Source organism: Flavihumibacter sp. ZG627, assembly GCF_000814325.1.
Classification (GTDB): Bacteria; Bacteroidota; Bacteroidia; order Chitinophagales; family Chitinophagaceae; genus Flavihumibacter.
The window spans coordinates 692,058-749,728 of sequence record NZ_JPHF01000002.1 but is presented as its reverse complement, the minus strand read 5'-3'; the positions used below and the strand labels follow the sequence as shown (position 1 = coordinate 749,728).

At 44.3% G+C, this 57,671-nt stretch carries 50 protein-coding genes and 1 tRNA gene (2 of these 51 cut by a window edge); 33 read left to right on the top strand and 18 right to left on the bottom strand.

Annotated features, from left to right (window positions below; all coding sequences use genetic code 11):
* Positions 1 to 542, top strand: partial view of a putative LPS assembly protein LptD gene (locus HY58_RS06715; RefSeq protein WP_039129539.1) — the 3' portion only. It extends 2,140 nt beyond the left edge of the window; 542 of the gene's 2,682 nt are visible here — the last part of the coding sequence; its start codon lies off the left edge, out of view; it ends in the stop codon at positions 540 to 542.
* On the opposite strand, the gene HY58_RS06710 is transcribed toward HY58_RS06715, so the two are convergent.
* On the bottom strand, positions 530 to 1,303 hold the full coding sequence (locus HY58_RS06710) for a 1-acyl-sn-glycerol-3-phosphate acyltransferase (protein WP_039129536.1): 774 nt from the start codon (positions 1,301 to 1,303) through the stop codon (positions 530 to 532). The two genes, HY58_RS06715 and HY58_RS06710, sit on opposite strands and share 13 nt — an antisense overlap.
* A 14-nt stretch (positions 1,304 to 1,317) precedes the next feature.
* On the bottom strand, positions 1,318 to 1,989 hold the full coding sequence (gene ung / locus HY58_RS06705) for a uracil-DNA glycosylase (RefSeq protein ID WP_039129533.1): 672 nt from the start codon (positions 1,987 to 1,989) through the stop codon (positions 1,318 to 1,320).
* Between the two features lie 77 nt (positions 1,990 to 2,066).
* On the opposite strand from ung, the gene HY58_RS06700 reads away from it, so the two are divergent.
* The gene (locus HY58_RS06700; protein WP_052323892.1) at positions 2,067 to 2,651 is read left to right on the top strand and encodes a DUF937 domain-containing protein; all 585 of its coding nucleotides are present in this window, start codon (positions 2,067 to 2,069) and stop codon (positions 2,649 to 2,651) included.
* Positions 2,652 to 3,031: 380 nt separating this feature from the next.
* Complete coding sequence (locus HY58_RS06695) at positions 3,032 to 4,435, top strand: right-handed parallel beta-helix repeat-containing protein (protein ID WP_039129530.1); 1,404 nt, start codon at positions 3,032 to 3,034, stop codon at positions 4,433 to 4,435.
* A gap of 5 nt (positions 4,436 to 4,440) precedes the next feature.
* Here HY58_RS06695 and HY58_RS06690 read toward each other — a convergent pair whose 3' ends face one another.
* The gene (locus tag HY58_RS06690; RefSeq protein ID WP_039129528.1) at positions 4,441 to 5,046 is read right to left on the bottom strand and encodes an alpha-ketoglutarate-dependent dioxygenase AlkB; all 606 of its coding nucleotides are present in this window, start codon (positions 5,044 to 5,046) and stop codon (positions 4,441 to 4,443) included.
* A gap of 122 nt (positions 5,047 to 5,168) precedes the next feature.
* Between HY58_RS06690 and HY58_RS06685 the strand changes: the two genes are divergently transcribed.
* Both HY58_RS06685 and HY58_RS06680 read left to right on the top strand, forming a co-directional pair.
* The gene (locus HY58_RS06685; protein ID WP_039129527.1) at positions 5,169 to 6,320 is read left to right on the top strand and encodes a glycoside hydrolase family 130 protein; all 1,152 of its coding nucleotides are present in this window, start codon (positions 5,169 to 5,171) and stop codon (positions 6,318 to 6,320) included.
* Between the two features lie 18 nt (positions 6,321 to 6,338).
* Positions 6,339 to 7,373 carry a PmoA family protein gene (locus HY58_RS06680; RefSeq protein ID WP_039129525.1) on the top strand — a complete coding sequence of 345 codons (1,035 nt, stop codon included), beginning with the start codon at positions 6,339 to 6,341 and terminating at the stop codon, positions 7,371 to 7,373.
* Between the two features lie 3 nt (positions 7,374 to 7,376).
* Here HY58_RS06680 and HY58_RS06675 read toward each other — a convergent pair whose 3' ends face one another.
* The 4 genes from HY58_RS06675 to HY58_RS06660 form a co-directional block, all read right to left on the bottom strand.
* Positions 7,377 to 8,771: an efflux transporter outer membrane subunit gene (locus HY58_RS06675; RefSeq protein ID WP_039129524.1), complete on the bottom strand. Its 1,395-nt coding sequence runs from the start codon at positions 8,769 to 8,771 to the stop codon at positions 7,377 to 7,379.
* A gap of 20 nt (positions 8,772 to 8,791) precedes the next feature.
* Positions 8,792 to 11,944 carry an efflux RND transporter permease subunit gene (locus HY58_RS06670; RefSeq protein ID WP_039129522.1) on the bottom strand — a complete coding sequence of 1,051 codons (3,153 nt, stop codon included), beginning with the start codon at positions 11,942 to 11,944 and terminating at the stop codon, positions 8,792 to 8,794.
* A 26-nt stretch (positions 11,945 to 11,970) separates the two neighbouring features.
* On the bottom strand, positions 11,971 to 13,119 hold the full coding sequence (locus HY58_RS06665) for an efflux RND transporter periplasmic adaptor subunit (RefSeq protein WP_039129520.1): 1,149 nt from the start codon (positions 13,117 to 13,119) through the stop codon (positions 11,971 to 11,973).
* A 243-nt stretch (positions 13,120 to 13,362) separates the two neighbouring features.
* Positions 13,363 to 13,436: transfer RNA gene (locus tag HY58_RS06660), tRNA-Arg, on the bottom strand.
* Positions 13,437 to 13,553: 117 nt separating this feature from the next.
* On the opposite strand from HY58_RS06660, the gene HY58_RS06655 reads away from it, so the two are divergent.
* The 6 genes from HY58_RS06655 to HY58_RS06630 all read left to right on the top strand — a co-directional run bounded on the left by HY58_RS06655 (position 13,554) and on the right by HY58_RS06630 (position 21,127).
* The gene (locus tag HY58_RS06655) at positions 13,554 to 14,033 is read left to right on the top strand and encodes a MarR family winged helix-turn-helix transcriptional regulator (RefSeq protein WP_039129518.1); all 480 of its coding nucleotides are present in this window, start codon (positions 13,554 to 13,556) and stop codon (positions 14,031 to 14,033) included.
* Positions 14,033 to 15,595: a histidine ammonia-lyase gene (gene hutH / locus HY58_RS06650; RefSeq protein ID WP_039129517.1), complete on the top strand. Its 1,563-nt coding sequence runs from the start codon at positions 14,033 to 14,035 to the stop codon at positions 15,593 to 15,595. The genes HY58_RS06655 and hutH overlap by 1 nt, the downstream gene beginning before the upstream one ends.
* A gap of 35 nt (positions 15,596 to 15,630) precedes the next feature.
* A complete protein-coding gene (gene hutU, locus HY58_RS06645) occupies positions 15,631 to 17,304 on the top strand; it encodes a urocanate hydratase (RefSeq protein WP_052323891.1) in 1,674 nt (557 codons plus the stop codon).
* A gap of 52 nt (positions 17,305 to 17,356) precedes the next feature.
* Positions 17,357 to 18,733, top strand: coding sequence for a UDP-N-acetylmuramate--L-alanine ligase (murC, locus tag HY58_RS06640; protein ID WP_172644611.1), 1,377 nt, complete (start codon positions 17,357 to 17,359; stop codon positions 18,731 to 18,733).
* A gap of 9 nt (positions 18,734 to 18,742) precedes the next feature.
* Positions 18,743 to 19,996 (top strand): imidazolonepropionase, encoded by a 1,254-nt coding sequence (hutI, locus tag HY58_RS06635; RefSeq protein WP_039129513.1) that lies wholly within the window; start codon positions 18,743 to 18,745, stop codon positions 19,994 to 19,996.
* A gap of 72 nt (positions 19,997 to 20,068) precedes the next feature.
* Entirely contained in the window at positions 20,069 to 21,127 is a 1,059-nt protein-coding gene (locus tag HY58_RS06630; RefSeq protein ID WP_039129830.1) for a formimidoylglutamase, read from the top strand.
* Here HY58_RS06630 and HY58_RS06625 read toward each other — a convergent pair.
* Positions 21,124 to 23,388 carry a patatin-like phospholipase family protein gene (locus HY58_RS06625; protein ID WP_082022064.1) on the bottom strand — a complete coding sequence of 755 codons (2,265 nt, stop codon included), beginning with the start codon at positions 23,386 to 23,388 and terminating at the stop codon, positions 21,124 to 21,126. The genes HY58_RS06630 and HY58_RS06625 overlap by 4 nt on opposite strands.
* A 13-nt stretch (positions 23,389 to 23,401) precedes the next feature.
* Positions 23,402 to 25,384 carry an ABC-F family ATP-binding cassette domain-containing protein gene (locus HY58_RS06620; protein ID WP_039129507.1) on the bottom strand — a complete coding sequence of 661 codons (1,983 nt, stop codon included), beginning with the start codon at positions 25,382 to 25,384 and terminating at the stop codon, positions 23,402 to 23,404.
* A 117-nt stretch (positions 25,385 to 25,501) separates the two neighbouring features.
* Here HY58_RS06620 and HY58_RS06615 point away from each other — a divergent pair, with 117 nt between their 5' ends.
* Complete coding sequence (locus HY58_RS06615; RefSeq protein WP_039129504.1) at positions 25,502 to 27,874, top strand: TonB-dependent receptor; 2,373 nt, start codon at positions 25,502 to 25,504, stop codon at positions 27,872 to 27,874.
* 80 nt (positions 27,875 to 27,954) lie between these two features.
* Here the strand turns inward: HY58_RS06615 and HY58_RS06610 are convergent, their stop codons facing one another.
* Entirely contained in the window at positions 27,955 to 28,794 is an 840-nt protein-coding gene (locus HY58_RS06610) for a hypothetical protein (RefSeq protein ID WP_039129501.1), read from the bottom strand.
* 92 nt (positions 28,795 to 28,886) lie between these two features.
* Entirely contained in the window at positions 28,887 to 29,951 is a 1,065-nt protein-coding gene (locus HY58_RS06605; protein ID WP_039129498.1) for a hypothetical protein, read from the bottom strand.
* A gap of 145 nt (positions 29,952 to 30,096) precedes the next feature.
* Here HY58_RS06605 and thrS point away from each other — a divergent pair, with 145 nt between their 5' ends.
* The 8 genes from thrS (at position 30,097) to HY58_RS06565 (ending at position 42,228) form a co-directional block, all read left to right on the top strand.
* A complete protein-coding gene (gene thrS / locus HY58_RS06600) occupies positions 30,097 to 32,034 on the top strand; it encodes a threonine--tRNA ligase (protein ID WP_039129495.1) in 1,938 nt (645 codons plus the stop codon).
* Between the two features lie 46 nt (positions 32,035 to 32,080).
* Positions 32,081 to 32,671, top strand: a complete 591-nt coding sequence (gene infC, locus HY58_RS06595) for a translation initiation factor IF-3 (RefSeq protein WP_039129493.1) — start codon at positions 32,081 to 32,083, stop codon at positions 32,669 to 32,671.
* A gap of 132 nt (positions 32,672 to 32,803) precedes the next feature.
* Positions 32,804 to 38,065 carry a S8 family serine peptidase gene (locus HY58_RS18760; RefSeq protein ID WP_052323890.1) on the top strand — a complete coding sequence of 1,754 codons (5,262 nt, stop codon included), beginning with the start codon at positions 32,804 to 32,806 and terminating at the stop codon, positions 38,063 to 38,065.
* A 116-nt stretch (positions 38,066 to 38,181) separates the two neighbouring features.
* Positions 38,182 to 38,382 carry a 50S ribosomal protein L35 gene (rpmI, locus tag HY58_RS06585; protein WP_039129490.1) on the top strand — a complete coding sequence of 67 codons (201 nt, stop codon included), beginning with the start codon at positions 38,182 to 38,184 and terminating at the stop codon, positions 38,380 to 38,382.
* Between the two features lie 33 nt (positions 38,383 to 38,415).
* Entirely contained in the window at positions 38,416 to 38,760 is a 345-nt protein-coding gene (gene rplT, locus HY58_RS06580) for a 50S ribosomal protein L20 (protein WP_039129487.1), read from the top strand.
* Between the two features lie 181 nt (positions 38,761 to 38,941).
* Complete coding sequence (locus HY58_RS06575) at positions 38,942 to 40,345, top strand: decarboxylase (protein ID WP_039129484.1); 1,404 nt, start codon at positions 38,942 to 38,944, stop codon at positions 40,343 to 40,345.
* Between the two features lie 101 nt (positions 40,346 to 40,446).
* The gene (locus HY58_RS18755; protein ID WP_052323889.1) at positions 40,447 to 41,319 is read left to right on the top strand and encodes a DUF6089 family protein; all 873 of its coding nucleotides are present in this window, start codon (positions 40,447 to 40,449) and stop codon (positions 41,317 to 41,319) included.
* Between the two features lie 9 nt (positions 41,320 to 41,328).
* Positions 41,329 to 42,228: a TraB/GumN family protein gene (locus HY58_RS06565; protein ID WP_039129482.1), complete on the top strand. Its 900-nt coding sequence runs from the start codon at positions 41,329 to 41,331 to the stop codon at positions 42,226 to 42,228.
* A 92-nt stretch (positions 42,229 to 42,320) separates the two neighbouring features.
* On the opposite strand, the gene HY58_RS06560 is transcribed toward HY58_RS06565, so the two are convergent.
* A complete protein-coding gene (locus HY58_RS06560; RefSeq protein ID WP_039129479.1) occupies positions 42,321 to 42,737 on the bottom strand; it encodes a nucleoside-diphosphate kinase in 417 nt (138 codons plus the stop codon).
* A gap of 59 nt (positions 42,738 to 42,796) precedes the next feature.
* Here HY58_RS06560 and HY58_RS06555 point away from each other — a divergent pair, with 59 nt between their 5' ends.
* Together HY58_RS06555 and HY58_RS18750 are read left to right on the top strand one after the other, a co-directional pair.
* Complete coding sequence (locus HY58_RS06555) at positions 42,797 to 43,810, top strand: bifunctional oligoribonuclease/PAP phosphatase NrnA (protein WP_039129475.1); 1,014 nt, start codon at positions 42,797 to 42,799, stop codon at positions 43,808 to 43,810.
* Between the two features lie 3 nt (positions 43,811 to 43,813).
* Positions 43,814 to 44,752 (top strand): FKBP-type peptidyl-prolyl cis-trans isomerase, encoded by a 939-nt coding sequence (locus HY58_RS18750; RefSeq protein WP_052323888.1) that lies wholly within the window; start codon positions 43,814 to 43,816, stop codon positions 44,750 to 44,752.
* Positions 44,753 to 45,052: 300 nt separating this feature from the next.
* Here HY58_RS18750 and folP read toward each other — a convergent pair whose 3' ends face one another.
* Positions 45,053 to 45,829 carry a dihydropteroate synthase gene (folP, locus tag HY58_RS06545; RefSeq protein WP_253271517.1) on the bottom strand — a complete coding sequence of 259 codons (777 nt, stop codon included), beginning with the start codon at positions 45,827 to 45,829 and terminating at the stop codon, positions 45,053 to 45,055.
* A 106-nt stretch (positions 45,830 to 45,935) separates the two neighbouring features.
* On the opposite strand from folP, the gene HY58_RS06540 reads away from it, so the two are divergent.
* The 3 genes from HY58_RS06540 to HY58_RS06530 are packed head-to-tail and all read left to right on the top strand — an operon-like array spanning position 45,936 to position 48,692.
* Complete coding sequence (locus HY58_RS06540; protein ID WP_039129470.1) at positions 45,936 to 46,481, top strand: DUF1599 domain-containing protein; 546 nt, start codon at positions 45,936 to 45,938, stop codon at positions 46,479 to 46,481.
* A 33-nt stretch (positions 46,482 to 46,514) separates the two neighbouring features.
* Positions 46,515 to 47,636 carry a BT_3928 family protein gene (locus HY58_RS06535; protein WP_039129467.1) on the top strand — a complete coding sequence of 374 codons (1,122 nt, stop codon included), beginning with the start codon at positions 46,515 to 46,517 and terminating at the stop codon, positions 47,634 to 47,636.
* A gap of 15 nt (positions 47,637 to 47,651) precedes the next feature.
* Positions 47,652 to 48,692 (top strand): ABC transporter permease, encoded by a 1,041-nt coding sequence (locus tag HY58_RS06530; protein ID WP_253271516.1) that lies wholly within the window; start codon positions 47,652 to 47,654, stop codon positions 48,690 to 48,692.
* A gap of 8 nt (positions 48,693 to 48,700) precedes the next feature.
* Here the strand turns inward: HY58_RS06530 and HY58_RS06525 are convergent, their stop codons facing one another.
* Both HY58_RS06525 and HY58_RS06520 read right to left on the bottom strand, forming a co-directional pair.
* Entirely contained in the window at positions 48,701 to 48,982 is a 282-nt protein-coding gene (locus HY58_RS06525) for a DUF721 domain-containing protein (RefSeq protein ID WP_039129462.1), read from the bottom strand.
* A 403-nt stretch (positions 48,983 to 49,385) separates the two neighbouring features.
* Positions 49,386 to 50,525 carry a DNA replication/repair protein RecF gene (locus HY58_RS06520; RefSeq protein WP_253271515.1) on the bottom strand — a complete coding sequence of 380 codons (1,140 nt, stop codon included), beginning with the start codon at positions 50,523 to 50,525 and terminating at the stop codon, positions 49,386 to 49,388.
* A 62-nt stretch (positions 50,526 to 50,587) separates the two neighbouring features.
* Between HY58_RS06520 and pdhA the strand changes: the two genes are divergently transcribed.
* From pdhA to HY58_RS06500, 4 genes are read left to right on the top strand one after another with little or no spacing between them, the layout of a single operon-like run.
* A complete protein-coding gene (pdhA, locus tag HY58_RS06515; RefSeq protein ID WP_039129459.1) occupies positions 50,588 to 51,583 on the top strand; it encodes a pyruvate dehydrogenase (acetyl-transferring) E1 component subunit alpha in 996 nt (331 codons plus the stop codon).
* An 18-nt stretch (positions 51,584 to 51,601) separates the two neighbouring features.
* Positions 51,602 to 52,285 carry a tetratricopeptide repeat protein gene (locus tag HY58_RS06510; protein WP_039129456.1) on the top strand — a complete coding sequence of 228 codons (684 nt, stop codon included), beginning with the start codon at positions 51,602 to 51,604 and terminating at the stop codon, positions 52,283 to 52,285.
* Positions 52,286 to 52,300: 15 nt separating this feature from the next.
* Positions 52,301 to 52,801 (top strand): 6,7-dimethyl-8-ribityllumazine synthase, encoded by a 501-nt coding sequence (gene ribH / locus HY58_RS06505; RefSeq protein WP_039129454.1) that lies wholly within the window; start codon positions 52,301 to 52,303, stop codon positions 52,799 to 52,801.
* A 4-nt stretch (positions 52,802 to 52,805) separates the two neighbouring features.
* Positions 52,806 to 53,528: a (Fe-S)-binding protein gene (locus HY58_RS06500; RefSeq protein WP_039129452.1), complete on the top strand. Its 723-nt coding sequence runs from the start codon at positions 52,806 to 52,808 to the stop codon at positions 53,526 to 53,528.
* A 15-nt stretch (positions 53,529 to 53,543) separates the two neighbouring features.
* Here HY58_RS06500 and HY58_RS06495 read toward each other — a convergent pair whose 3' ends face one another.
* Complete coding sequence (locus HY58_RS06495) at positions 53,544 to 54,116, bottom strand: fasciclin domain-containing protein (RefSeq protein WP_039129449.1); 573 nt, start codon at positions 54,114 to 54,116, stop codon at positions 53,544 to 53,546.
* 130 nt (positions 54,117 to 54,246) lie between these two features.
* Between HY58_RS06495 and HY58_RS06490 the strand changes: the two genes are divergently transcribed.
* Genes HY58_RS06490 through HY58_RS06475 form a run of 4 tightly spaced genes read left to right on the top strand, consistent with a single transcriptional unit; the run spans position 54,247 to position 57,315 of the window.
* Positions 54,247 to 54,660, top strand: coding sequence for an EVE domain-containing protein (locus HY58_RS06490; RefSeq protein WP_039129446.1), 414 nt, complete (start codon positions 54,247 to 54,249; stop codon positions 54,658 to 54,660).
* Positions 54,661 to 54,662: 2 nt separating this feature from the next.
* Positions 54,663 to 55,352 (top strand): Sir2 family NAD-dependent protein deacetylase, encoded by a 690-nt coding sequence (locus HY58_RS06485; protein ID WP_039129443.1) that lies wholly within the window; start codon positions 54,663 to 54,665, stop codon positions 55,350 to 55,352.
* Between the two features lie 46 nt (positions 55,353 to 55,398).
* Positions 55,399 to 56,703 carry a hypothetical protein gene (locus HY58_RS06480; RefSeq protein ID WP_156123598.1) on the top strand — a complete coding sequence of 435 codons (1,305 nt, stop codon included), beginning with the start codon at positions 55,399 to 55,401 and terminating at the stop codon, positions 56,701 to 56,703.
* A gap of 42 nt (positions 56,704 to 56,745) precedes the next feature.
* Positions 56,746 to 57,315, top strand: coding sequence for a porin family protein (locus tag HY58_RS06475; RefSeq protein WP_039129437.1), 570 nt, complete (start codon positions 56,746 to 56,748; stop codon positions 57,313 to 57,315).
* Between the two features lie 62 nt (positions 57,316 to 57,377).
* Here the strand turns inward: HY58_RS06475 and HY58_RS06470 are convergent, their stop codons facing one another.
* Complete coding sequence (locus HY58_RS06470) at positions 57,378 to 57,581, bottom strand: dodecin family protein (protein ID WP_039129435.1); 204 nt, start codon at positions 57,579 to 57,581, stop codon at positions 57,378 to 57,380.
* A 24-nt stretch (positions 57,582 to 57,605) separates the two neighbouring features.
* Positions 57,606 to 57,671: the final stretch of a hypothetical protein gene (locus HY58_RS06465; protein ID WP_039129432.1), read on the bottom strand. It continues 249 nt past the right edge of the window; the window shows 66 of its 315 coding nt (coding positions 250-315); its start codon lies beyond the right edge, outside the window; its stop codon occupies positions 57,606 to 57,608.

Sequence of the window (57,671 nt, the reverse complement as noted above, 5' to 3'; positions counted from 1 at the left end):
GGTCGGGCGGTGAAAAGTCATTGGGAAGACTTACCTCTGGTAATATTGCGATCTCTACCTCCTTCACCAGCAAGAAAGCTGAAGAGGCTAAGCAGGTGCAGGATGAGCTGGCCAGCGCAGAAATGCCCATCACCCTTGAGGAGCAGCAGGCGCAATTAAATTATATAAGAAATAACCCGGCAGAATTTGCCGACTTTAATATACCATGGTCGGTGAATCTTTCCTATTCACTCAGCTTTAGCAGAACAGTGAAAAGAGATTATTCCGGGTTTGAAACACAGGTTAATTCAAGTGTGAATGTGAGTGGTGATTTTAATCTTACCCCCAAATGGAAAATGGGCGCCAACACTTTTTATGATTTCAAGAACGCTTCCATCCAGCAGCTAACGATGTTCCTTAGCCGCGAATTACATTGCTGGCAACTTGGTATCAATATTACGCCGGTTGGATTGTACCGTTCCTTTAATATCACCATCAATCCCAAATCAGGTATCCTCCGTGATCTTAAGATCAACAGAACCCGTTACTTTTACACGCAATAATTCCCACTTCCATCCCTCCATCTCTCCATCCCTCCATAATGCTCCCACATCACCTTAAACGCCTTATCCCTTAACGTGTCCACCGTATCTGATTCCCCAACTTCAATGGGTTTAAGGAAATCAATTCGTAATGGGTGGGGCAGGAGGTAAAATGATTTGTTATGTGGCATCACCTTTTTGGTGTTGAATATAACACCCGGTATGATTGCTTTCCTTGTATCAATTGCCAGCCGGAAAGCGCCGTCGTGAAATGCTTTCAAAGGTTCATTTGATTTATTCCGGGTGCCTTCGGGGTAGATACACATGTGAAGGCCCATCTCAAGCACCTTGCGCATTTTCATATAGCTTTCCTTTCGGCTTTTATCATTCTTACGATCTACCAGCACACTACCCATTTTATAAACGATGCCAAATATGGGCGTCTTTGCCAACTCGGCTTTTGCTATGGTTTTATTTCCACCCGGAATAGCAGGTGAGGAAACGGGAACATCCATGAGGGCATTGTGATTGCAGACCACGATATAGTTTTGCCCGGGGGCAAAATTTTCCTTACCTCTTACCGTTAGGGGGCAGAGGATCAATCGCAGGTAAACGGCCATCCATATACGCGAATAGAGTATGAAACGGTGGGTTCGTTTTGGTTCCTCCAGCGGCATACAGAAAATGGCAACAGGAATAAGAAAAATGATCATAGTGATCACGAAAATGATGATGGCCCAAACTGCCCATATCCGGCCGAAGATCTCTTTTACCCATTTCATAGCGCGAAAGTAAATCACAATGACCAATCTATTGGGTCAATACCATTCCTGACCAGGTATTCATTGGTACGAGAAAAATGTTTGCAACCAAAAAATCCTGCATGTGCACTCAGTGGTGATGGATGTGCTGCCTTTAAAACCAGGTGTTTTGTTTCGTCAATCAAAACCTGTTTCTCCTGAGCAAACTTTCCCCATAATAAAAATACAACATGCTCTTTCTGGTCACTGATATGCCGGATCACCGCATTGGTGAAATCCATCCACCCGATCTTCTGGTGACTGGCGGGTTCATTGGCCCTCACTGTTAGTACGGCATTGAGTAAAAGCACACCTCTTTCCGCCCATTTTTCGAGGTTTCCATGTTTGGGAATAGGCAGGCCGAGATCAGCGGCAAGTTCTTTATAAATATTCTGCAGAGAGGGTGGAGGGGCTATGCCATCGGGAACAGAAAAGCTGAGTCCATGGGCTTGTCCGGGATTGTGATAAGGATCCTGCCCTATTATCACCACCTTAACCAATTCAAAAGGTGTTTTATCAAAGGCGTTGAATATTTGCGAACCCGGCGGGTAAATATGTTTACCTCCCATCTTTTCCATTTTGAGATGGGTAACTACCTGCTGGAAATATGTTTTAGGGAATTCGGATTTTAATGCTTCCTTCCAGCCGGGCTCCATTTTAACGTCCATTAAATTTGTTTTAATAGTTCAACAACTCCTCTTTACTGTGGAAATGAATGTATCTTTTGAGCCTAAATTTATTGAACATGATTGAGAACCTGATAAACCTTGTTAAGCAATATGCGGGCGATGCTATTATTAACAATCCCGACATTCCGAATGAGCGCAATGAAGAGGCCGTTCAGGAAACAGCAGCTTCCATTGAAAATGGCCTGCAGGGCGTACTTGCGCAGGGCGGTGTGAAAGATCTGCTTAGTATGTTCACCGGCCGTACCGGTGTTACCAATGATAATCCGGTTGTGCAGAATATTTCCGGCGGACTGATGGATACCATGATGCAGAAGTTTGGGCTCGACCGCGGAAAGGCCGGGGGCCTGGTAGGTAGCCTGTTGCCAGTTATACTCGGCCAGTTGGTGAACCGCACCAAGGACCCTAATGATAACGGATTCAATATCCAGGATATCTTCAACGGACTAAGCGGCGGTAAAACTTCCGGTATGGATATATCGGGTTTGGCGGGCAAAATGATGCAGGGTGGACTCGATAAGGACGGTGACGGTGATGTAGACCTGCAGGACCTGATGGGGATGTTTTCAGGTGGGGGTAACAATGCCAGTACAAAGCAGGGTAACAATCCGCTTGATGCATTGAAAGGAATGTTCGGACAGTAATCTCTATAGCAGATAAGTATAACGGCCCGGGTCACACGATCGGGCCGTTTTTTTATTTGCCTCGGTGGCTATAATACTTGCCGTTGGTGTGGAGATGTCAGTGGAAACACTTATGAGTTTTCGCATTATCCTTATCGCTATAATTTCTACGCTCATTTTATTGCGATTTCGAATTTGCAATAATGCTTATATCATTGCTGGTGGCGCATTGCTGGGGTATATACTCCACATTTTTAATATATAAAAAAAGGTCTGATTTTCACTATTTAGAATTGTGGAAAACTAAATCTGAAATTTAATCTTATCGAGGGCAATTTATAGGAATTGGAATCCGTTTGCTATCCTGAACCATTAGTAGCAAAATCCAATTCCAATTTCTGATGAAATACCTAGTAATAGCATTTCTATTCTTGTCGTGCACCAAACAGGTTACCAAAACAACTGAAACCAAAGAACCGGTTAGTCCTGTTAATCCTCAACTTCCAGTTTATTATATCAGCGCCGATGGCAACACCACCAATAGTGGAAGAACCCCTGATAAACCATGGTCAATAAGTAGAGCCAACAACCACGATTTTTCTGCAGGTGATATACTTGAGATAAATGGTAAGATCGATGAAGTGCTTTACATCGGTAGAGAAGATGCCGGTGAAACAGGAGCACCTCTTACCATCCAGGGTTCCGGAACATTGAAAGGGATAGACCTTTACAATACAGAAAATATAACAATTAAGCAGCTGCGATTTGTAGGAGAAGGAATCATGATTCACCAGGATCAGCAGAGTAAGGAATACCTGTCTAATTTTATTGTTGATAGTGTTGAGTCATCAGAAGCCATGTGGGGACTTAAGATCCATACTTCCGGTAAGGGATTTGAAAATGTTTCTATCACCAATTCTGTTTTTCATCATAACCGTCATTCAGGAATCTATACCATTGGTAACTGGCCGGAGATCAATCACAGGAATATCCATATTAAAAATGTAATTGCACACCACAATAGTGGAACTGGTGAAACAAATACTGGTCATGGTATTGTGGTTGCCGGATTCAATGGTGGTGTTATTGAGTATTCAGAGGCTTATGAGAATGGATCAAATGGCGATGCCAATATCGGTATCTGGGCCTTTGATGCCATTGACATTACTATTCAATATTGCAAATCACATCATAACAGATCTAAAAAAGTAGATGGAGGCGGATTTGATCTTGATGGTGGAGCCCAGCAATGTGTTATTCAATATTGCCAATCATGGGAAAATGATGGAGAAGGTTTTCTGCTGTTTGATTATGGCGGACCAAACCCTACAAAAAACAATACCTTCCAGTATAATATTTCCTATAACGATGCACGTAAGAATACCAACTATGGTGGATTTACACTTGGAGGTGTGAATCCGGTTTATAATACCAGGCTGTATAATAATACTGTTTATATCAGTAAAGGTGCTGGTGTAAATAATGGAGCGTTGACTTTTATTTATGGTGCAGCTATGAAAGGCCTTGAAGTAAAGAATAATATTTTCTATGCCGACGGACTAGGAATAACTGCCTATTATGATTCGCCGGCAACAATGGAACTGGCCAACAATTTATATTACTCAACTAAAGCCATATCCCTTGCCGGATTGGTGGGAGATCCATTATTCAGTGAAAATCTTTACCTGACCCAGTCATCTCCTGCGGTAAACAAAGGCATTGAGCTGGATGGCTTACCTAAGAAAGACATCTACAATAATGCCATCACTAACCAGCGTGATATTGGTGCGATAGAATCACATTAATATGCTTACTGATCTATCATATGCCTGAAGGTGAGGTTGATCCTCGCCTCGGTTACCCGGGTAGATTTTGGTAAGGAATGTTGCCAATGAGTTTGTGTAGTTCCTTTCATCAATAAGAGGCTTCCATGTTCCAGCATTACAGATATTGATTCCTTTGAGAGCCTGTGCCGGAAACTGAACTTTCGCTCGGCCCCGAAACTTAAAGAGGCAATGGCAGATGCTGGTGTAATTGATTTTTCATTATCACTATGCCATCCCATTCCTTCGCCACCATGGTGGTAAAGATTTAACAGGCAGGCATTGAACTGTTCGCCGGTAATTTGCTCTGTGAGATTCTTCAGGGCTATAAGTTCCGGCGTAAAAGCCAATGCCTCTTTGGTTGAATGAGAATAAGTATAGGCAAATGGCTTCTCCCCATACCAGGCAACTTTCCTGCTGGTAATGATTTTTTTGCCGAAGATGATATTGATATCATTTCGCCAATCAATGGTGGATAATAGAACCTGCATATATTCTGCAGCCTCGGGGCCATTCATTACATTTCCATAGTATAGCACTTCTCCATCAAATGGCAGGAGATTGGCAGGTGCAGCGTTATTGCAATCATTCATTTAATGGTGGTTTAAAAACAAAACAACCAGGCAGGTAATTCGTTGACTAAGATCATGCGTTCTTGTACGTAAAACTTTAATAACGTACCTTTTAGACCCTGATTCATTTTCAAAAGCCTGCCATGAACTGTAAAGGAATATATTTATTCGGAATTGTTCTCAACCTGATCACCATCCCATCTATTGCGCAGCAGGATGCTATTGGAAGATTGCCCGAATGGGCCTTTGGTGGTTTTAAAAGACCGGAGAAGGTGAACCCGGTCATTTCCCCTGACAGCAATACCCGCTTTAAAGATCCGATTATCGGAAAGCAGGTCGATTGGGAATCCAACGATACATTCAATCCGGGTGCTGTTGTAAAAGATGGTAAGGTGTATGTGCTGTACCGGGCGGAGGACAAATCGGGTATCGGCATCGGGTTTCGCACCTCTCGCCTCGGACTTGCTGAAAGTACTGATGGCATTGCGTTCACAAGGAGGCCGTCGCCCGTATTATACCCAGGCAAAGATGATCAGCAGAAATACGAGTGGCCCGGTGGGGTAGAGGATCCACGGGTAGCAGTAACCGAAGACGGCACCTATGTTGTTTTTTATACGCAGTGGAACCGCGAACTACCCAGGCTGGGTGTGGCTACCTCCCGCGACCTGGTGAACTGGACCAAGCACGGACCTATTTTTGAAACAGCACATGGCGGTAAATTCAATAAGATTGCACATAAATCTGCATCTATCATTACACGCCTTCAGGACGATAAACAGGTAGTTGCAAAGATCAACGGGAAGTATTGGCTCTATTGGGGGGAACTGGGGGTGTTTGCCGCCACCTCCACCAACCTGGTGGACTGGGAGCCGGTGCTGGGAGCGGACGGTGAACCATTAGCGCTTATATCGCCCCGTAAGGGATATTTTGACAGTGACCTGACCGAATGCGGCCCACCAGCTATTATCACCAAAGATGGGATTCTCTTACTCTACAATGGTAAGAACAATCCCACCCAGGGCGATCCGCGCTTTACGCCCAATTCCTATTGCGGCGGGCAGGTTTTGTTTGATGCCAATGATCCGTTAAAGCCGATCGGAAGGCTTGACCTTCCTTTCTTCAGACCCATGGAACCATTTGAGAAAAGCGGCCAGTACGTGCAGGGAACTGTTTTCATGGAGGGACTGGTTTATTTCAAAAAGATGTGGTTTCTTTATTATGGCTGCGCCGATTCTGAAGTTGCCGTTGCCATTTACGATCCCGCAAAGCCTGCTCTTCCAGATCCTATAGACTGACCATAAAACTAAAAATGTATGAGAAAGATACTGGTTAGCCTCCTGTTGTTTTCGAGCGTTTCATTATATGCACAGGAGAAGGAAAAGGGGTTCGAGTTTATTGACCGTCCGGTTGATAAACGGGTAGACCTTTTTTACAAGGATGTATTGATCACTTCGTATCGATATGATGATTCTGTGCGAAAGCCATTTCTTTACCCGCTGAATACCCTGGATGGCATCACTATTACGCGTGGTTTTCCGCTCGAACCAAGGCCCGGCGACCGTACCGATCACCCGCACCAGGTTGGCATGTGGATGAATTATGAATCAGTGAACGGATATGATTTCTGGAATAATTCAACGGCTATAGAGCCTTCAAAAAGGGATAAATATGGAACAATCCTCCATGAGAATATTATCGATAAAACGGGTGGACTCACGGATGCGAGCCTCGTGATCAGTGCTAAATGGATGAGTCCGGATGGACGCCAACTGCTCGATGAAAAAACCAGTTACCAGTTCAGGATTGAGAATAATGACCTCCTGATTGAACGTTCCACCATGTTAACCGCGCAAAAGGAAAAAGTCTATTTCCGAGATGTTAAAGATGGATTTTTTGCAATCCGTTTAGCGCGTGAGCTGGAAATGCCTTCAACAGAAAAAAGTGATTACATAGGCAAGGATGGAAAGATCAGTAAAGAGCCGGTGCTTCCGGCGGGTGGACTAACAGGCATGTATACCAGCAGTGAAGGGCTACAGGGTGATTCTGTTTGGGGTACCCGTGCCCGTTGGGTGATGATGCAGGGAAAGAAAGATGGTAAAGATGTTACTGTGGCCATATTTGATCACCCTTCCAATATATATTATCCCTCTTACTGGCATGCACGCGGCTACGGACTTTTTTCCGTTAATCCGCTTGGTCCGGAAGTGTTCAGCAAGGGAGCAGAGAAACTGGATATGAAGCTGGAACCCGGACAAGCGGCTCATTTCCGTTACCGTGTTTTCATAGGCTCGGGAAGGAAGCATAGTGCTGATGAGATCAATGCTTATGCAACCGAGTTTAGTGAATAAGTTTTAGTTCTTCCATCCGCCTCCCAGGGAGCGGTAAAGATTTACGCCGCTCTGCAATTGCTGGAGCCGGTCATTTACCTTGCCCAACTCTGCCAACAAAAGGCTTTGTCTTGCATTGATGATCTCTATATAATTGGCAAATCCATTCTGTAGCAACTCTTCGGAGAAGTCCACAGATTTCTGTAATGCATCCATCTGTAAAGTCCTTATAGAAATCTTCTCCCCGGCATTTTCATAAAGAGATATTGCATCAGAAACTTCACGGCCTGCATTCAGCAACGTATTCCTGAAACCAAGCAAGGCCTCCTGTTGCTGGGAGCGCGCCACTTCAAGCCTGGTTCGGTTTAGGCGGCGGTTAAAAATGGGCTGCAGAATTCCTGCACCGATGCTTGCAGCAAAGGATGCGGGATCAAGAAAATCTGCAAGCGCTAAAGACGATAATCCGGCCGAAGCATTTATAGTTAAGCTGGGATAAAAAAAACTGCGCGCCACATTGGTCATTTCAAAATAGTAACGGAAGTTCAACTCTGCCTGCTGAACATCAGGCCTGTTCACCAATAACTGGGCCGGCACACCTGTTTGTAAAGCTGCCACCATCTGTTGCGATTGCAAACTGCTTCTTTCAATTGCCCCTGGTGCTCTTCCCAATAAAATACTCAAAGCATTTTCTGTTTCTCTGATACTTTGTTTGAGGTCGGGAATAGTGACCTCGGCTGCATAACGCTGTGCTTCACTCTGAACAACGGCCGCTTCCGTAACACTGGCAGCCTCCTTAAGCGCACGCATGGTTTGAACCGTTGTATCCCAGTTGATAACGGTTTGACGGGTAATGGCAAGCTGCTCATCTAATGCCAGCAACAGGTAATAATAATTGGCAATATCTGCCACAAGCCTTGTTTGTATTGCCTTTGAAGCCATTTCTGTTTGCAGGAGGGATGCCAGGCTGGCCTTCCGACTGCTCCTCAGCTTACCCCAGATATCTGCTTCCCAATCTGAGGTTACTCCTAATACAAATTGCGTTGCACTGGTACGTATTCCGAAACCCTGCGCTTCTGATAATTTCGATTCTGTAAAGCTGGCATTGGCATTGAGAGATGGAAGGAACGCTGCCTTGCTCTGGCTGTAATAACTCTGTGATTGCTGAATTCTCATCATGGCCATCTGCAGGTCGAGATTATTCGAAATGCCGGAGTCAATATATGCCTGCAGAATGGGGTCGGTGAAAAATTCATTTCTGCTGATGCTTGCAATATTGGAAGAATCAGTCTGCTGCTGATCTCTGTATTGATCAAAAGGCAGTGACTCTTGAGCAGTATACGGTTCAGTTACCTTACAGGAAACAAAAAGTAAACTGCCGGTGACAATCAGAAAAATATATTGTGAGATCTTTTTATTCATATCAATTGAACATTGTAATCTTAGAGTTCATAATTATTCTCGCCCATATCCACCTGTTTCGGTTTGCCTGAAATACTTTCCTGGATATGCTGGAATATGACAAATAGTACCGGTATCACAAACACACCGAAGATGGTTCCGATTAACATTCCGCCAACTGCACCGGTTCCGATGGAGCGGTTTCCTGTTGCCCCTGCACCCGTTGCAACCATCAGTGGAACAAGTCCGAATATGAAGGCAAATGATGTCATTAGAATTGGCCTTAATCGTGCTTCCGCGCCCTTGAGTGCGGCTTCCACCAATGGCATTCCCTGTCTTCTTCTTTCAAGGGCAAACTCCACGATCAGGATCGCATTCTTTGCCAGCAGTCCAATCAGCATTATTAGCGTGATCTGCAGGTAGATATTATTGGTTATTCCAAAGATCTTTGCAAATAGAAAAGCCCCCGCCAGTCCAATTGGTAAAGAGATAAGAACCGCAAAAGGAAGTATATAACTTTCATATTGCGCAGCCAGCAGGAGATAAACAAAAACGATCACCAGCAGGAATATAAATATAGTTTGTCCACCTGCAGAAAGCTCCTCACGGGTCATACCTGAATATTCAAATCCATAACCTATGGGAAGCATCTCCGCTGCCACTTCCTCAATAGCGCGGATGGCATCACCTGAACTATAACCCGGATTTGGTGCACCTGAAATACTTATGGATGTAAAAAGATTAAACCTTGAAATAGATTGAGGACCATACACCCTTTTCAGATTGATGAATCCCATGATGGGTGCCATCGCCCCATTGGCATTTCTTACAAATATATTATTCAGGCTTTCGGGGTTATCACGGAACTCCGCCTCTGCCTGGTACATTACCCTGAATTGTTTTCCAAACTGGTTGAAGTTTGATGCATACACACCACCATAATATCCCTGTATGGTGGAGAGGATATCATTTACGGATAGTCCCGCTTCCTTGGCCTTAGCCACATTCACATCAATTTCATATTGCGGGAAATTGGGGTTGAAAGAAGTGGTCGCATACTGGATCTCGGGCCTTTTATTCAGCGCCGCAATAAAGTCATTTCCAACTTTGGAGAAGATGGCGATATCTTTTCCACTCTTGTCCTGCAGCTCAAAAGAGAACCCGCCCGACATTCCAAAACCCTGGATGGTAGGCGGTGCAAAGAAGATAACACGCGCATCGCGGATGCCGGCCGTTTTCGCAAACATCTTACCAATAACTGCCTGAACATCCTGGCCCTTTTCTTTTCTATCCTCCCAGTTCTTCAATCGCATGATCACCATTCCATAGTTACTTCCGGCCCCACTGATCATTCCCCTGCCATTGATCTTTAAAATCGTTTCTACTTCTGGGATCGTTTTAGCCATCTTTTCAATCTCATCTGTTATTTCAGCGGTCCTTTCTATTGAGGCAGAAGGCGGCAGTGAAATATCAGACATCACCGCACCCATATCTTCATTGGGAACGAATGCTGTGGGCGTAGTTTTCATCAGGAAATAAAGGAGTCCTGTAAATAAGAGTATGCCCGCCCATGCTACCCACTTTCTTTTCACCAGGAAAAATACAGATCGTTTGTATTTTTTTGTAGTTGCTTCAAACGAGGCATTGAATGCAGTATAGAATCTTTGCAGGAAAGTTTTTTTCTTATGCTCTTCTTCCGGATGTGGTTTCAGTAATAATGCGCAAAGGGCCGGACTCAGCGTAAGCGCATTTACTGCAGAGAGAATGATGGCGATGGCAAGTGTTAGTCCAAACTGCTTATAAAATACGCCTGCTGATCCGGTAATAAAACTTACCGGGATGAATACAGCAGCCATTACGAGTGTAATGGAAATGATTGCGCCGGAAATTTCATCCATGGCATCCCTGGTTGCGTGTTTGGAGGATGTGTATCCGTGATCCAGTTTGGCATGTACTGCTTCAACCACCACAATGGCATCATCCACCACAATACCAATGGCCAGTACAAGTGCAAATAAAGTGAGCAGGTTTATGGTGAAACCAAATAATCCCAGGAAGAAAAAAGTTCCCACAATGGCCACCGGTACTGCAATGGCAGGTATTAGTGTGCTGCGAAAATCCTGCAAAAAAATAAACACCACAATGAATACAAGTATGAACGCTTCAATTAATGTGGTGATAACTTTTCCAATTGATGCGTCAAGAAAATCATTGGCGTTTACCAGGTTTACATATTTGATTCCATCAGGAAATGATTTCTCTGCCTCCTTCAATACGTTAAGGCTTCCCTCAATCACTTCTTTCGCATTGGAACCTGCTGTCTGACTGATTGCTACGCCCACAGAAGGAAAGCTGTTGGTTGTTGTGGTGCTGGCATAACTCTGGGCGCCTAATTCGATGCGGGCTATATCTTTTAGTCGAAGTAATTGACCGGTTCCAACAGAACGAATGATGATATTTCCAAATTCTTCTTCATTCTTAAGCCTGCCTTTGTATTTAATTACATACTGGAACGACTGCCCGCCCTGCTCTCCAAATTGACCGGGTGCTGCTTCTATATTTTGTTCGGCGAGGGCGGCACTTATATCAGAAGGTATTAGGCCATAAGATGCCATCACATCAGGACGCAGCCAGATCCGCATGGAATAATCCATCCGTCCAAAAGCAGTGGCTTCGCCAACACCCGTCACCCTTTTAATGAGGGGGATCAAATTTATTTCTGCATAGTTCTGCAGGAAGGTCTGGTCGTAGGCCGGGTTCTCACTGTATAAAGAGAAGATCACCAGATTACTGCTCTGGCTTTTAGCGGTGGTAACTCCAGAGCGGGTCACTTCCTGGGGAAGGAGAGGGGTGGCGCGGGCAACCCTGTTCTGCACGTTCACAGATGCCAGGTCGGGATTGGTGCCGATCTTGAAATTGATAGTGATCCTGGCAGAGCCATCATTGCCGGCAGAGGAAGTCATGTATGTCATATTCTCCACACCATTGATCTGCTCCTCCAAAGGAATAACCACGCTGTTAAGAACAACATCGGCATTGGCTCCCTGGTACGATGCGGATACAACAACTGTTGGGGGAGCGATCTCGGGATACTGGGAAATGGGAAGCGATCGCAATCCCAATAAACCCAGAATTACAATGATCACAGAAATAACCGTAGATAATACGGGCTGATCTATAAAGCGTTTAAACATCTTCGTTACTTTGGTGAAAGGAGAAATTAGTGGGCACGGTAAATACTATCTGTGTTGGCAACCCTGGGAATGATCTTTTCACTTTCCCGCAAACTGGCAACACCTTCCAATACTATTTTCTCACCCGGCTTAAGTCCTCCTTCCACTACAAAGAACTGCCCGCCACTATTTTCCCTGATCTTTATTGCGGTGCTCTTAACGGTATTGGCGGTATCCAGCAGAAACACAAATTTCTTACCCTGTATCTCAAAAGTGGAGCGTTGTGGTACCAATAAGGCTGAGTGGAGTGTTGCAGGAATCCTTATCGTTCCACTGCTTCCACTTCTTACAACATTATCCGGATTGGCGAATGTGGCCCGCATCCGTATTGATCCCGTTTCCGTATTGATCAAACCGCTGGCAGTTTCAACCTTACCCTTATGCGGAAACTCAACACTATTAGCCAGGATCAGTGTTACAGGAGGGATATGAGCGCCCCTGATATTTAAAGAAAGATCTAGTGCCTGCTTCTCATTCAAAGAAAAATATGCATATATATTATTGATGTTTGAAACAGTGGTTAACGGCTGAACCGTATTGCTGTTTACCAGACTTCCTATTTTATAGGGGATGGTTCCTATCACTCCGTTTGCGGGACTGGTAACAATAGTATAACCAAGGTTTGTGCGGGCGTTTGAGAGGGTTGCCCTTGCCTGCGAAAGTGCTGCCTGCTTTGATTGCAGTGCGAAGTTGGCGGACTCAAGAACATACTTGCTCACAATACCTTTCTCTACCAGGGGCCTTACTTTGTTAACCTCCATTTCAGCAGCATTAACATCGGCCTGGGCTATGCTGATATTGGCCTGTGCTGTTCGTACTTCCTGTTCATATTGTGGAGCACTGATTTGGAAGAGTCGCTGGCCTCTTTTAACTGATGACCCCTCATCCACAAATATCCTCTCAATATATCCATCAATTTTTGGCCTGATCTCAACATTTTGCTGTCCCTCAATTATGGCAGGATAATCCGCATTCACCACAAAACTCCTGGGTGTTATTTCCAACACGGAATAATCTTTTGCAGGGGCAGTAGCACCTGCAGCAGCCGGTTTCTTATCATCTGAACAGGAGGCGATAAATACAATAGATACGAGGGACCATAACCAATTACGGAAAATATTCATTTGCTTAGTCATTAAAAAAATCAGGTAGAGGATCGATATGGCAAGAGCCACGAAATTAGTGTATTAGCAACATTTATGCGCCAGCATGGAAACCCGGAACACTGAACTATTTGAGGTAAAAATCAAAGAAGCATTGATTTTAATGTCCAAATACTCAATAAGTTAACATTTCTATGGCAGTTGAGACAGATGGAAAAACCTGGAGATTAACGCCAGGTAAATAAAATACCCGCACATTGTGCGGGTATAAAAAAGTGATCTGGATTGGATTCGAACCAATGACCTACTGCTTAGAAGGCAGTTGCTCTATCCAGCTGAGCTACCAGACCTCGGGGCGCAAATATAAGGCAATAGCCTTTCAGGGCAAAAAAATGGAAAAGTTTTGCGGCGGATATTATCTTTCCCCCTACATTCGTATAAGCACTTATATAATTTAAAACCTTCGCTTGTCATTCTACCAACAAACCGGTGTGCTGGTTTTCGGCAGCCGCCTTCGTCGCCTTAGTGAGACATTCCTCGCTGATATCAACCGGATATACCGGCATAAGGGAATACGTTTCGATGCAGCATGGTTTCCGGTTTTTTATATGCTTTCCAATAAAGAATCTGTTTCTATCCGAGATATCAGTCTTGAGCTCGAAACATCCCATTCCGCCGCCAGCCAGTTAATCAGTAAACTACAGGAAAAAGGATTGATCCGCTCAGTGCCTGATAAAGAAGACAGTCGAAAGAAGCTGGTGACCTTTACACCAAAGGGTCAGAAACTCCTCCAGCAGGTGAAGCCGGTTTGGGAAGCATTGCAGCACGCCATGAATGATCTGCTCCTGGAGAATGCACACAGCAGGCAATTAATGCAGGCCATCCATGAAATGGAGAAGGCACTGCAGGAATCACCCCTTTTTGACAGAATAGAAAAAAAGCTCTGATGATTAATAGTTTTCAATACGGAATCGATACACTCAGCATCCGCACAGCTATAGCAATTGCCAATGGCCAGGTGAAAGGCATACTTGGAGAGCAGGCGATAGAAAAAATTTCCAGGAGTGCTTCTGCCGTTGCCAGCATTGTTGCGGAGGGACGCACCGTTTATGGCGTTAACACCGGTTTCGGCATACTCGCCAATACACCTATCTCTGAAGAAGACACCAAAACACTCCAGTATAAAATATTGCAGAGTCATAGTGTTGGTGTTGGTGATCCGATTGCCCCCGAAATTGCCAAACTGATGCTTATCACCAAGGTACATGCGCTGGCACAGGGCTTCAGCGGTGTACAGCTCTCCACCCTTGAAAGGCTCTGCTGGCATATTGATAATGATATAATTCCCATTGTACCAGAGAAGGGTAGTGTAGGAGCCAGCGGCGACCTTGCTCCTTTATCACATCTTTGTCTGCCTTTGATAGGGCTGGGGGAAGTGTATGAGAATGGGATTAGAAAACCAGCCGCCGAAGTGCTTGCTTCTTATGATATGCAGCCGGTTCAACTTGGGCCTAAGGAGGGATTGGCGCTCATCAATGGCACACAGTTTATCCTGGCTCATGCAGTTAAAGCGGTACAACGATTCCAGAACTGTCTCGATGCAGCCGATATCATTGGCGCAATGAGCCTGGAAGCACTAACCGGAACCAAAGCTCCTTTTGAAGATGCCCTCCACCAACTCCGGCCCTTTGAAGGCAATCTTCTCGTAGCACAAAGGCTCCGCAAAATACTCAGTGATTCAGCCATCATGCAAAGTCATGTTGATTGCGGCAGGGTGCAGGATCCATATTCACTAAGGTGCATGCCGCAGGTTCATGGTGCTTCACGCAATGCCTGGTATCACCTGAAGCAGTTGACAGAAACGGAATTGAATTCAGTAACCGATAACCCGATTGTACTGGATGCCGATCACACCATCAGTGGTGGAAATTTCCATGGGCAGCCCCTGGCATTGCCACTCGATTATAATTGTTTTGCCGCAGCCGAGTTAGGAAATATTTCAGACCGCCGATGTTATTTGTTGTTGGAAGGGAAATGGGGATTGCCGATGTTGCTGATGAATAATGTTGGACTGAACAGCGGATTTATGATTCCGCAATATACAACGGCAGCGTTGGTTACAGAGAATAAAACACTATGCTTTCCGGCAAGCGCCGATAGTATCCCAACATCACTGGGACAGGAAGATCATGTGAGTATGGGTAGTATCAGCGGCCGCAAACTAAATCGTGTGCTCGATAACCTGGAGTTCATCCTTGCCATTGAACTCATGAGTGCCTGCCAGGCTATTGAGTTCCGCAGGCCACTGAAGAGTTCTCCTATTCTTGAATTTGCACATGACCATGTACGTGAGTATGTGGAGTTTGCCAGCGAAGACCGAATCTTCTCCAAAGACATTGAAAAGATAACGGCCATCATCCGTGATTTCTCTTTTGTAAACCAGGTGAATACTTTTGCGAATAACGCTGGTATTGATCTGAATGAAAATTACCAGGGTTACATCTGCTAACCTGCACCATCCTTTAATTAAAAAATGTAAAGACAATGTCTATATCACGCTACGACCCCGTCAAATATGCAACTCCCACCGGCTCCACCATTAGTTGTAAGGGCTGGATCCAGGAGGCTGCTCTTCGTATGTTACTCAATAACCTCGATCCCGAAGTTGCAGAAAGGCCTGATGACCTGATCGTGTACGGAGGCAGGGGAAAGGCGGCGCGAAATTTTCAATCGCTTGATCTTATAATAAAAGCGCTGCGCGATCTGAATAATAATGAGAGCCTGCTGATCCAGAGTGGTAAACCGGTAGGCATCCTGCAAACACATGAAGATGCACCAAGAGTGCTTATTTCGAATTCGCAACTGGTACCAAATTGGGCAAACTGGAAACATTTTGACGAGCTCGAAAAAAAGGGCCTGATGATGTATGGCCAGATGACAGCAGGTTCATGGATCTATATCGGATCGCAGGGGATTGTTCAGGGAACTTATGAAACATATGCTGCAGCCGCCAACAAACATTTTAATGGAAGCCTGAAAGGGACGCTGCATATAACCGCCGGACTTGGAGGGATGGGTGGCGCACAGCCGCTTGCCATAACCATGAACGAAGGCGTTGCCCTGATAGCAGAAGTGGAGGAATGGCGGATTGATAAGCGCCTCGAAACGCGTTACCTTGACCTTAAACTAACTGATATAGACAAGGCCATTGACAGGGCCCTGGAGGCAAAAGCCAATAAGGAAGTGATAAGTATTGGTGTGCTTTGTAATGCCGTCCATTTGCTCGAGCGGCTGATAGAAAGAAATGTGATTCCCGATACACTTACTGACCAGACCTCGGCGCATGACCCGCTCATTGGATATGTTCCCCATACATTGAGTGTGGCAGAGGCAAACATCTTACGTGAGCAGGATCCTGCTGCGTATATAGAACGCAGTTATGAGAGCATGAAACTGCATGTGGAGTGCATGCTCGCACTACAGGAAAGAGGTGCTATCACATTCGACTATGGTAATAATATCAGGGCAAGGGCAAAGGAAAAGGGACTTGAGAATGCATTTGATTTTCCGGGATTTGTTCCTGCCTATATAAGGCCATTATTTTGTGAGGGGAAAGGGCCCTTCCGCTGGGCTGCACTTAGCGGTGATCCGGCTGATATAGCCGTGACGGATGAATTGATCGCAAATATGTTTCCTGAAAACCAGAGCCTGCAGCGATGGCTTAAACTCGCGAAGGAAAAGATCGCCTTCCAGGGACTACCGGCAAGGATTTGCTGGCTGGGACAGGGAGAACGGGAGAAAGCGGGACTAGCATTCAATGAATTGGTGCGCAGCGGAAAGGTTTCCGCACCTATTGTAATTGGTCGTGATCACCTCGATACAGGATCAGTTGCGAGTCCAAACCGCGAAACAGAAGCCATGCTCGACGGCTCCGATGCTGTTGCCGATTGGCCCATTCTCAACGCGCTGGTCAATACCGCGGGAGGAGCATCCTGGGTAAGCCTGCATCATGGAGGAGGTGTAGGAATGGGTTACAGTATACATGCCGGTATGGTGATTGTTGCAGATGGGACTGATGCAGCCGCAGCAAGGCTTGCAAGGGTGCTGCGCAATGACCCGGGCATGGGTGTTATCCGTCATGCTGATGCAGGTTATGATGTAGCCAAAGACTGGAGCAGAAAATCGGGATTGGATTTAAATGACAGATTAACCAGGTAAAAAGACTGGGTAGATTATACGCGTAAATTACTTTTGCGTTAAGACAAGAATTATGATCAACACTGTAAATGATTTTCAGCGCGTCTTTTTCACTGGCATTGCAGGAACAGGCATGAGTGCGTTGGCCCAGTATCTAAAGGGAATAGGAAAGGATGTAAGTGGAAGCGACCGCTATTTTCAACCGGGCGTATTCAATGATACAAGGCATAAGCTGGAAGCAGCTGGAATAACCTGTTACCAGCAGGATGGAAGCGGAATTACAGCCGACACTCAACTCGTGATTGTATCCGCTGCTGTAGAGGAGACAGTTCCCGAAGTGATAAAGACCCGCTCACTCAATATTCCTATCATTAAGAGAAGCGAACTGCTGAGTATGATCGCTAAAAGCAAAAAAACAATTGCTGTTGGAGGAACATCAGGGAAGTCGACCACCAGTGCCATGCTTTTTGATATCCTTGAATTTGCAGGGATGGATCCCAGCATTATCAGCGGTGCCGGTCTGGTTAGTATTATCAGGGAGGGAAAGATCGGTAATGCAAAAGTAGGCAAGGGCGACTGGCTGGTAATTGAAGCCGATGAAAGCGATGGATCCATTGTCCAGTATTTTCCGGAGATCGGTTTACTGTTGAATGTTGACAAAGACCATAAAGAGATCGAAACCCTGATGGAGGTATTCACCACATTCCGGAATAACAGCAATCGGTTTGTGGTTAATCAAAGCCATCCGCTTGCTGCGAAGTTATCGCAGGAACTCTCCAATGATTTCTGCCACCATGCGGATTGTCTTGCAGGCTATGTGGCCCGTGATTTTCACCAGCAAGGATTGCAGATCAACTTTAGCCTTAATCATGTTCCCTTTGAAATGAAACTGGTAGGAAGGCATAATATGGAAAATGCGGTAGCGGCAAGTACTATCGCCAACCTGGTAGGGGTAGACCTGGCCGTTGCTGCGGATGCCCTTTCACGTTATGAGGGTATTTATCGCCGCCACCAGGTATTGGGACAAAAACACGGGGTATGGCTGATCGATGATTATGCCCATAATCCAGCCAAATGCGCGGCCAGCATCCAGGCATGCCAACCCCTTGCCTTTAAGGTAGTGGCCTGGTTTCAGCCCCATGGTTATGGACCCACAAGATTCCTGAAAGATGATTTCATAAAAGAGATAGCAGCGGTATTGCGGCCCCAGGATGAGATCTGGATGAGCGAGATATTCTATGCTGGCGGAACAGCCACTAAAGATATTTCCTCTAATGAATTAATTGAAGGAATCAGGATGCTTGGTGGGCAGGCATGGTTTGTTGAAGACCGCAAGGATCTTCTGGAAGCAATAAGGCCACATCTTACTGACAATACTGTATTATTATTAATGGGAGCACGTGACCCGGGCCTCGAATCTTTTGCCAATGAGGTTTGGGAAAAATTATAAAATTGATCAATGACCATCCTATTCAGAAATATTAAAGGGCTTGTGGGGGTTCGGGAAGACAGTGCTGTTCTTAGAGGGCAGGAGCTTGCCTCACTTACTGTTATCAACCAGGCATGGCTGTTAGTGGAAGATGATACTATCGCAGCGTATGGAAAGGAATCTGATTTCGGGAATGGACAAAAAATGCCTCCCGAGGCAGAGGAGATAATAGATTGCTCAGGCAGGTATTTGTTGCCCGCCTGGTGCGATAGCCATACACATCTGGTATTTGCCGAAAGCAGGGAAAATGAATTCATCGATAAGATCAATGGACTTGGGTACGCGGAAATTGCTGCCAGGGGCGGAGGTATACTTGCTTCTGCCACTAAATTGAATGAAATGGATGAAGACAGCTTGTACCAGCTCGCTGCCGTGCGATTAAAGAAGGCCTCCCTGCTTGGAACCGGTGCAATGGAAATCAAGAGCGGCTATGGATTAACGGTAGAGGGAGAGTTAAAGATGCTTCGTGTTATTAAGCGCCTTAAACAATCCTCGCCCGTTTCAATAAAAGCAACTTTTTTAGGCGCCCATGCCATTCCGTCTGATTTTAAAGATGATCGTGAAGGATATATCAGGCAGGTGGTAGAAGTGATGCTGCCTAAGATCGCTGAAGAAAAACTGGCCGACTATATTGATGTTTTTTGTGAGCAGGGATTTTTTTCGCCGGAAGAAACCATTCGCATCTGCGAGGCAGGTAAACAATATGGATTACTGCCAAAGATACATGCGAACCAATTGCATATATCGGGCGGGGTGCAGGCCGGGGTTGCACTGGAAGCCGTATCTGTTGATCATCTGGAGTCGATGGATGCTGTTGCTATTGAAACATTGGCCGCTTCAACAACCATTGGCACACTGTTACCCACAGCGGCATTTTTTCTGCGGATGCCTTACCAGCCCGCAAGGCAACTTATCAATGCCGGTGCAGCCATTGCAATAGCTTCTGATTTCAACCCCGGTTCTTCCCCTTCCTATAATATGCAACTCGTAGTGGCAATGAGTTGTATCCAACTGCGCATGCTACCCGAAGAAGTCATAAACGCTGCCACCATTAACGGTGCCTTTGCGATGGGCATTGGTACAGAAACCGGAAGCATCACCATTGGTAAACTGGCCAACCTTCTCCTCACAAAAGAAATGCCTTCACTCCACTATCTTCCTTATTCATTCGGGGAGCAATTAATTGATCGGGTATGGCTGAGAGGGAATGGATTACATTCTTGAATGGCGAATCCTCTTTTTTGGTCCGCAGCTTTTTCTTTATATTGTTCTGATCTATTTTAAATATTGATTGCTATGCAACATTTTAAGTTCTATTCCAAGCAGGACACACTCTACCTGACACGTATCCGCCGGTATGAAACCAAATTGGGTGAGCGGGTGCAGGTTCTTAATGGTCATGACCAGCTTGAAGAAAAACTCAGGGATTCTCCTGCTACCTACGTGTTGTTTGGCATACCCGAAGATATTGGTGTGAAAGCCAATTACGGAAAGGGTGGGGCCGACTCTGCCTGGCTGCCTTTTCTGTCTGCATTTCTTAATAGCCAGAGCAATGATTTCTTTACGGGAGAAGAGGTCCTTTTACTCGGTCATTTTGATTTCGGCGACCTGCAGTTTGTGATTGAAAATCATGCCCACAGTGAAGAAGAAAAGATCGAAGCTTATCGCCATGCCGTAGTGCAGATTGATGAGGAAGTTGAAAATCTTACCAAAACGATCACCGCAGCTGGTATGATACCCATTGCGATTGGCGGCGGACATAATAATGCCTATCCGCTCATCAAAGGGGCTGCAAAGGGATTATTCAAACTGGGGCTTATTCCTCTGGCACAAATAAATGCAATCAACCTCGATGCCCATACAGATTTCCGTCCCTCAGAAGGGCGGCATTCCGGTAACGGTTTCCGTTATGCTGAGGAGGACGGCTACCTGCAGAAATACTGTGTGGTGGGTGTGCATGAAAATTATATCCAGCAGAATGTATGGCTCGATTTTGTGAATAATCCATTCCTTGACATGATCACTTATGAGGATATCTTTCTTTTTGATAAAAGGAATTTTATCCAGGCAGTTGCTCATGCAACAGGATTTACGGAAGATTCTTATTGCGGCATTGAACTTGATCTTGATGCAATAGAAGAGAGTCTGAGTTCTGCCACAACGCCCTCCGGATTAACACCACTTCATGCAAGGCAGTATATCAGTTTTGCTGCAACCGATACCAAAGCAGCTTACCTGCATATTTGCGAAGGTGCCTCACAATTGAGTGATGGCCGTAAGAGTGAAACTACGGGTAAGCTTATCAGTTATCTTGTAAGTGATTTTATTAAGTCGAGGCCCGATTCATCCTCTTAAAACATTCCCCTGGAAAAACGGAACCCCATATTCACATAGTTTTTCAGTCGGCGGCTCTGGTCGCTGTAAATGAAACTGAATTCAAGTGGGCCTATGGGGGAGTCGAAACCCAGCGTTAATGCATACCCGCTCAATAGCTTTCCTTCTACAGGAGCAAGCTGGTCTTTCAGGAAAGAATGATACATAAGGCTATAGCTGCATGCGGTATACACGCTGCCACTGAACTGGTAACGCCAGTTGATGGATCCCTTTATAAGACTGTTCACAAAAAGGGAGGCATCCTGGATACCTGCCATGGTAACCTGGTTTCGCATCATAGGCTGCATTCCCCCCACTATAAAATCATGGAATACGAACTGATTTGTATTGAAATTGGCAGCGGCCTCAGTTTGCAGCGTAATGAAATTTTTTGAACCAACCGGCAATACTTTCTGCACCTGCATTTTCGCCCGTAAAAAAGGATCGTAACCAATTCCAAGGGAGTCCGGATTCTCAATTGGGTCTCCCGATGAGTTATAGGAGACATTCAACTTCTGCGAAAAAATAAAGCTTGGTTCGAAGAGGAAATAAGTACCGCGCCTTGGAAGGAACAGCCGGTCATGCGAATTGTATTCATATCGCAGATAGGCTTGCAGGTAAGTATTACGTCCATCAATTGAAATGCGGGACTGTGTTTGTGGTTTCACCGATACTTTTTCGAGATGAATACCTGCTCCATACAATTGCCTTCTTTTGTATGCTACCTGCAATCTTGTATCGAGATATTGGCTGAAGAGACGGTAAACACCGAGGGCTTTATAGTCTTCAAATTGAGTTACTTCCTGCCGCTCAAGGTAATATTCACTGATCCAGGCGAGGGGCAATTTTTTGCTTCCCCAGATCTGTGTATGTTCCAGTCTCAATCGTGGATTTTCCGAAATACCAGCTGCAAGCATGCTTCTGCTTTGTTTACCGATGAAATCGCGCACCGTAATATTGGCGATGAGCATGATATTTGTGAGAGAACTATAATTGACCGCAAGTTTTGCAGTAATTGGAACATTTTCTTCAGCAATAAGACGTATATCAGCCACACCCTCACTAACCGGTTCAAGCTGATAATAGAGTTTGTTGAAATAGCGGGTTCCGAATGCCTGACGGATTGACGCCTCTAATTCTTTAACGGTATATTCCTGGCCCTCTTTGAGTCCCAACATCCTCCTGAGGAAAGGCATACTGATATATTTTAAACTATCGCTTACTATCTGGCGTATGCGAATTTTTTCAGGCACGCTTGGATACACGATCTTTTCAGGTATACCATATATTGCATTCAGCGAATCGGCCAGTTTTTTAAAGATTGGATAATATGCGAGCCCTGTTTCAAGTCCGATGGCAATCAGTGAATCACTGCTTCCGAAGCTTCCGCTTGAATATTTTTCAATGGGATGGTCAATAAAATAATCACATAAAGCTATTTCCTGTTTGCTGGAAGTGGCCTCCTTAAAAAAGGCGATCTGTGTAAGTATTTGTAGCGGGGAGGTGAGCTTATCGGCAGATAGCAGCTCACTGCTCACATCGCTTCCAACTACTATATCAGCTCCCATTTTCCTCACATCACTAACAGGGAAATTGCGAACCAATCCGCCATCCACCAGCTTTTTATTATCTATTACCACTGCTGTAAATACGGAAGGGATGGCCATACTTGCCCGCACTGCACTTATGAGATCACCTTTGTCTAATACAATGACTTCCCCAGTGGCCAGGTCGGTAGCTATGCATTTAAAGGGACGGGGAAGTCCATCGAAATTACGGATCCCATAAGCTGGATAATAGAGTTCATTGAATTTCAACCACAGCTCTTCTGATTCGAGTACGCCGGAGGGAAGCCTGAATTTCCCATCCTGCATAGGCAATTCAACGGCATACCTGCCGTATTCATTTTTCTCCTCCATAATAAAGGCATTAAGAGAAGAGCGGTTGCTCAGAAGCCTGTTCCAGTTTATGCTGCGCGCAATAGTGAGGATCGTATCTGCATCATAACCGATTGCATACAAGCTGCCTATGATGGCACCCATGGAAGTGCCGCTAACATAATCAATATTCAATCCCGCAGAATCAATTGCTTTGAGAACACCGATATGGGCGAGGCCCTTGGCGCCACCGCCACTGAGCGCCAGGCCAATTTTAGGCCGGGGCAACTGCTGTGCTCCTGCAATCATTGCTGAAAGGAGCAGCATGGAAATGATAAGGTAACGGCAGAAAAATGTCCGGGTCATATGCCCGATGAAGTTAATCCATTTCCGTTTCCATTTCCATGATCTTTTCAAAGGTGGTCTCGTATTCCTTGTTAAGATTATCCAGAAGGGCTACCTGTTGTTTGTAAGCTGTTTCAGCAGCAGTAAATTTGATGCGATCAGAATATGTAGCAGGATCGGATAGCGCCAGTTCCAGTTCATTCTTTTTTTCCTTCGCCTTTGCGATACGCTCTTCCAACTGGTTGAATTGTTTCTGAAGCCGCTGAAGTTCTTTGCGCAGCTCTTTATTGATAGGCTGGTTGTTGTTTGGTTTATTGGAAGAAGGCTTTGTTTCTTCAACAATTTTTGGGGCCGGGGCCGGAGCTGCCCCCTGCTTGTCTGCTACTACTGCAGCAACGGCTGCTGCAGCAGCATGTTTTGCCATACGCTCTTTCCATTCTATCCACTCATGATAGCTTCCCTTAAATTCCTTGATCTTATGGTCTTCGATCTCCCAGATCTTATTGGCAGCCTTGGATATAAAATAACGGTCGTGGCTAACCATGATCAGGCTGCCTTCATAGCGGTTTAAAGCCTCCACCAATAATTCCACCGAATGGATATCAAGGTGGTTGGTAGGTTCATCGAGCATCAGGAAATTAGCTTTGCTAACGATTGTTTTTGCTAACGCTACCCTGGCTTTTTCACCTCCACTGAGTACTTTGATCTTTTTATCTGTATCATCACCACTGAAAAGAAAACATCCCAGTAATGTGCGAAGCTCCTGCTCGGTTTTCTGACTGCCGCAGGTCTTCATCTCCTCAATCAGCGTATTGTTCAGGTCGAGCGATTCAAGCTGGTGCTGGGCATAAAAACTCTCCTCAACATTATGCCCCCATTTGCGATCTCCTTCAAAGGTTTCCACGCCGGCAATGATCCGAAGCAGTGTTGATTTGCCTTTTCCGTTTGCTCCGATCAGCGCGATCTTATCACCACGATCAATTTCTGCAGATGCATTTTCAACGATAATATTATCACCATATTTTTTGGTGATATGTTTTAGCTCCACTAAAACCCTCCCGGGAATTTTATCTATCCTGAAATTGATCTTTATATTGGGTCTTTCTATTTCCACTTCTTCTATACGATCGATCTTATCGAGCCGTTTCATGGCACTCTGCGCCTGGGCGGCCTTGGTTGCCTTGGCACGGAAGCGTTCTATAAATCTTTCCTGCTGCCGGATGTATTCCTGCTGGTTTTCAAAAGCCCGCTGCTGCAGTTCAACACGCATAGCTTTTTCCGTTTCATAGAACTCATAATTGCCCTGGTAGAAATGCAATTGCTTCTGGTATACCTCCACCACCTTGGTGACCATGCGGTTGAGGAAAAATTTATCGTGACTCACAATAACCACCGAACCTTTATAATGCAGGAGGTATTTTTCAAGCCATTCGATGGAAGGAAGGTCGAGGTGGTTGGTCGGTTCATCGAGCAACAACAGATCAGGTGCCTGCAGAATCATTTTTGCCAACAGAACACGCATGCGCCATCCACCGCTGAACTCGCGGTAGGGACGGTCAAGGTGCTCCTGCGGAAATCCAAGTCCGTGGAGAACTTCTTCCGTACGGTGATGGATATCATACCCTCCCAGCACTTCCAGTTCATGGAGGGCATCTGAATATTCATGCAGAATTTTCTCATCGCCGGTTGCTTCCAATTCCTTTCCGAGCCGTTCAATATCCTTCTCCAGTTGCTGCACTTTCTCAAAGGCGCTGAGGGCAACTTCAAGGATCGAATTGTTGGTATCAAAACTCAGGAGGTCCTGGTGCAGGTAACCGATGGTGGTACCGCGGCCCCGCTCCACTGACCCGGCGGATGGCAGTAATTCACCAACAAGCACTTTCAGGAGGGTCGACTTACCGGTTCCATTGTACCCGATCAGGCCGATCCGCTCTCCCGGTTGAATATGCCAGGTGGCATCAGATACGATCACCCGGGCACCAAACTCAAACGTAACATTTTGTAATCCTACTAACATGGGGCGCAAAATTACAGAAAAGCCTTTGATTTTACCGGATGGTAACGAACCAAAGAGGGTGGTTTTTGTTCATTCCAGTTAACTTGCACCCGTCTTAACATAAACTTTATCGTTCCGATGCCCCGATTTTCGCTTTTTATCCTCCTATTCCTGCTTTTGACCAGGCCGCTGGTTTATGGCCAGGAGAATTCAGGCAGGAAATTCACCCTTAGCGGATATGTGCGCGATTCCCTATCCGGGGAAAGCCTTATAGGGGCTTCTATTGTTATCAATGGGAAAGGCCGGGGAGTTGTCAGCAATACCTATGGATATTATTCCATTACACTTGACGCGGGCCGCTATGAACTCAGTTGCACCTATGCCGGCTATGAATCAGTGCGGATATCGTTTATGCTTGACCGTGATCTGTCAAATAATTTCCTTTTATCCCCACGTGGAACCACACAGGAAGAAGTAGTAGTATATGCCAAACGCAAGGATGGGAATGTTACGCAGGCACAGATGGGGAAAATAGATCTTGCCATGAGCCAGGTGAAATCTTTGCCTGTACTGCTTGGGGAAACAGATATCCTGAAAACACTTCAACTGCTTCCAGGGGTTCGCAATGCAGGGGAAGGCAATGCCGGCTTCTATGTGCGGGGAGGTGGACCCGACCAGAACCTTATCATGCTTGACGACGCCGTGGTGTATAACACCGGCCACCTCTTCGGTTTCTTCTCCGTATTTAATTCGGATGCCATCAAGAATGTTTCACTGATAAAAGGTGGTATGCCTGCTCAGTATGGCGGCCGACTTTCATCTGTTCTTGATATCGCCATGAAGGACGGAAATATGAAACAACTTGAAGGTGAGGGCGGGATCGGCCTGATTGCATCACGCTTTTCAATTCAGGGGCCATTGCAAAAAGACAAGGCCTCTTTTATCATCTCCGCGCGCCGTACATATATAGATGCGCTGGTGAAACCATTTGTTCCTAAAAGCAGTTCCTTCTATGGATCGGGTTATTATTTCTATGATCTCAATACAAAGGTCAATTATAAATTCTCCGATCGTGATCGTCTTTATCTCAGTGGCTATTTTGGAAGGGATGTCTTTGATTTTAAAAATAACCAGCGATCTTTCAGCGCCAATATCCCCTGGGGAAATGCAACCGCAACACTTCGCTGGAACCATGTATTCCACCGGAAATTGTTCTCCAATGCAACCCTTGTTTTCAACAACTACAATTTTGCCTTTAACGGCGAACAGAATAATCTCTCTTTCAACCTGCGCTCGGGGATCCGCGACCTCACTGCAAAGTTTGACATGGATTATTATCCCGCGCCGGCGCACAAACTCAAATGGGGAGCACAAATCACCCATCACACCTTTAAGCCAAACCTATTTAGTGGCCGGTCCGATTCAGTTGATTTCACTCCCAACAATGCTTCCCGAAAATATGCTATAGAATCAGGTGTATATCTTCAGCACGACTGGGAACTGGGAGAGAAATGGCAATTGAATACCGGCATTCGTTACAGCTCCTTTGCACAGACCGGGCCGTTCACTGACTATACCCGCGATGCCGATGGCAATAAGACCGACAGCACTGTATACCGGCGAGGGTCAACCGTAAAATATTATGGGGGACTGGAACCAAGGTTCACCATGCGGTACAGCATCAATGATGAAAGCTCCTTCAAAGCTTCTGTTAGCAGGAATAACCAGTATATACACCTCGTAAGCAATGCCGGATCTACTCTTCCCACAGATCTCTGGGTACCCAGCACATTAAATGTAAAGCCTCAGCTTAGCTGGCAATATGCGGCTGGCTATTTCCGGAATTTCAGCAATAATAAATATGAAACATCTGTAGAACTCTACTATAAAAAAATGGATAACCAGATCGAATACCGGGAGGGATATACACCCGGACTCACCGATCCGGAAGAAGAATTTGTATTTGGGGAAGGCTGGAGTTATGGGAGTGAATTCTTTGTGCGGAAGAATACCGGTCGGCTTACCGGATGGGTAGGGTATACGCTTAGCTGGACCTGGCGCAAATTCCCCGATCTCAATGAAGGTATGAAATATCCCGCCCGTTATGATCGCCGCCATGATCTCTCCGTGGTGAGTGCCTATGAATTAAATAAAAAATGGAAACTCTCTGCAGTATTTGTTTATGGAACGGGAAATGCAACCTCACTTCCTGAGCGCTTCTATATAGTAAATGGAACACTAACGCAGGAGTATAGCCGCATTAACAAATACCGTCTGCCGTCTTATCATCGTATCGATTTTGCTGCCACCTATACTCCTGTTGCTAAAAAGCCAAGCCGTATAACGGGTAGTTGGGTTTTCAGCATTTATAATGTGTATAGCAGGCTGAATCCATATTTCATTTACTACGATCAAACGGGGAGTGCCTATGACGGCAGCCTGAAAGTGGAGGCCAGGCAGGTGAGTCTTTTCCCTATCATCCCCAGCGTAACCTGGAACTTCAGGTTTTAGCATGGCAACCAGGTGTCTGATACTTGTTCAGAGGATGTTAGAACATGTGTTCGAACAGGTTGCGAACATGTGTCAGATACCTATTTCAATCGAAATCGTACCGCAGCATTTTTCTTGTCAGAAGCCGAAAGTCGCACTTCATATTTATTGCGGCCTGCCGTTACTACCATCAGTGCAGTATTAGGAGGGATGCTTCCAAGGTTATCGGCATACATCACCAGTTCATAATCCGTATCAGGGAAGGCCTTAAGCTCCAGCGTTAAGGGCTTGTTAGTGAGCCGCTGTTTTAATAGAAGCAATTTATTATTAAGGAAAATGGTGACCGTATCATTATCTATCTCTGCATTGTCGTACAGGTCGATTTTTATATTGGGCGTTTCAAGCTCAAGGGTGCTGACCACCTCGGTGGTACGTTCCTGCAGTTTCAGTGATTGCTGTAGCCTGGCCAGTTCTTCGGGCTGGTCAATATCGATGGGAAAATCGGTTGTAGATACCCGGTATAGTGTGATCCTGCCGGGTGGGCAAGCCTTTCTACTCTCACTTTCATATCCTTTCCATTCACCAGTCAGGCTTTCTTTATTACCGGAAGAAGACCAGGTAAGATCATAGGTTTTTGAACAGGCAACGCAATCGGATGGAATATTTACCTCCATTATTTTGTCTTCAATGAGAACCATTCTTTTGGTCTGGCTATTATAACGTCCATTGAAATGATGTTTCACAAAACGGTTGCGGTCATAATAATCAAAAGAATTTCCCATCAGCGTATTCCCTTGCTGGCCGATCTGGATCTCAAGGTTATACACCGGGAAACAACCTCCTGCTTCCTGGGTAAGGGTTCCACGCCAGATGCCGTTCAGGTCCTGTGCAGATGCAACCTGCAGTAATATCAACAAAAGGGAAGTCAGGAAGAGCCTCATGGGTTTTATTGGTAGTTCAATTTAAGCCATCGCATGAAATGAGCGATGGAATTTTGTGAGCGGCAAACAGGGGATTATGAAAGGCAGCACCGCTAATTACCTGCCTCATACCGGAAGCGTACCACAGCATTTTTTTGTTCTGTTGAAGTGATCCGCACTTCAAATTGTTGGTTACCTGCTTTCACCACCATCAATGAAGTATTTGGAGGGATCTCACCCAGATTTTCGGCTACCATAACCAGTTCATGATATTCATCATCATCAAGGGTTATACGCAGCGTAATGGGAGAGAGGGAAAGCATTTTCCTTGATACCACCAACTCTTTGTTCAGGTAAACGGAAACAGTGTCTTTATCGATTGTGCCATTGTCATATAGGTTTACGATCACTTCCCTGGTACGCACCTTAAAGGTCTTTACCAGTTCATTTTCTCTTGTTTTTAATACCGGTGGAATGACCTGCGGATCTGTTCTTTTTTTATCTGCGTCTGCCTGGCTATTTGGCGGAGCCTTTGGTTCTATTGGACGCTGGGGCAACTCCGGCACCTTTTCCTCAGCTTTCGGCGCTGGTACAACCACCTTTTTATTGGATTTGGCTATATCAGCCTCTTTCTCCGTAACAACCGGTGGCTGTGGCTTTGGCGGTGTAACAGGTTGTTTTTTTTCTTTTTCGCGCTGCACCAGGAATGGTTCTTTATAAAAATCGGAACTTATAACCTTGCGGAGGAAAACAGTGCCTCTCCCACAATCGGATGAGTCGCGCGTGTTCATGCTCACATAAGTTCCTTCCATAAATTCCTCCCTGCCATTCCTGGTATATTGAAGGAAGCATGTCATCACACAGGCATCATTACCCTGCATCATTCTTACTTCCACGATCTTCAGTTCTTCCAATAATACTTTCTGCGTGCCGGTATGAATAGTGCCCTTTGCAACAGCCTTACCATAGAATTCGGTTGTCTTGTAAGAATAGGTAACTCCTTTAAATGCTTTTCCCCGCTGGTCGAGCTGGATCTCGAATTTATAACGGTCATCAATATTCATGAGTTGCAACATCCGGTTATTGGAACGGAAATGACCCCGCCATATACCGGTCAGATCCTGCGCCTGCAGGGCTGTTCCGCCAAATAAAAAAAGTAGCAGGATGATGCGCCTCATGAATGCAAGTTATATATTCAAGTTAACTAAAAAGGAATGGCAATTTCGTACCGTTCAACGAGTTAATCTGGCAATTGTTCGTTAAATTTGCAACCCTTCCTGCCTTGTTTGTATAAAGGGGGAAGCAGAAATACTATAGAAACAAATGATAAAGATCAGCTTTCCGGACGGCGCGCAACGAGAATATGAACCCGGTACCTCAGCTCTCGACATCGCAAAAAGTATAAGTGAAGGATTGGCCCGAAAAATTCTCGCTGCATCGGTTAACGGGCAGGTGTGGGACCTTAGCCGTCCTATTTATGAAGATTCGGCATTGAAATTACTGGGATGGGAGGAAAAGGATGCAAAGTCTACCTTCTGGCATTCTACCGCACACCTCATGGCAGAAGCCATTGAAGCGATGTTCCCCGGGGTAAAATTCTGGGTTGGTCCGCCGGTTGATAACGGGTTTTATTATGATATAGACCTTGGCGATAAAAGCATTTCTGAAGAAGATCTGAGGAAGCTTGAAGTGAAGATGGCAGAACTGGCCAAGCAGAACAACGCCTTTGTTCGCAGAGAAGTTCCCAAGGGAGAAGCTATTTCTTATTTTGCCGATAAGGGAGATGAATACAAACTCGATCTGCTGCAGAACCTCGAAGATGGAACCATCAGTTTCTATTCTCAGGGTAATTTCACTGATCTGTGTCGCGGACCGCATATCCCGCATACCGGGCTTATCAAGGCTTTCAAGCTCACCAGTATCGCAGGTGCTTACTGGAAGGGTGATGAAAAAAACAAGATGCTTACCCGTGTTTATGGAGTAAGTTTTCCCTCACAAAAGGAACTTGACGAATACCTCGCATTACTTGAGGAAGCGAAGAAACGTGATCATAGAAAGATAGGTAAGGAGCTCAGCATTTATACCATGGACGATGATGTGGGACAGGGCCTGATCATGTGGATGCCTAATGGAACTATCATTATTGAGGAGCTGGAAAAACTGGCAAAGGAAACTGAAGAAGAAGCAGGTTACCATCGCGTTGTTACTCCTCATATTGCCAAGGAAAGTATGTACCTGACCAGCGGTCACCTTCCTTATTATGCCGATAGTATGTACCCTCCCATGGAACTGGAAGGAGAGAAGTATTATCTGCGCGCAATGAACTGTCCGCATCACCATAAGATTTTTGCTGCAGAGCCCAAGAGCTATCGCGACCTGCCATATCGCATTGCAGAATATGGTACTGTTTACCGTTATGAGCAGAGCGGAGAATTATTTGGTCTCATGCGAGTGCGCTGCCTTCATATGAACGATGCACATATATATTGTTCCAAAGAGCAGTTTGAGCAGGAGTTCAGATCTGTGAACGAGATGTATCTCAAGTATTTCAAAATATTTGGGATAGATAAATATGTAATGCGCCTTAGCTTGCATTCTCCTGAAAAGCTAGGTAAGAAATATGTGGATGAACCTGAATTGTGGAAGGAAACCGAGGCGATGGTACGCCAGGTGCTGATCGATTCCAATATTCCATTTGTGGAGGTGCAGGATGAAGCTGCTTTCTATGGTCCAAAAATTGATGTGCAGATATATAGCGTCATAGGCAGGGAATTTACACTCGCCACCAACCAGGTAGATTTTTCGCAGGGCCGCAGTTTCAAACTTGAATATACCACCGCCGATAACCAGCATGATACCCCATTGATCATTCACCGTGCACCTTTGGGAACCCATGAGCGTTTCATAGGATTTTTGCTTGAACATTATGCTGGTAAGCTACCAATATGGCTGGCACCACAGCAGGTGAAGATCCTGCCCATTAGCGATAAGTTCATGGATTATGCAGAAAGCGTGAAAAAACAGCTCCGGAAAGCAGGTGTGAGAGTATCGATTGATGACAGGAACGAAAAAATCGGTAAAAAGATCCGCGATACTGAGCTGCTGCGCGTTCCTTATATGCTTGTGGTAGGTGAAAAAGAGATGAATGAGGGCAAGATTGCCGTTCGCCGCCAGGGCAAAGGGGATGCCGGCGTAATGCCTGTGGAGGAATTTATCAAGGTGATTTCACGGGAGATTTCAGATCGCAGCAGTAGTGAATAAAAAAATTAATATTTTCGGGTCGTAATTGTTTAATCAAAATAACTAAATGGCATTTCCACCCAGACCACCCAGAGGGGCTTTCAATCCAAGGTTCAAGAAAGAACAGCAACAGGAACACAGGACTAACCAAATGATTCGGGTACCATCGGTACGATTGGTTGGCGACAATGTAGAAGTAGGCGTTTATTCCATCCAGGAAGCACAACGCATGGCGCAGGACCAGGGGCTCGACCTGGTGGAGATCTCGCCAAATGCCGATCCGCCGGTTTGCAGGATCATCGATTATAATAAATTCCTCTACGAGAAGAAGAAGAAGGATAAGGAGATGAAGGCGAAAGCCAAGCAGTCTGAAGTGAAAGAGATCAGGTTTACTCCTAACACCGACGACCATGATTTCAACTTTAAAGCTAAACATGCGGAAGAATTCCTGAAAGAAGGAAATAAGGTGAAAGCTTATGTGCAATTCAGGGGCAGGGCCATCCAGTTTAAGGACAGGGGTGAATTGCTTCTCCTGAAATTTGCAGAGCGCCTGGGTGAATTTGGTGTTTTGGAAGGAATGCCGAAAATGGAAGGTAAGCGGATGTTGGCCATCTGGGCACCTAAAAGCCAGAAGAAGAAAAAGGATTCAGGAGATTGATCCTGTCCAATTATACACTTGTCGAATTCAATTGGGTAACCCGCGCAAGGCGGGTTTTTTTTATTATTTCCGGGCATCTGCATAATAGAATCTACCCCCGGTTGTTTATATTGAGTCTGATTCCTGATTTTTATGAGAATAGCACCTGTGATTTTTAGGGGATTGATATTCTGTACCATTTTAGTATTGGCCCTAAACGCCCGAACTCAGGTAACCGAATCCAGCCCAATCCGTTTAAAAAGTAGTCTGCCGGCCAAAAGCCTGGTACTGCGTCCCATTGATCCTTTGGATCCCACACTCCATGCATCTATTGCAGGCGGAAAAATCTGGGCAATTATTCAGTTTAAAGAACTTCCAGGTACCAGCCAGCAGACTGAACTCCGCAGACAGGGTATCGAACTCTATGATTATATTCCCGAAAACAGTTTCCTCGCAGGTATCAGGGGATCGTTTTCTGCCAGTGATCTTAGCACAAAAGGCATTCAGGCATTGGTTCCCATGAACAGATCGCTTAAATCGGGTATATATGGTTTAGATGCAAATAACAGATCGATTGTTTCTGCGGCCCCTTCTCGCAATTACCATCTTAAATTGATTCCGGGCCATGATAGTACTGCGGGAAGGAAACTTCTGGAAAACTCGCTTTCAACTTTTGGAGCAGATGCAGAGATTTTAAAGTTTCTAACCCCTGACATTGTGGAATGCACACTTACCGGCAGGGTGCTCAACCACCTGCTCGATCAGTCTTTTTTACTCTATGTGATGGAAGCCCCAGCACTAGGTATCCTTAATAGTGAAGCAACCGATATCCACCAGACGGATCAGCTGCATACAGGATTTGAGGGTATGCCAGCCCTGAGTGGGAAAGGTGTAGTGATGGGTATTGGAGATAATGGTAGGATTTACCATATTGACCACCGATATAATGAAGAAGGGCAATCCTATAACGGGGCGTTTCATGCCACCCATGTTGCCGGGGCTATGGCCGGGGCAGGAATTCTTGACCCTTCTATGAAAGGAAATGCATGGGAATCTACCCTTATAATTGATTATTTCAATACTATTATTGATCGCTCACCCGAATATTATAAAAAGGGGATGGTGATTACCAATAACTCCTATGGCGCTGGCAGCCAATGCCTTCCTTATTCAGGTTTGTATACAGGATATTGTGTTCAGGGCGACCAGCAATTACTTGACCTACCTAATCTCGCACATGTATTTGCGGCGGGGAATAATGGAGGATTGAAATGCGGGGACTTCCCTGCAGGATTTCGAAGCATTGACAATGCTTTCCAGGCTGCCAAGAATGTAATAACTGTTGGCGCCACAAATAAGGATGCCAATCTCTTCCGCTGGTCTAAAGGCCCAACGCTCGACGGCCGATTGAAGCCGGAAGTAATCGCGATAGGAGATGGCACCCGGTCAACTGCCAATAACAATACCTATGCGATAGATTATGGAACCAGTATGTCGGCCCCACAGGTGACGGGTGTTCTTGGTTTACTATATGAACGTTACCGTCAGCTTAATGGGAATGTTGATCCGCCGGGCGATCTGATGAAAGCTATTGTGTGTAATACCGCAACAGATATCGGAAATAAAGGAGTTGATTTCACCAATGGATTCGGTTTTCTCAATGCCCGAAAAGCCATTGAAGTTGTAAATGCTAAAACATATTTGACCGGTTCAGTAGACAATGGTGGAGAAACCAGGTTCGAAATAAACCTGCCTGAACAGGTGAAAGACTTGAAAATAATGTTATACTGGCACGACAAGCCATCTTCTCTTTATACGTTTAAGAATCTGGTTAATGATTTGGATATCAGTGTTGTATCTCCTACAGGGGCTGTTTTAGATCCAATGATTCTAGACACCAGTGCTGCTGGAGTAAATGCTCCAGCCATTGCCGGAAAGGATCATAGCAATAATATTGAACAGGTGGTTGTAGAAAATGCGGTGCCTGGTGCCTATACAATTTTGGTCAAAGGCTTTAAGGTGCCAGCTGGTCCGCAGTCGTTCAGGATTGTATATAACTGGGAAAAAACAGCTTTGCGGCTATTGCAGCCTGCCGGGGGTGAAAAATGGAAGCCTGCCCAGCAAAAAGGTATTATCTGGTCGGCAGGTAATACCCCGGGCTCATCCATCGCGACAAGTTTTTCAGCCGATGGCGGCCTGAGCTGGACTGATATTAATATTAGATCTGCCCATCCAAACAGGAAGGATTGGACCGTTCCTTCAATTAGTACTTCCAACGCGAGGATCAGGATCCGAAATAATATTTCAGGGGAAGAAATCATTTCGAATGCCTTTACTATTCTGCCAGATTATAATTTTTCACTCACAAGTACCTGCGCCTCAACCATTAGTGCACGCTGGAAGCCGGCGCCCGGCATTGATTCAGTCCAGGTTTTACAATACGAAGATGGTGCTTATAAGGTAGTTGCAACAACTACGGATACTTTTTTTGTCATAACCGGACTGCGGTCAGGCCCCAACTACTGGATAACTCTGCAGCCATTGCTCAACGGTTTTCCGGGCGAGCGGAGTCCTGCAAAGCTTATTAAAACACCTGCTACTTTATGTCCGCCTTCAGGTGCAGCCGGAGATCTGGCTATTACAACTGTCCTTAATCCCTCCATTCAGCGCTTCGCCACCAGTACTGACAGAAATGGGATTGACACGGTAATTATCCAGCTCCGTAATATGGGTAATTCATCCATCGCTGATACTGTTTTCCTTTCTGTTTACCAGGATAAAAATCTGCTTGGTTCAGATACCCTTATAAGAAATCTTACGCCAGGTGAAGCCTTTTTATGGAAATCGGCTATAATCCTGAAGGCAGAGCCTGGTGAAGAAAAACAACTGGAATTTAATATAAGGTCATTTAACGATCCTGAACCTTCTAATAACACCCTCGCCAATTTATGGCGTTATCTACCTAATGAGCCGGTTACTTTGCCATTGTCGCTTGATTTTGGTGGTTTGAAGGACAGTACTTACTTAAAACCCGGCATAATTGGGATAATTGGAGCACCTCAGACAGACTATACAACTCCCTCCGCCATCATAAAACTTCATAGCAACTCCACAGGTATTCCCTTCACTGCTTCAAGTAAGGTTCATAACCAGGAAATGGTTTTGACTTCTACATTTAATATGGCAGCTTTCCAACTTGCAGATGATATCCGACTGAGCCTTGATATTCCGGAACCGGTCAACCTGAAGCTTGAATTGGCTGTGAGAGGATCAGATACATCTGCATGGTTAATATTACCACAAACTGATCCGGTCACTTACGTGAACAGTCTGGATCACATAAATATTACCCGGGTACTGGGAAAAGGTAGCCAGCAATTTTCCAGCAGTTTCCAGCTCAGGCTAAAGATCACCAAAACAAATTATGATGATAGCCTGCCACTTCTGCGGTCTATCCGTCTTTTCAAGGCCAATGCCGATATGGCGCTTATTGACCTTTATTATATAAAAAATAAGGTTACTGATGGCGACAATCTGCGGTTCAGGGTCAGCGCTCTTAACCTTCGCTCCGTGGTCACAGGTGGTTTCACCATTGGCCTAATATCCCCCGATGGTAAACGACAGACAATTAGTTTCAATAGTATTGCGGCAAATGATACAGCCCACGCTGAATTCACGGTTCCAGTAAAAGACTGGCCTTCAGCCGTTTCCGGGGTGTATGCTTTTGTTACAGCCATGGGAGACATAAACCAACAGGATGATACCCTCTTCGCTCCACTGGCTTACGCTAAGTTAATGAACCAGTTCCCCTACCTGCAAGGTTTCGAAAATGACAAACAGGGATGGGGTTCTACTTTTATATATGATCTTGCAGAAAACCTGCAGGAAACGGTTAAGCCTTTTAAGGCTGCCAATGGAAATGGATTCTGGGGTACCCGCCGGCTGGAAAACTCTTCCGGAGTGCACTTTGTGGTTGCGTCGGGATACCTGGTAAGTCCGCTTTTCGATCTTCGCCAACTGAGGGCGCCACATCTTTCAATGAGTGTAAATAAACAGCTTTGTGATGGTAAGGATTCTGTGTTACTGGAATTTTCTGCAGATACCGGTCGTACCTGGCAACGATATATAGCACCTGTTCAACAATCCACCAACTGGTATACTGAGCAACAGCAGGCATGGAAAGATTGTGGTAATGATTACTGGCAGGTGGTTTCTATGGCATTACCGAAAGGATGGGCAACCCTTCAATTCAGAGTTCTTTCCCTGGAGCGTTCAGATCTTAGCACCGCCACGCCAATTGTTCCGGGGGGATTATTGCTGGATGAGGTACATATTTTTGATTTAGAATATCCTGTTGACGCTGGTCTTACCCATTTCAGTTTTGAGGGGAGATCGAAAACGCAGCAGTGGACTCCGGTAATAAGAAATGGTGCCCTTCTATCGGCCGCTAAATCTTCAGAAGGGGAGCAGCCATTCCGTTTTAATTATTATTCAGCAGGTGAGGAGAATTTATTCCAGGGAAATCCGGTTCTTAAACAACGTTGGGTGTTTTCAGGTTCCAACAATACGACACCAGGTAAAATAAGGTTATTCCTTACCGATGATGCGGTAAGGCAATGGCTGGCCGAAAACCCTTGTGATACCTGTGCAATAAAGAGAAGTGCCTATGATTTGGCCGTTTTCCGGTACACGGGACCTCCATCCACACTAAATGAGAAAACCTCGGACAACCTTCCGGGATTTGAATCAGTCTGGATGGCTGACCAGTTTGAACTCATTCCCTATGAAAAAGGATATTATGCGGAGATTCCATCGGGAGTTTATGGTGAGTTCTATTTCGGGATAAATAATACCCTTTCTACCGTAGTACTTCAGGCAACGGAAAGACAGGAACCAACCTCTGCACTGCTTCAATGGGATGCAACTGCTAACCCGGGTATACTGCGTTTTGAAGTTGAACGGGCAAACGGAACCGGCAGTAGTAGCGGTTTCCAAACCATAACCATAATTCAAACCCAACCCAATGGCAATTATACTTTCACGGATGCGGGGGTAATTTCTCCCGGCAGTTACCAGTACCGGCTGAAGATCATTTATGAAAATGGCCAGGTCAGGTATTCCAACATCAGTTCGGTGAACTTTGGTGAAGGCATGAGGCTTAGGGTTTATCCCAATCCTTCCCCTGTCGCTGAAATGCTTCTGCTGGTGGAGAACCTGGCAGGCAAAACCTTACAGATGGCCCTGGTGGATGTGACAGGGCGTGTAATTTGGCGAAGGAAAGTGGATATTGCGGCAAGCGTCCAGGTTATACCTTTGTACCAGGCAGGTCCGCAACTGGCGCCAGGTATCTATTATCTTCGCGCCCAGAATGGAAAAGAAATAAAGACCATGCGGTTGGTTATTTCAGGAAACTGATATACCTTTGCGCTCCCAAAAGGGTGCCATCGAAAGATGGTGACATTGCCCAAATGGCTCCATAAGTCCCTGCCTGTGCGGGGCGCCAGCAGGGCGTAACTATTTCAGTTATCAAGATGCCAAAGGTAAAAACCAATTCAAGCGCCAAGAAGCGCTTCAAGGTGACCGCTTCAGGAAAAATCACCCATCAGAAAGCGTTCAAACGTCACATTCTCACCAAAAAGTCAACCAAGCGTAAGCGCGGCATGCGTAAAGCAGGTGTTGTATCAAAACCAAACATGGATTTCGTTCAACGCCTCCTGGGTCTTAAGGGGTAAATCTATTAATCACAACTTAAAACTATTTAGCATATGCCACGTTCAGTAAACGCCGTTGCCTCAAGGGCACGCAGAAAAAGGATACTTAAGCAAGCCAAAGGATATTATGGCAAGCGTAAGAATGTATATACAGTAGCCAAGAATATTGTTGAAAAGGGTATGACCTACAGCTATGTTGGTCGTAAACTTAAGAAGCGCGAATACCGTGCTCTCTGGATCGCACGTATCAACGCAGCAGTTCGCGAAGAAGGCCTTACTTATTCTGTTTTCATCCACAAGCTGAATGAAAAAGGAATTGGTCTTGATCGTAAAGTGCTGGCCGACCTCGCCATGAACAACCCTGAGTCTTTCAAGGCGCTGATCGCTTCTGTAAAATAAGGAAATGATCACAGCATCAACTCATATTACCGGCTTCCAACAGGGAGCCGGTTTTTTATGCAGCCAACTATACCTTGAAAGCACGATTATCGCCCTAAAATTTTGTTAGTGAATAATTCTGCATTTTATATAGGTTTGTAAGCTATTAATATATCACCCCACTAACTACGTGTACAATTAGATGAACAATACCTACTACGACCTGGTAGACCAAACCTTCAATTTTCCCCAGGAAGGATTTGAGGTAAAAGACAAATACCTGCAATATAATGGCCTCGATATAAAAGCACTGATTGACAAGTATGGAACGCCTATGAAGCTGACCTATCTTCCTAAGATCGGAATGCAGATCAATAAGGCCAAGACGATGTTTGCCAATGCTTTCAAGAAGCATAAGTACGAGGGTGAATATTACTATTGTTATTGTACCAAGAGTTCCCATTTCTCTTTCGTGGTGGAAGAAGCGCTGAAACATAATATACACCTGGAAACATCTTATGCATATGACATCGAGATCATTAAAAAACTCTATGCAAAGAAGAAGATCAATAAGGAAACTTTTATCATTTGTAATGGGTTCAAACAAAAACCCTATACCAAGAGGATCGCAGGCTTGATTAATACCGGCTTTAAGAATGTGATTCCCGTTCTCGATAATGTGAATGAACTGGATGATTACCGTAAAAGCGTCCGCGCTCCTTTCAAACTGGGTATCAGGGTGGCAGCAGAAGAAGAACCTTCCTTCCCCTTCTATACCTCACGATTAGGGATACGCGCGAAAGATATCCTTGAGTTTTATGTAGACCAGATTGAAGGCTACGAAAATAAGTTCCAGCTTAAGATGCTGCATATTTTCCTGAACAAGGGTATTAAAGATGATATTTATTACTGGTCAGAGTTGAACAAGGTCATCAACCTTTATTGCCAGTTGAAAAAAATATGTCCGGAACTGGACAGTATCAATATTGGTGGTGGATTCCCTATCAAGCATTCTCTCGGATTTGATTATGACTACCAGTTCATGATCAATGAAATTGTTGGCAATATCAAGAGCGCTTGTAAAAAGGCCAAGGTTCCCATGCCGAATATTTATACCGAGTTCGGCTCCTATACAGTAGGGGAGAGCATGGCACATATCTATTCTGTGATCGCTCAAAAAACGCAGAATGAACGCGAGATATGGTATATGATCGATTCCTCTTTTATTACAACGCTTCCTGATACCTGGGGTATTGGTGAACGTTTCCTCTTACTTCCCATAAATAAATGGGATGAGGAGTACCAACGGGTTGTTCTGGGAGGGATCACCTGCGACAGCCATGATTATTACGATTCGGAAGAACATATCAACGAGGTATTCCTTCCCAAGGTAAATGGAGGCGGTACTGAACCTCTATACCTTGGATTTTTCCATACCGGCGCTTACCAGGACCAGATCAGCGGTTACGGTGGCATCAAACACTGCATGATACCATCTCCCAAACACATCATTGTAGGCCACGATAAAAACGGTAAACTGGTAGACTGGGTTTATGCCAAGGAGCAGACAGCACAGAGTATGTTAAAAATACTCGGATACCAATAAGCAGTTATGAAATCCCCTTAAAAAAGGGGATTTTTGTTTAAAGGATGCCTTGCCGGCTATTTGGTTTAATTCTTGCGTAAGAACCATTACAATTTATCAAAATGAGGAAAATCATTGTGTTGCTGGTTGCGTTATTACCACTTACGGTAATGTCACAGCGCTGGCATATCACCGGATTTGGGGGAATTTCAAATTACCAGGGCGACTTCCAGGAAAAAAGACTTACTACCAACCAATCACACGGTGCATTTGGACTCGGTGTACAATATGATGTGAATGGGCATGTTTCAATTAGAAGCGGAATCGTTTATGGTAGAATAAGTGGTGATGATAAACTCAATAAACAGGAAGACCTCAGGCTTCGAAACCTGAGTTTCAATTCGAGGTTACTGGAAGGTAACCTGATGGCTGAATTCCGCTTATTCGATCTTGATGAAAAAAGGTTTACTCCATATGTGTTTGCAGGCCTGGGCGTTTTTGGATTTGATCCCTATACCTATGATTCGCTTGGTCAAAAACATTATCTCCAGCCACTAAGTACAGAAGGGCAGGGGCTTAGTGCATATCCCGATCTCAAACCTTATAAAAGAGTACAGCTTACACTTCCATTTGGTGGGGGACTTCGTTTCAGGGTTAACGAACAGGTAACACTTGGTTATGAAATCGGATTGAGAAAAACATTCACAGATTACCTCGATGACCTCAGCAAGAGATATGTAGATCAGGCAGTGCTTTTGGCAGAAAGGGGTCCTAAGGCTGTTGAACTGGCTTACAGGAGTGGTGAACTAAAGGATGGCAATCCTGTCTATCCTGTTGAAGGAACCGTTAGAGGCGGAGAAGATGTAAAAGACTGGTATTATTTTCAGGGCATAACGATCGGTTTCAGGTTAGGAACAGGAGGTGGTGGAGGTAGTTCGCTTTTCAATCGCTCAAAAGGAGGAAAACAACTCGATTGTCCACGTAACGTTTATTAGTAGAATAACATGCGTTTATACTTTACCGTCATAGCACTTTTTGTATCAGGATTTTCACTGAAAGCGCAGCAGTCACCCGCCGCACCTAAAACTTCATCCCTGTTATGGGAGATTACCGGCAACGGGATTCAGACCCCTTCCTATTTGTTCGGCACCATGCATATCCTCTGTGCCCGGGATGCAGGATTGAGTGATAGTTTGCAGCATGCGATCGATAAGTCCTCCCGTGTTTTTTTTGAGATCGATATGGATAATATGGGAGAGATGATGGGCATTTTCAAGTACATCAGGATGAAGGACGAAACCCGTTTGAAAGACCTGATGACTGAAGAAGAATATAAGCGGGTAAAGGATTATTTCGCAGCTAACAGGTCAATACTCCCTTTATCTATGATGGAGCGGTTTAAACCATATTTTATTGCGGCAATGCTCAGTGAATCCAAAATGCCCTGCGAAACGAAGAATGGCATGGAAGAGGTGATCATGAAAGCAGTTAAAAAGCAAAAGAAGGAGATATCCGGATTGGAGACAATTGAGTTTCAGGCCAGCATTTTTGACAGTATTCCTTATTCGCTGCAGGCGCGGGATTTGCTGCAGGCGATTGACAGCAGTGGTAAGGAGGATACTGTAACGGCAAAGATGCTTGAAGTTTATCGTAGCCAGGATCTGGATGCGATTGAGAAGCTTACGATGATGGAAGAGGGGGGATTGGGATCTTATATTGAGCTATTCTTATATGGCCGGAATAAGAAATGGATCCCTGAAATGGAAAAGGCAATGAAAACTGGCGCGATTTTATTTGCAGTGGGAGCTGCCCACCTTCCAGGAAACGAAGGCGTAATTAATCTTATGCGAAAAGCCGGCTATATATTAAGACCCATGCGTCATTCTGTAGCACAAACATTATAAAGAAACGTATCAGTCTTAAAGATGAATCCGGTAAACCATGATCCCTGAACGCCTGGCGTTTATAGGTCATAGTTTACCGGATCCCTTTTTTATTAGAATTTCTCCAGACCGCTGAAAAAGAAGCTGCCTTCAATTGCTGCATTCTCATCGCTATCGCTGCCATGAACGGCATTCTCTCCAACAGATGTTGCAAAGAGCTGCCTGATTGTTCCGGCCTCTGCCTTAGCAGGATCAGTAGCACCGATAAGTGTTCTGAAATCTGCTACAGCATTATCTTTTTCAAGGATGGCTGCAACAACCACACCGCTGCTCATGAACTCAACGAGTTCACCGAAGAATGGTCTTTCTTTGTGAATAGCATAGAATTCACCTGCTTTTTCTTCACTAAGCTTGGTCATTTTCATCGCCACAATGCGAAATCCTTCCTTGATAAAACGATCAAGAATGGCACCGGCATGACCGTTCTTCATTGCATCGGGCTTGATCATTGTAAATGTTCTGTTGCTCATATATAACTTGCTATTTGGGGCGCAAAGGTAGCCAAATTTCAGTACATTTGCCCCGCTTTATGCAGCCAATACACCATATTTTTTCCCAACTGGCAACTGTACGCAAGGTAGTTATCACTACCCACCAGAAGCCTGATCCTGATGCAATGGGATCCTCCCTTGCGCTTTATCATTTCCTGAAACAGTTCGGACATGAGGTCATTGTTATCTCCCCAACAAACTGGGCCGCCTTTCTTGACTGGATGCCCGGTTCAGATAAGGTTTTGAACTTTGAGATAACAAGAGAAAAATCTGAGGCCATTATCATGGCAGCGGACTGGATCTTCTGTCTGGATTTCAACATGCTGGCGCGTACCAAAAGCCTCGCACCGGTCATTGAAAAGGCCGGGGCCACCAAAATTCTTATAGACCATCACCAGCAACCGGCTATAGAAAGTTTTCATTTTGGTGCCAGCGATACCACAAAAAGCAGTACCTGTGAAATGGTATTTGATTTTATTGTGGAAAGCGGTCATCCTGAACGGATCAATCCGGAAATTGCGGAATGTCTTTATGCCGGACTAATCGGTGACACGGGTTCATTCCGGTTTCCGGCAGCAACTGCCAATGTTCACCGAATGGTGGCCGAGTTGAAGGAAACAGGTTTACAGCATACAAAAGTTCATGAAAATATCTACGATAATTTCATGGAGAACAGGCTTCGGTTTATCGGTCATGTGCTTACAAACCGAATGGAGATCTCCTATGAATATAATACGGCATTGATATATGTACCGAAATCAGACCTTCTTCGGTATGATATTCGTACTGGTGATACAGAGGGCCTGGTAAATTATCCCCTCAGTATACAGGGAATCAGGATGGCTGCCATCGTAATAGACCGCGATGAAGAAAGAAAATGGAGTTTCAGGAGCAAGGGTAATGTAGATGTCAATACCTTTGCCCGGCGCTTTTTTGAGGGAGGCGGCCATTTTAATGCAGCAGGTGGCCGAAGCAGTGCCCCGCTGGATGAAACAGTCCGGACCTTTAAAAAAGTATTAAAAGAAAACGCATCAGAATTTCAACTGACATAACAAATGACAAAGACCTCTTTATTTACAACAGCAATTGCGGCCCTTATGATGGCAGCCTGTGGTAGTGCCGACTACAGTAAAACAGCAAGTGGCATAACGTATAAGATCGTTGAAAAAGGCAGTGGCCCGCAGGTGAAAATCGGTCAGTTTCTGAAGGTTCATTATACACAGAAACTCAATGATTCCATCATCGGATCATCACAGGGTGGGATGCCTGCTTTTGCCCGTGTAGACAGTATTGGACCGGTTTACAATCCAGCCGAAGTATTCCGTTTTGTGCACAAGGGAGACAGTGTGGTAGTGGTTCAGGAAGTGGATACACTAATGGTGAAGAATCCCGGAATGCCCCCGTTTATGAAAAAAGGTGATAAGATGTACCTGAGTTTTCGTGTAGTTGATGTTTATGACAATGAGCAGCAGGTGCAGGAACAACAGGATGCAGAAGCAAAAGGACAGGAGGGGCGTGATAAAGCAATTCTCGACGAGTACCTTAAAAAGAATAATATCAATGCAACTAAAACCGGTCTGGGTACTTATGTTGTTGTTGAGAATGCCGGTACTGCCCCGATGGCTGATTCCGGAAAGTTCGTTTCTGTAAAATACCGCGGTAAGATCCTCTCTACCGGTAAAGAGTTTGAATCTACAATGGAGCCTGAAAAGGAGCCGATCGGATTTGTACTTGGTCAGGGCAGGGTTATCCCGGGATGGGATGAAGGTTTGAAATTGTTTGGTAAGGGTGGGAAAGGAACACTTTATATTCCGGGATTCCTGGCATATGGAATGCGCCCGGGCCCGGGTGGACAACCAAATGAAGCACTTATTTTTGACGTTGAAATGGTGGATATCGCTAACCAGGCACCTGCACCCAAGCAGAACCCCATGATGCCTCCGGTGGATAATATGCCACAGGGTCATAGCAAGGACGATGGTCATAACCATTAAAATATAAAAATCCGGGTCTTCTTGTTAAGGGAAGTATTCGAAAAAAACGCTTCAGAAATGAGGCGTTTTTTTATGAAATATTGGCCAGATTGCATCTTCTTCTTCCATGTGTTTACTGGATTTCCTGTGTGCAGGAAGGTCCTGAAAATAGGGACCAGATAGGGACCAGATAGGGACCCGAAGTAAGGTATTCCCTTCGATGCGCTTTAGAAAAGTATTGATTGGTTGGTGCTATTGGTTAGCATTACAATAAACAAAAGAGCTCCGAAGGATACTAAAACGAGTGACGTCACCGTGATTTCATTCAGCCCCCAGCGCCTGCACAAGCTTTATAGCTTCCATGGCCTCTTTCACATCATGCACCCGCAAAATAGAAGCGCCCTGCATTAAAGCAATGGTATTCATAACCGTGGTGCCGTTTAACGCCTCTGCCGCTGTGATACCGAGAGTTTTATAAATAGTGGATTTGCGCGAAATACCCACCAAAATAGGGCAGGAAAGAACTTCCAGTAGCGGCAACCTGCGCATCAATTCGAAATTTTGAGAAATGTTCTTTGCAAACCCAAATCCAGGATCAATTACAACATCCTTTATACCCGCATCCTGGCATACCCGGATCCTTTCAATAAAATAATCGATAAGTTCAAGTGTAATGTTTTCATAGGATGCCATCATCTGCATAGTTTGCGGTGTCCCCTTCATATGCATACAAATATAAGGAACGTCTAATGCCGCCACCGTTGGAATCATATCTGCATCCAACAAACCACCACTCACATCATTTACAATACTCACTCCTTCATTAACTGCATTTCTGGCCACCTCATGATGAAAGCTGTCAATGGAAAAAAATGTATCCGGGAAATTTTTCGTTAGTTCAGGAAGTATGTTACTGACACGGTTCCATTCTGTGGATGCATCAATCCATTCACTACTGGGCGTGGTGCTCTGAGCACCTATATCTAATATGGAAGCGCCATCATTAATCATTTTCTCAGCCTGTTTAAGCACATCATCCAACTGTTGTTTCCTGCTGGCCGCGAAAAAGGAATCGGGAGTGATATTGATAATACCCATTACAATGGGTTTACTTATAACAAGAAGCCGGCCTTTACAATTGAGCGTGAACATGGTAGTGAATCCTTACTTTTGAAGAATAAAGATGATTATTTTTCAAACAACTATGTCAGGTACTAATACCCAATACGAAAAAGTTATAAAAAGTTGTCGCGATATATTCTTACACAAGACCCGCGATTACGGAACCTCCTGGCGGGTGTATCGACCCATCTCAATAGTTGACCAGATCTTCATTAAGGCTAAACGAATCAGAACTATCCAGGAAAATAAAAAGCAACTTATAGGGGATAGTATTCAATCAGAATTTATGGGGATACTGAATTATGCAGTAATTGGCCTCATACAACTTGAAATGGATAAATCAATAGGGGATGACCTTAGCGTGGAAGACACCACTAAATGGTATGATATCCAGGTTAAACGCGCCAAAGACCTGATGGATCAAAAGAATCATGATTATGGGGAAGCCTGGCGCGACATGAGCCAGGAAAGTTTTACTGACCTGATACTCGCAAAACTTCTTCGGATCAAACAGATTCTTGCCAATAATGGCCAAACACTTGTGAGTGAAGGTATAGATGCCAACTATCTTGATATCTTTAATTATGCTGCTTTCGCACTAATCCTTATGGATGAAGGAAAACATTGACTGATCAATTTGCAATAATCATTACACCAAAACATGAAAACAATTCTGACACTGAGCCGGTATATCGTAGGGATACTTTTCATTTTCTCCGGACTTGTAAAAGCCAATGATCCCCTTGGGCTTAGCTATAAAATGCAGGAATTTTTTGAAGTGTGGGGATTGCATGGATTAAATGATTTCACGCTTGCATTTTCTATACTCATGATCGCCTTTGAAATCATTGCAGGCGTTGCTGTTATTATTGGCTGGCAAATGAGATTATTCAGCTGGTTACTGCTTTTGCTGATTGTTTTTTTCACCTTTCTTACAGCATATGCTCTTTTTTCCGGCAAGATCAAAAGTTGTGGTTGCTTTGGCGATTGTCTGCCGCTTACAGCAGCCCAGTCATTTATGAAGGACCTGCTCCTGCTGGCACTTATAGGTCTCTTGTTTGCCAACAGGAACAGGATACAAACTTCCATGGATACCCGAAGAAGCGTCCTGCTGCTCGGACTTACAACTCTTTTCAGTTTTGGCTTTCAATGGTATGTACTAAGACACCTTCCGGTAGTTGATTGTTTGCCCTATAAGAAAGGCAAACAGATTGCGGAACAAATGAAGATCCCTGCCGGTTCTATTCCTGACAGTACTGTCATTAGTTTTGTGTATAAAAAAGATGGGAAGGAGTTGGAGTTTACTGCTGATAAATTCCCCGCCGATTTTGATGAATCAACTTACAGTTTTGTAAAACGATATGATAAAGTGATCCGTAAGGGCAATGCAGAACCCCCTATTAAAGATTTTGTATTACTGGCCCCTTCAGGTAATGACACGACGCAGGCACTTCTTGCCGAACCTGGAATAAAGCAGTGGTTGTTTATCAAAGAAGTGAGGGAAGGCGACAGGGGATCTCTCACGGAAACGATCCGGCAAATGAAGGAGATCGCAGTTGCCAAAAATATGCCCTTGTTTATTATTACTCCAGCCGCAGAACAGGTTATTGGATCGTTAGGGTCAGTTCTGGATGGAGTTCTGGTTCTTCGCTCCGATGCAGTTGCGGTGAAAACAGCAGCACGCCATCCGTCAACCATTTACCTGATAAACCAGGGGGTTATAGTAGATAAATGGTCATTACCTGATTCGGATAAGGCAATCCAGCAAATGCAGAAAATGTAATTCAACTGTATCCAATTGCGTTTCTTCAATAAACTCCTTTATAGCTTCCTGGTATTACTTGGTGTAATAATACTTGTATTTGTACTGTTCCAGGGATTTGGCGATCCATCTCGCCTGGTGATGGGACAAACAGGTGATACATCAACGCGTGAGAACATAAGACGTGACCTTCATCTCGATAAACCAAAATGGAAGCAATTGGTCTTATACCTGAATGATATTTCGCCCATTGCTATTCATTCTGCAACTGATATTAAGAACAAGGAACTCCGGGGTTATTTTGTTGGTGGCGAAATAAAAATCGGTATTAAAATCCCCTATTTACGAAAGTCGTACCAGAGCAGGAGAGAAGTAGGGGATGTAATAATGGAAGCATTACCTGGCACCATCATGCTTGCCACGGCGGCCATGTTATTAGCAACAATAGTTGGCATAACGCTGGGTGTAATTGCAGCTATTTACAAAGGTACATGGATAGATGCCGGAGCAATTTTTACCAGTATACTTGGCATTTCGGCACCTTCATTTTTTATGGCAATTGCTATCGCTTACCTTTTTGGATTTGTATTGAACGAATATACAGGTCTGCATATGACAGGTTCCTGGTTTGACCTTGACACCACCACAGGAAGGCCATATCTCACACCCGCAAATCTTATTCTTCCCGCAATAACCCTTGGCATCAGGCCCCTGGCGATAATTGCACAACTGACACGCGCATCCCTGCTTGATGTAATGGAACAAGACTATATAAGAACCGCTGTTGCAAAGGGATTGCCAAAAAGGATCGTAATATGGAAACATGCTCTGCGGAATGCACTGAACCCGGTTATAACCGCTATTACGGGATGGTTTGCGGAATTACTTGCAGGCGCTTTCTTCGTTGAATATATTTTCGGATGGAAAGGATTGGGAAAGCTTACCGTGGATGCCCTTGAAAAACTCGATTTCCCGGTAGTGATGGGGGCAGTGCTTGTTTCAGCCTGTTTTTTTGTAATTGTGAACTTTTTAGCGGACATGCTCTATGGTTGGGTTGATCCAAGAGCGAGGTTCTAGCGATAACATTAATGGATGATAACCTCTTTTATTGTTTTTTCGCCCAGTGCCTGATTCACCCGCTGGATAATATTTTCTTTCTGGTACATTAGTTCCTGTTTCAAAGGGGCTACGGTGGTTGTAATATATAATTTATCACCATATATCTTGATACTTTCAGTATACCGGGCAACAGTTTTACCCATTATCGATTCCCATACATCTTCTATCTGAAGCGCCTGGATAGACCCTTTCAACCTGCTTTTTTTAAGAAATTGCTGGATTGCATCCCCCAATGAATATTCTCCCATAAATCAAAGATAGGTGGTGTACTTAAATATTATCATCGCTAACCCGGAAAGGCAGACAATTGCCCGTTTTAGCTAAAATATGTAAAATGGACACAATGTGTTGGTTGTTGATGCAACCAAACTTTATATTTGCACTTCTTATTTGCGTACCTGAACATAAGGGCTGTAAAACACACACATTGAGTATCTGGTCCCGTTTTTAGATCCAATCCTTTTCACATGTATTCCGTACCCGCCCCTATGGCCTGGAAACCGTCCCCTGAACCCTATGTCCGTATAATTTGAAGATTTCCTATTTTTAGGATCGCGTTAAATGTCCCGTTTTTATATCCATCCAATGCAGACCGGTGATCCGTACCCAACCCCCTATGACTCCCCCCTATCCCTGACCGTATTTTTTCCATTATTCCTTCTGGGTTGCTATTTCCTGGAAGGAGACGCCTAATTTTTGAAAAATCCCTGCGATCCTTCCCTGGTGCGTGTCCGTAACAAACACCTGCCCATCATTTTGAATGCAAACCTCCTTCAACAAATTGAGCATTCTTTTTTCATCCAGTTTCTCAAATACATCATCCAGTAAAAGCAATGGCGAGAATCCTTTGAATTGTTTTAGCATATTGAATTCTGCAAGCTTAAATGCAAACAAGAGGCTTTTTCTCTGTCCCTGTGATGCAGTTTGCCTGAAAGGCTTGTCGCCCAATATGATACCTATATCATCGCGATGAATACCTGCATTAGTTCTTTGGGAATAAATGTCGCGGTTCCGGTTTTGTTGTAATAATTGTGGAAAATCTATCTGGAGTAATGCACTATCATAGAAGAGTTGCAGATCATAATTTTCCCCAGCAATACTGCAATACCTGTCACGTACTAGTTCAAGCAGATCCTTCAGGAACTCTTTTCGTTTTGAATGAACATAGGCTGCGGGTATGGCCATTTGCTGGTCAATTACTTCCAGCAGGTCGAACTGTTGTTGTCGGGTCTCTGCTATTTGCTTTAGAAGGCTGTTTCGTTGCTGCAGTAATTTATTGTATAGCATCAGCTGCAGGAGGTACTGATGGTCTACCTGGCTGAACAGTGCATCCATAAATCGCCTTCTTTCCTCACTACCGTTGGTAATGATCTGAACGTCATCGGGTGCAATCATGACCGCTGGGAAATTTCCAATGTGGTCGGCCATTTTTTCACAGGGCTGTTCATTTACCCTGAATTCCTTTTTTCCTGTCTCCCTAAAAACAGCTGCGATCTGGAACGGATTCCCTTCGCGATCAAACCTGCCCTCCAACCTGAATCCATGGGCTCCATGGTGTACGATCAGGGCATCGGAGCGTTGAAAATAACTTTTAGTAAAGCACAGGAAATAAATAGCATCCAGTAAGTTGGTCTTGCCGCTGCCGTTAAGCCCCGTGATTCCCACGATCCGATCACTGAATGACCAGGATTTTTGCAGGTAGTTTCTGAACTGGTATACTGATATGGATTCTATTGAAAACAAAGCGCTTGCAAGATAATTACCGGCTTCCATACTGCAATCAGTAATCATCTGTCAACTATCATCAATTAATTCCCATTTCCCTTATCTTTGCCCGTCTCAAAACTAATCAAGTGGCAACAAAATTTTCAAAGGAGACCTATCTCTACTGGTATGAGCTGATGCAACTTATTCGTCAGTTTGAACTTAAGGCTGAAGAGAAATACAAAATGGAAGGCAAGATCCGTGGATTTTTCCATGCCTATGTAGGGCAGGAAGCCATTGCCGCAGGCTGTATGACTGCTACGAAGCCGGAAGATGCATTCATCACCGCTTATCGCGATCATGGCCTGGCATTGGCTAAGGGCATCAGTGCTAAAGCCTGTATGGCAGAATTGTACGGAAAGGCAACCGGATGCGCAAAAGGAAAGGGAGGAAGTATGCACTTCTTCGGTAAGGAAGAGCGCTTTTTTGGTGGTCATGGTATAGTGGGTGCACAAATTGGTACCGGGGCGGGAATAGCTTTCGCTGAAAAATATAAAGGAACAGACGCTGTTTGCCTTACATTCTTTGGAGATGGAGCCGCACGCCAGGGGATGCTTCACGAGACCTTTAACCTTGCCATGCTTTGGAAACTTCCGGTCATTTTCATCTGCGAAAATAATAATTACGCAATGGGAACTTCTGTAGAAAGAACTTCCAATGTAGTTGATATCTATAAATTAGCCGATGCGTATGAAATGCCTGCTGATTCCATTGATGGAATGAGTGCGGAAGCAGTTCATGAAAGTATCGCACGTGCAGTTAAGCGTGCCCGTGAAGGGGACGGACCAACACTTATCGAGATCAAAACTTATCGTTATAAGGGGCACTCAATTTCTGATCCCCAGAAGTACCGCACTAAAGATGAAGTTGACGAATACAAGCAACGCGATCCTATTGAGCAGGTATTGAAATCAATCTTTGATAATAAATTTGCTACCCAGGAAGAGATTGACGCCATCAATAAACGGGTGGAAGCACAAGTGGAAGAGTCTGTGACATTTGCTGAAGAAAGTCCATGGCCCGACGACAGTGAAGTGCTAAAAGACATTTATGTAGATCAGAACTATCCATTTATTGTTGACTAATTTTCATAACAAACCATCATGGCTGAAACTAAGAATACCCCTGTAGAAAACAAAAGAACAATTGAAGCGGAAGATCGCATAACCGGTTTCTGGCAGAAAAATAGCCGGAATATTATAGTGGGACTGGCAGCAGTGATCATAGTTGCTGGTGGTGTTGCTGCTTATAAATATTTCATAGCCGGACCTAAGCTTCAAAAATCAGATGAGGCCATTTTCCGTGCAGAAAATTATTTCAGGATGGACTCTTTGCAACTTGCATTGAATGGCGATGCGATTAATCCGGGATTTCTGAAGATCATTGACAGGTATAGCGGCACTCCAGCTGCTAATCTTTCTAAATTCTATGCGGGAGCCAGTTACCTTAAACTGGGTGATTTTAAGAATGCCGAAAAATGGCTAAAGGATTTCTCCACTAATTCTGTACAGGTAAATGCAAGAGCAAAGAGCCTGCTTGCTGATGCTTATGCAGAACAAGGTAAGAAAGAAGAAGCTGCCTCGCTTTATATTGAGGCTGCAAATGCCTTCGAAAAAGATGAGTTCAATGCTGCGGAATATCTTTTCAGGGCTGGATATCTGTATGAAAGCCTTGGTAAGAATAAAGAAGCCCTTGATGCATATAAGTCCATAAAGAAAAAATATCCACGCACCGAAAGAGGTTTTGAAATCGATAAATACCTTGCAAGATTGGGCGAAACGAATTAAAAAATTAGAATCAGTATGGCTAGTACAGGCAGTACAGATCTATTAAAGATAGAGGCAGGCATCCTTCCGAAGGATGCCTGTATCGTTATAGTGAAAACCGATTGGAATGCAACTATTACCGGAGAACTTGAGGCAGGTTGTAGAAGGGTTTTTGCATCTAATGAGATCTCTCGTGTTGAAACTATTATTGTTCCCGGTGCCGTTGAAATAGGTTTTGGTATTCGCAGTTACTGGGAGGCGAAAAAATATTGGGATGACAGACCTCATGCGTTTATTGCACTGGGTTGTGTAATTAAAGGGGATACACCACATTTTGAGTTTGTTTGTAAAGCGGTAACAGACAGCGTTGTACAACTTAACCTTACCCTTCCCGTTCCGGTTATTTTCGGCGTTTTAACAGTAAATACAAATGAGCAGGCACTTGAACGAATTGGTGGTATTCATGGCCATAAAGGAGAAGAAGCTGCACTTACTGCTCTAAAAATGATTGCTTTGCAGCGCAGTTTTAAAAAATAAGACTTTGAACGTACAGCTTTTTATACCTTGTTTTGTTGACCAATTGTTTCCAGAAACAGCTTTCAATATGGTGAAAGTGCTTGAAAAGTTGGGCTGTACTGTTAGTTATAATGAAGCGCAGACATGTTGCGGCCAGCCGGCTTTCAATGCTGGTTTCTGGGATGAGAGCAAGATTGTATGTGAGAAATTAGTAAGCGAAATGAAGGGTAGCGATGATTTTATTGTTTCTCCCAGCGCCTCCTGTGCTGGTTTTATCAGGAACTATTATCCCAAGATTTTTGATAATGCCTCCATACATAATGAAGTAAAAGATATACGGTCACGTACATATGAATTCTCTGAATTCCTGGTTAATGTCCTCAAAGTTGAAAAACTAGGTGCAAGCCTTTCTTTAAAAGCAACTTACCATGATTCCTGCGCCGCATTGCGCGAATGCAAAATCAAAGAGGAACCTAGAAAATTGCTTGCTAATGTTGCGGGATTAGAATTAATGGAAATGCAGGATGTTGAAACCTGTTGCGGCTTTGGTGGCACCTTTGCCATTAAATATGAACCCATCTCCATCAGTATGGCCGACCAAAAAGTGACCAATGCATTACAAACTGGTGCAAGTACTATTATATCTACAGATCTTTCCTGCCTGATGCACCTTGACGGATATATAAGGGAGAATAATATTCCCCTCGCTACCATGCATATTGCCGATGTACTGGCCAGTGGATGGTAGGGAGGGGAATGGTAATTATTTACCTTTTGGTAAAGCAACCGCATCAATTACATGAATAACGCCGTTGCTTTGGTTCACATCTGCAATGCTTACTGCAGAGATTCCGCCCATACCATCTTTAAGCATTACCTTGTTTCCCTTAACCATAGCTGTTAGGATGCCGCCATTAACAGTAGTAAGTGTTGCCATACCATTTCCTTCTTTGATCATCTTTAACAGGTCATCGGCATTGATACGACCCTGAACAACATGATAGGTGAGTACACTTGTCAGCATTCCCTTGTTCTCGGGTAACAAAAGCATATCAACTGTTCCTTTTGGTAATTTTTCGAATGCCTTGTTGGTAGGGGCGAATACGGTAAACGGGCCAGCGCTTTGAAGTGTCTCAACCAGACCCGCTGCCTTTACAGCTGCAACAAGTGTTGTATGGTCTTTTGAGTTCACTGCATTTTCAATAATGTTTTTGGAAGGATACATAGGGGCACCACCTACCATTACGGTCTTTTCTTTTGCCATGGTCTGAGCATGGGTAACATTCGAGAGAAATATTGCTGCAAGCATACATGCGCATAGACGGGTCGTTCTCATAAAAATGATTTTATTTTATTGATTGATTAATGGAGATACGCAGGGCTTAAAACTTTAGATTGCATGTTTTGTTATTTTTACCAGCTATTACCAAAGCTTATTAAATTCAACCTGTACCTAAATCTGATATATGTCTTATTGGTTAGTGAAATCCGAACCGTTCAAATACAGTTGGGATCAATTTGTAAAGGATAAAATAACCCATTGGGATGGTGTCCGGAATTATGCAGCGCGCAATAATTTACGCTCAATGAAGAAAGGTGATAAGGTGCTTTTTTATCATAGTAATGAAGGCGTTGAAATTATCGGCATTGCACAGGTGGTTAAGGAAGCTTACCAGGATCCTACAACATCTGATGAGGCCTGGGTTGTGGTTGATCTGAAGCCTGTAAAACGTTTAAAGAAAGCTGTTCCACTTACTATCATAAAATCGGATGCAAGATTAGCTTCCATGGCGCTGGTAAAACTAAGTCGCCTTAGTGTTCAGCCAGTGACTAAGGAAGAATGGGAAACAGTGATGGAATTGGCTAACGAGAAAAAATAAGTATGAAAAAGATTGTGGTGCTGACTGGTGCGGGCATAAGTGCAGAGAGCGGATTGAAAACTTTTCGGGATAGTGATGGACTATGGGAAGGCTATGATATTGAAGAGGTGGCAACACCCAGGGCGTGGAGGCGTGATCCAAAACTTGTGCTTGAATTTTATAATATGCGTCGTCGAAATGTTCTTGAAGCAGTTCCCAATGCAGCACATAACGCACTTGCGGATCTTCAGAATGATTTTGATGTACATATTATCACACAAAATATAGATGACCTTCACGAAAGGGCAGGATCAAAAAAAGTATTGCACCTGCATGGTGAGATCCTGAGCATGAGAAGCGAACATGATCCATTCCTTGTAAGCCGGGTTTCTACCGATATGGAATTTGGAGCGCTTGCTCCTGATGGCTATGCATGGCGTCCTGATATAGTTTGGTTTGAAGAGCCGGTTCCGGCTATAGGTGAGGCTGTACCACTTGTAAGAAGCGCTGATATATTCATTGTTGTCGGCACTTCACTCCTTGTTTATCCTGCTGCAGGTCTGGTGGATTTTGCGCCTTATGATTGTCCGAAATTTATTGTCGATAAAAAGATACCCTCATCGGGTACAATTCATCATCTGGTAAAAATTGAGGCGCCCGCTTCAGAAGGAATGCCAATGCTCGCTGAAAAACTCAGAAAGAGAGAGTTTTAATTTTTTCCTAACAGCCACACTGCCTTTTATAAGTTCTATTTGCAACATGAAACGGTACATATCCCCATTGCTCCTCATGGTTTTTCATTCTTTCTCACTTTCTGCTCAAGATCTGCCTGTTTCCCTTAAAGCACTCAAATCTTTTTCAATAAACCATGCCGATACAGCATCCATAGATAGTTCCGGAAACTCATTATTTAGTTCAAATGGCATTAATTATCTGGCGCCTGTGATTGCCAGGATTAATAGGCCCGACTCCCTGAACAGGCAAAATCTTTTCCAGGCGGCCCTTGAAATGGCCTTTATCAATGAGTATAAAATGAGCCTGCGCTACGAAAAAATGGGATATGATTCAATGCCCCGGGAGGCCTACAGGGAAGCTGATTTATATGTGGATACAATGAAGACGGTAAGTTTTGAGAATGCTGCGCGTTACATCATATCCCGAGCCAGACGCGAGAGGATTGTGATGATAAATGAAGTACCCTATAAGCCTCAGCACCGGGTCTTTGTGGCAAGCCTCTTAGATTCACTTTATCAACAGGGATTCCGATACCTGGCAATGGAAATAATCGGAAATGGGAGAGGAGAAGTTATATCGAAAATCAGTATGCTCAATGGATGGAAAGCTGCCGAACCCATTTCAGGAGAACTTATCCGAATGGCTATAGGCCTGGGGTTTAAAGTAATTCCTTATGAAGATCAAACCCCGGGAAAATATACACCTACAGGGAGGGCAGCCATGGAGGCACAGAAAATTGCCGATATTATCCGGAAAGATAGTTCTGCAAGGATACTTGTTTTATCAGGGATCACTTCTTCCATTGAAAAAGCCCTTGGCGATCAGAATTGGCCGATGGCCTACCAACTGAAACGATTTACAGGGCATGACCCATTAACGATTGATCAAACTGAATTAACTGAAGGAAGTAATTTCGAATATGGAAGGTATTTCTATGAAAAATTAGCTGATCGGATCCAACTAAAAGAAGCAATGATAGCATTCAGGAAAGATAATCCTGTTTCATTACTGGAAAATGATCATTATGATCTGCAGGTTATTCATCCTCGCAGCGGTTCCATAAGAAATAGACCATCCTGGATAGGGATGAATAATAATAGGAAAGAATTTGCAATACGCCCAACTGAAAGAAATATGTTCATGGTACAAGGTTATTATACAAATGAATATTCAGAGGAATCTCTTCCGTTTTTGATTCCCGCCGACCAGACTATAAGCGCTGATACCGATGGTTATTATTATCTCTATTTGAATCCCGGCAAGTATACGTTAGTATATAGGGATATGAATTATCAGATATTAAGTATTAAAGAAATAACAGTTATGTAATGGTTTCTCCTTATTTTCGAGAAACTAAATCAACTGTCATTTATGAAAAAGTTAGTAATCTTTCTTTTTCTGGGTTTCGCGATGACTTCGAATGCTCAGAAATTTCAATTGGGTGCAAAGGGCGGGGTGAATATTAGCAATTATAGCGGAGATGACATTGAGAGCAATGCCCTGGTAGGCTTTCACCTCGGTGCCTTCATTAATCTCATGTTCGGTGAAAATTTATCTCTTCAGCCTCAAGTGCTTTTTTCAACTCAGGGAACCAAGTTTAAAGGTGCCGGTAATGAACAGGATTGGAAAGTGCATTACCTTAATATCCCCATTATGTTGAAATATCGCTTCAATGAAGGCTTTTTTGTGGAAGTTGGTCCACAGATTGGTTTAAAACTCTCTGAAGATCTTGGAGGAGAAACTTCTGAGGATTTAATTAAAAATTCAGATGTTTCCGCCGCGGTTGGATTAGGTTATCACGGAAAAAGCGGCCTTGGTATTGGGGCCAGATTTAATATGGGGCTTTCAAAAATAGCGGACTTCGAATTTGAAGGAGTGAAGCCTGATATTAAGAACAGTGTAATTCAGTTAAGTATTTTTTATACATTATTCAACAAATGAAATAGATAATAAATGTACTCTATATAAAGTAAAAGTCCCGCTTGGCGGGACTTTTACTTTAATTATGACTCCAAACGGAATGATATCTTACATATAAGTCCATAGCTGGAAACTTTTCCATCTTTCACGTGAACTTTAATGTCTTTTACATATACAGAATCAATGTTCCGAATAGTCTTAGAAGCCTCAGCTACAGCATTCTGGATTGCATCATCGATGCTTTTTTCGGAAGAGGCGATAACTTCGATCACTTTTACGATTGGCATATGTATGGTTTTATATATGATAAATTACTGAATTAACTTGATGTTACCCAGTTCCATAGTGTTATTATTATTAATTTGAATATCTGCAAA

Bases quoted from the DNA above. Each gene is read 5' to 3' on its own strand.
- HY58_RS06605 (WP_039129498.1), bottom strand. From the start codon at position 29,951: ATGAGGCGCATCATCCTGCTACTTTTTTTATTTGGCGGAACAGCCCTG.
- HY58_RS06615 (WP_039129504.1), top strand. From the start codon at position 25,502: ATGCCCCGATTTTCGCTTTTTATCCTCCTATTCCTGCTTTTGACCAGG.
- HY58_RS06665 (WP_039129520.1), bottom strand. From the start codon at position 13,119: ATGACTAAGCAAATGAATATTTTCCGTAATTGGTTATGGTCCCTCGTA.
- HY58_RS06675 (WP_039129524.1), bottom strand. From the start codon at position 8,771: ATGAATAAAAAGATCTCACAATATATTTTTCTGATTGTCACCGGCAGT.
- HY58_RS06690 (WP_039129528.1), bottom strand. From the start codon at position 5,046: ATGAATGATTGCAATAACGCTGCACCTGCCAATCTCCTGCCATTTGAT.
- HY58_RS06710 (WP_039129536.1), bottom strand. From the start codon at position 1,303: ATGAAATGGGTAAAAGAGATCTTCGGCCGGATATGGGCAGTTTGGGCC.
- rpmI (WP_039129490.1), top strand. From the start codon at position 38,182: ATGCCAAAGGTAAAAACCAATTCAAGCGCCAAGAAGCGCTTCAAGGTG.
- rplT (WP_039129487.1), top strand. From the start codon at position 38,416: ATGCCACGTTCAGTAAACGCCGTTGCCTCAAGGGCACGCAGAAAAAGG.
- murC (WP_172644611.1), top strand. From the start codon at position 17,357: ATGATCAACACTGTAAATGATTTTCAGCGCGTCTTTTTCACTGGCATT.
- HY58_RS06670 (WP_039129522.1), bottom strand. From the start codon at position 11,944: ATGTTTAAACGCTTTATAGATCAGCCCGTATTATCTACGGTTATTTCT.
- HY58_RS06620 (WP_039129507.1), bottom strand. From the start codon at position 25,384: ATGTTAGTAGGATTACAAAATGTTACGTTTGAGTTTGGTGCCCGGGTG.
- HY58_RS06695 (WP_039129530.1), top strand. From the start codon at position 3,032: ATGAAATACCTAGTAATAGCATTTCTATTCTTGTCGTGCACCAAACAG.
- HY58_RS06575 (WP_039129484.1), top strand. From the start codon at position 38,942: ATGAACAATACCTACTACGACCTGGTAGACCAAACCTTCAATTTTCCC.
- HY58_RS06625 (WP_082022064.1), bottom strand. From the start codon at position 23,388: ATGACCCGGACATTTTTCTGCCGTTACCTTATCATTTCCATGCTGCTC.
- hutU (WP_052323891.1), top strand. From the start codon at position 15,631: ATGTCTATATCACGCTACGACCCCGTCAAATATGCAACTCCCACCGGC.
- HY58_RS18755 (WP_052323889.1), top strand. From the start codon at position 40,447: ATGAGGAAAATCATTGTGTTGCTGGTTGCGTTATTACCACTTACGGTA.
- infC (WP_039129493.1), top strand. From the start codon at position 32,081: ATGGCATTTCCACCCAGACCACCCAGAGGGGCTTTCAATCCAAGGTTC.
- HY58_RS06480 (WP_156123598.1), top strand. From the start codon at position 55,399: ATGAAACGGTACATATCCCCATTGCTCCTCATGGTTTTTCATTCTTTC.
- ribH (WP_039129454.1), top strand. From the start codon at position 52,301: ATGGCTAGTACAGGCAGTACAGATCTATTAAAGATAGAGGCAGGCATC.
- HY58_RS06680 (WP_039129525.1), top strand. From the start codon at position 6,339: ATGAGAAAGATACTGGTTAGCCTCCTGTTGTTTTCGAGCGTTTCATTA.
- HY58_RS06525 (WP_039129462.1), bottom strand. From the start codon at position 48,982: ATGGGAGAATATTCATTGGGGGATGCAATCCAGCAATTTCTTAAAAAA.
- HY58_RS06610 (WP_039129501.1), bottom strand. From the start codon at position 28,794: ATGAGGCTCTTCCTGACTTCCCTTTTGTTGATATTACTGCAGGTTGCA.
- hutH (WP_039129517.1), top strand. From the start codon at position 14,033: ATGATTAATAGTTTTCAATACGGAATCGATACACTCAGCATCCGCACA.
- HY58_RS06565 (WP_039129482.1), top strand. From the start codon at position 41,329: ATGCGTTTATACTTTACCGTCATAGCACTTTTTGTATCAGGATTTTCA.
- HY58_RS06685 (WP_039129527.1), top strand. From the start codon at position 5,169: ATGAACTGTAAAGGAATATATTTATTCGGAATTGTTCTCAACCTGATC.
- HY58_RS18760 (WP_052323890.1), top strand. From the start codon at position 32,804: ATGAGAATAGCACCTGTGATTTTTAGGGGATTGATATTCTGTACCATT.
- hutI (WP_039129513.1), top strand. From the start codon at position 18,743: ATGACCATCCTATTCAGAAATATTAAAGGGCTTGTGGGGGTTCGGGAA.
- HY58_RS06475 (WP_039129437.1), top strand. From the start codon at position 56,746: ATGAAAAAGTTAGTAATCTTTCTTTTTCTGGGTTTCGCGATGACTTCG.
- HY58_RS06520 (WP_253271515.1), bottom strand. From the start codon at position 50,525: ATGATTACTGATTGCAGTATGGAAGCCGGTAATTATCTTGCAAGCGCT.
- HY58_RS06535 (WP_039129467.1), top strand. From the start codon at position 46,515: ATGAAAACAATTCTGACACTGAGCCGGTATATCGTAGGGATACTTTTC.
- HY58_RS06700 (WP_052323892.1), top strand. From the start codon at position 2,067: ATGATTGAGAACCTGATAAACCTTGTTAAGCAATATGCGGGCGATGCT.
- thrS (WP_039129495.1), top strand. From the start codon at position 30,097: ATGATAAAGATCAGCTTTCCGGACGGCGCGCAACGAGAATATGAACCC.
- folP (WP_253271517.1), bottom strand. From the start codon at position 45,829: ATGGGTATTATCAATATCACTCCCGATTCCTTTTTCGCGGCCAGCAGG.
- HY58_RS06555 (WP_039129475.1), top strand. From the start codon at position 42,797: ATGCAGCCAATACACCATATTTTTTCCCAACTGGCAACTGTACGCAAG.
- HY58_RS06470 (WP_039129435.1), bottom strand. From the start codon at position 57,581: ATGCCAATCGTAAAAGTGATCGAAGTTATCGCCTCTTCCGAAAAAAGC.
- ung (WP_039129533.1), bottom strand. From the start codon at position 1,989: ATGGACGTTAAAATGGAGCCCGGCTGGAAGGAAGCATTAAAATCCGAA.
- HY58_RS06560 (WP_039129479.1), bottom strand. From the start codon at position 42,737: ATGAGCAACAGAACATTTACAATGATCAAGCCCGATGCAATGAAGAAC.
- HY58_RS06495 (WP_039129449.1), bottom strand. From the start codon at position 54,116: ATGAGAACGACCCGTCTATGCGCATGTATGCTTGCAGCAATATTTCTC.
- HY58_RS06485 (WP_039129443.1), top strand. From the start codon at position 54,663: ATGAAAAAGATTGTGGTGCTGACTGGTGCGGGCATAAGTGCAGAGAGC.
- HY58_RS06510 (WP_039129456.1), top strand. From the start codon at position 51,602: ATGGCTGAAACTAAGAATACCCCTGTAGAAAACAAAAGAACAATTGAA.
- HY58_RS06490 (WP_039129446.1), top strand. From the start codon at position 54,247: ATGTCTTATTGGTTAGTGAAATCCGAACCGTTCAAATACAGTTGGGAT.
- HY58_RS06630 (WP_039129830.1), top strand. From the start codon at position 20,069: ATGCAACATTTTAAGTTCTATTCCAAGCAGGACACACTCTACCTGACA.
- HY58_RS06540 (WP_039129470.1), top strand. From the start codon at position 45,936: ATGTCAGGTACTAATACCCAATACGAAAAAGTTATAAAAAGTTGTCGC.
- HY58_RS18750 (WP_052323888.1), top strand. From the start codon at position 43,814: ATGACAAAGACCTCTTTATTTACAACAGCAATTGCGGCCCTTATGATG.